Consider the following 57,671-nt stretch of genomic DNA (forward strand, 5'->3'; position numbering starts at 1 on the left):
AAAAGAAATTCTTGAACAGATGGTGCAGTCCTTGTCACAAGGTAAGCGCGTAGAAATTCGAGGGTTTGGAAGCTTCTCTCTGCATTATCGGGCTCCTCGTGTAGGTCGTAACCCAAAAACGGGTGAAGCCGTTGAATTAGACGGTAAGTATGTACCGCATTTTAAGGCGGGCAAAGAGCTTCGCGAGAGGGTCGATACGTTAAGTTAGTTTTTAAGCTCGATTGATAAAAACGGCATGCTATACTGGCATGCCGTTTTTTTATAACTAACAGGTAAGCGATTATGCTGAAGAAGCTGCTTATTCTCATTCCTGTATTACTCATATTTCTTTTAGCAATGGCGTTTGGTGCCCAGAACCCACAAACTGTTATCGTGAATTTGTTGGTACTGCAAACTGAAATGGCTGTTGCATCATTACTGGCTATCTTTTTTGGTAGCGGGTTTGTTGTTGGTATTCTCCTACTTTTCCTGTCGAGTCTGTCCTGGCGCTATCGTTACAATCGCCTGCTTAGACGCGTCAATAAATTGGATAAAGAGAGTTAATAGCTCATGCTAGAGCTTCTTTTCCTGCTTCTACCAATTGCTGCTGCCTATGGCTGGTTCATGGGTCGTAACAGTGTTCGCACAGAAGAGCGGAAAGAACAAAAACGATTTTCCAAACAGTACGCCACTGGTATCAACCTTTTATTATCAGACCAGCCAGACAAAGCTGTAGATTTGTTTGTTGAGCTGTTAGATGTCGATAGTGAAACCATTGAAACGCACTGGACTTTAGGAAAGCTATTCCGTCGCCGGGGCGAAGTAGACCGGGCAATAAAAATTCATAAAAATCTGACATCACTTCCTAATTTATCCGAGCACGATCGTTTAACGGCTATGTATGAGTTAGGAAAAGATTACCTTTCTGCCGGAATTTACGATCGCGCTGAACAGATGTTTGCGGGTTTGCAAAGTTACAAACTGTTTCGGGAAAAGAGCCAAAAGCACCTTCTGGAGCTGTACGAATCTACCCATGAGTGGGATAAAGCCATAAAGATTGCCTTACGGCTGTCTAAGCAAGACCCGGAAGCTCGAGTGGTTCTGGCGCAACTCTATTGCGAACTTGCTGAGTTAGATGACAATACCACCAGTAAAGTAAAGCATTACAATAAAGCATTAAAACATGATGATAACTGTGTTCGCGCCGTACTTTCCCTGGGTAAAATCTATATGAATGAAGGGCGGTATAGTGAGTCTATTAATTATCTGACCCGGGTATTTGAACAAGATAAGTCGTTTGTTTGCGAAACCATACCGTTGCTAGAGGAAGCTTTTGAAAAGACTTCTGATACTCATACGTTTATCGAATTTCTCCATACTTGTGTCGAACAGAACGCCGGAATAACGGCAGCAATTACACTGGCCGAAAAAATTTGCGAATCTCAAAGCATTGAAGATGCCGAGCACTTTATGACTCAGGTGTTAGAGCAGCATCCAACGATGCGAGGGTTCCATTATTTAATGGGGCTTCACATCCGGGCCGCTGATGTTGGTAATGCCCGTGACAGTCTTCGTAGACTGCAGAAAATGGTGCACGAACACATAGTGCAGAGGCCAAATTATAAGTGCCGTCATTGCGGTTTCTCAGGGCATACTTTGTATTGGCGTTGTCCTTCCTGTAAGAGTTGGTCAACAACAAAACCTATTTTTGGACTAGATGGTGAATAAGACATGGCATTGCCGAAAATATATGTAGCTTTAGATTGCCAGACACAAGAAGAAGCTAACCAGTTAGTCAGCAGGCTTCCTTCCGGGCAAGTTGGACTTAAAGTTGGAAAGGAGTTGTTTACCTCTATTGGCCCTGAATGGGTACGCAAGCAAGTAGAACAAGGTTTTTCCATCTTTCTGGATTTAAAATTTCACGATATTCCCAATACAGTTGCTAAAGCTGTCACTTCGGCGGCTAAAATTGGTGTTGATATTGTCAATGTCCACGCCAGTGGCGGAAGTGACATGATGAAAGCGGCTAAAGATGCTCTCGAGCCTTTTGATAACCCACCATTGCTAATTGCTGTAACGGTGCTGACCAGTATGAGTGATGCAGATCTTGCTGATATTGGTATTCAGGTAACGGCAGAACAACAGGTACTCAATTTAGCTAAGTTGACGCAGAAAGCAGGCTTAGACGGTGTGGTATGCTCTGCACAAGAAGCGCGCATGCTTAAAGACGCACTGGGTGAATCATTTAAACTGGTTACGCCGGGGATAAGACCTACCAATAGTGCAACGGACGATCAGAAGCGAGTAATGACCCCTAAGGAAGCTATACTTGCAGGTGTTGACTATATGGTTATCGGGCGTCCTATCACGCGCTCAGAAAACCCTGAAGAGACCGTTGCAGAAATTCTGGCTTCCATAGGAGAGTAACCTACTTAACGCCTGGTAATGTCGTAATCTCGCCAGATGGTAAAAAAGTTCGGCTATAGTATCTCTACTGCAGTGACGCAGTGATTTTATCGAAAGGGAACAGATACTATGAAGCTAAAATTATTATCCATACTATTAGGAACATCACTCTTTTGGGTTTGCGGTGCACAAGCGGGCTCAATGCCGGTTACAGCAACTGCATCACCAGTAGTGCAAGATACCAACGTAAAAACTGTCAACATTAATACCGGCTCTGCTCAGGAAATTTCCGACGTTCTGGTTGGTGTCGGCGTGAAACGAGCCGAGCAAATTATCGAGTTACGTGAGCAATTAGGTGGCTTTACAGAAGTTGAGCAACTACTTGATGTGAAAGGTATAGGCGCAAAAACCTTAGAAAAAAACCGCGCATTCATTACTATTAAGCAGTAAGAAACTTAAACTCCAGAGATAAAAAAAGGTCGGTAGCGTATAACTACCGACCTTTTTTGTTGCTTAAATACCCTTAGTCACATTTCGCCATTTCAGCATAAGAACTGGAGCGAGCCTGAGAAATACTCGCTACACGACTGTCCTTAGTAAACTCCTGGCGACTGGTCGCTTGTGCAATAGGTAGCGCTTTGAAATCTTCAGTGCGCTCTACTGCTGTAGCTTTAGTCATGGCCGAAAAGGATGAGCCGCTCAAAGAACGGTTTGGTATAACGGCCTCGGCCTTACCTTGTTGCTTGCGTTTTTGACCCGCAGCACGCTGGTGACGAGGAGAACGGCGAGAGCGATCCCGACCTTTCTTTTCTTCGTTTGCTTTGGGCTCAGTGTCTTCTTTTGCTGGCTCTTCTTCTACGGCCTTGGCCTTTGGCGCTTCATGAGACGCTTCAGGTTCAGCTGCATCAGCAGGCTCTGCTGGCGTAGGTGCTTCAGCTTTCTCAACAGCCGTTTCAGCTTTATCTTCAGACTGAGGCGCATTATCGGAAACGGCTTCTTTTGCCTTTTCTTCTTGCTCCACGCTTTCCTGCTTAGCTTTTTCTACCGGAGGAGCTGTTGGCTGCTCTTCATGCTTTTCGTCATCAGCTGTTTTAGACTGAGCCTGATTTTGCACGAGTTCAGCAGCTGCCTGAATGCGTGGATCAAGCACCTTATCAGAAATGGCTTTGTTTTCAGCTTTACCGGAGCTACTTTGCTGTGCCGGTTTTTCTTTTGCCGCTGTTTGCTTTTGAGAGCTATTGTCGGTACTGACCTGCTCAGTACTTTGCTCCTCTTGCTTAGCCTCTTTTGCTTTTACTGTATCGCCGGCAGATGAAACTCTAACCGACTTTTCAATAGGTTTACGCTGACGGCGAGGCTTATCCTGAGGAGCTTTTGGCTCTTTGGATTTTTCTGGCTCAGCCGCAGTACTCGCTTGATCGTTCTTAGCCGCTTCAGTTTTTGGTGTCTGGTTTGCTTTATTACTGCGTCCACGACGTCTGCGGTCATTCCGGTTACGTGTGTTGCGAGTGCCTGCATCATCACGTGAATCGGTCGACTTCTCTTCAGCTGTAGAAGCCGCTTCTTTGCTAGGCTCATCCTTGTTAGCTGTAGACTGATTGCGACCCCGTTGCTGACGGTTACCAGAACGACGGTTACGGCCTCGACGTTGCTGATTCCGTTGATTTTGCGAAGTTCTTTGTTTGTTTTTATTTGCTTCCGCCTGGCTTTCTGTTTCATCGGAACCAAATAAACCTGAGAACCAAACTTTCAAACGAGTCAGTAATGATGGTTGAGCTGGTTTTTTAGCTTCAACTTTTGGCGCTGGGGTAGGCGCTGCGCTCGGAGCCTGAAGGCCTTTTAATGCTGGCTCCTCAAACTTAGCTTTATCCTGGGTCAGGGTAATAGAAACTGTAGACTCTGTTTGCTCTGGTTTTTGCACCAACTGAAAACTTGCTGATTCAGGAACTTCGTCATCACGAATTCGTAAAACTTCAAAATGCGGTGTTTCCAGGTGATGGTTTGGAATAATGACGATTTTAACGTTATGGCGTTTTTCAATATGGTTAACCGATTGACGCTTTTCGTTTAACAAATACGTGGCTACGTCAACTGGCACCTGTGAATGAACCTGAATGGTATTGTCTTTAATCGCTTCTTCTTCAATCAAACGTAAGATTGAAAGTGCTAAAGAGTCACTTGAACGTATGGTTCCCTGACCGTTACAACGAGGACAAACATTGTTTGCAGACTCGCCCAGTGATGGGCGCAGGCGTTGGCGCGACATTTCCATCAAGCCAAACCGTGAAATACGGGCAACCTGAATGCGAGCTCTGTCTTGAGACAGACTATCGCGCAGGCGGTTTTCCACATCGCGTTGGTGGCGAGAAGGCGTCATATCAATAAAATCGATAACAACTAAGCCACCCACATCACGAAGGCGCAACTGACGCGCAATTTCTTCTGCTGCTTCAAGGTTAGTCTGCAGTGCCGTCTCTTCGATATCTCCGCCTTTAGTGGCGCGAGAGGAGTTAATGTCGATAGAGGTTAAGGCTTCTGTCGGATCGATAACAATTGAACCACCGGACGGAAGGCGAACTTCGCGTTGAAAAGCTGATTCAATTTGGCTTTCAATTTGATAGTGACTGAATAGCGGAACGTCACCTTCATATTGTTTTACTCGTTGCAGAAAGTCCGGACGAATTAATTGTATGTGTGTGCGTACCTGCTCGTATACTTTCGGGCTATCAATAAGCACTTCGCCGATGTCACGGCGTAAGTAGTCCCGCAGAGCACGGAAAATAACATTACTTTCCTGGTGAATAAGGAAAGGGGCAGGGCGTTCATCGGCGGCTTTACTAATAGCTTCCCAATGGTTAAGTAAGACGTTTAAATCCCACTCTAATTCTTCCTTAGATTTCCCTACGCCAGCTGTACGAACAATGAGCCCCATTTCTTTAGGCACATTCAGTTCTGATAAAGCTTCTTTAAGTGCTGAGCGCTCGTCGCCTTCAATGCGACGTGAAATACCGCCTGCGCGAGGGTTATTTGGCATAAGTACCAAATAACTGCCCGCTAAAGAAATAAACGTGGTTAAGGCGGCGCCTTTTTGTCCGCGTTCTTCTTTATCAATTTGAACAATAACTTCCTGACCTTCTTTAACCACGTCTTTGATATTCGGGCGGCCCTGGAAGGTATAACCTTGTGGGAAGTAGGTTTTTGCGATTTCTTTAAGAGGAAGGAAGCCGTGGCGGTCAGCGCCATAATCAACGAAAGCCGCTTCAAGGCTAGGCTCAATACGAGTAATTTTGCCTTTATAGATGTTGGCTTTCTTTTGTTCGTGACCAGGGCTTTCAATATCTAAATCGTAAAGGCGTTGGCCGTCAACCAACGCTACACGCAATTCTTCTAATTGCGTGGCATTTATTAGCATTCTTTTCATTACTGTGACTCAATTCTTTGGGCCACAATATGACACGCCCCTATGGCGATCGTGCAATTATCGAATTCGTCTGTCGCTGCAGGCCCTTTGGGACCTGCGTTACCCGTCATCTACAACGTGTAACTAAAATGAGTTTGACTGTGCCGATAACACCAACTGTTCGGTGTCATATTGTCGCTAAATTTTACGTCTGCAATCGATTATTAAACAAAGCGTGTTCGATGTGCTGTGTTCTTCTCCGTGCCATCAACATCTCGGGCAAGTCTCTTTTTAAACTTTAAAACCGTATGCTGATGTGGATAATGCGTCGCTCTGTTACTTCGACTGCGCGAAATATATTCTTCGTCTGCCATCTTCGATGGACTTTGACACTTAATTATTTCATGAAAACCACTGAAAATACAAGCAACAATTTCTCTGTTGAATCCTGCAGATGATGGTAAAATGGCGTTATGAAAACGATACAACAAGAAGTCCGCTGGCACACCGTCTCTGCAGACGAGTCGGGGCAGCGAATAGACAACTTCCTAATTGCGCAATTACGCGGTGTGCCTAAGTCATTGGTATACCGAATTGTACGTAAAGGTGAAGTGCGCGCGAATAAAAAACGGATAAAACCTGATTATAAGCTGAAGGAGGGCGATCTTATTCGTATCCCTCCGGTTAAAGTCAGCGAACGCCCGGATTTACCGTCAGCTAATTTAGAGCAGGTAGCGGCGCTTGAACATGCCATTTTGTACGAAGATGACGCACTCATGTTAATTAATAAACCTTCAGGTGTTGCAGTGCATGGTGGTTCGGGCTTGCAGTTCGGTCTAATTGAAGGGCTTAGAGCTTTACGCCCTAAAGAAAAGAGCTTAGAGCTGGTACATAGGCTGGACAGAGATACCAGCGGCTTGTTGTTGGTTGCTAAAAAACGTTCGGTGTTGCGAAACTTGCATGAACAGTTGCGCAATAAAGAAATGAATAAGCAATACCTGGCATTAGTTCGGGGGCAATGGCAAAAGCGGGTTCGCAGTGTTGAAGCTCCGCTAAAGAAAAACACATTAAAGTCCGGTGAACGAATTGTACGTGTTGATGCGGAAGGTAAAGCCTCTTTAACCCGCTTTCGTATCCAGCAAAGGTATAAGGAAGGGACATTAGTAGAAGCTTCTCCTGTTACCGGAAGAACTCACCAAATTAGAGTGCACGCACTGCACGCCGGACATCCTATAGCAAAGGACCCTAAATACGGTGACGCGGATTTTGATAATACAATGTCTCAAGTTGGCTTAAAGCGTTTGTTTTTACATGCCTGGCAGTTACGCTTCCTACATCCTGTTACGGCTAAAGAAGTTGCTTTTGAGGCACCGCTGGACGACAACTTACAAGAAACATTAAAGCGACTGACTCCCCAATAATATGGACAGCTTATAATGATGTACGGTAAGCGACTTATTGTGTTTGACTGGGATGGCACCTTGATGGACTCGATAGGCCGAATTGTGTCGTCTATGCAGAACACCGCCCGGCATATTGGTTTGCCCGTTCCAACCGATGTTGCCGTTAGAGATATTATTGGTTTGAGTCTTGAGCCGGCCATTGAAAAGTTGTTTGGTGTGCTTAACCCAGTAGAGTTGGATGGCTTTTTAGTCCAATACCGTGATGAATATGTCGATTTAAATCCCACACCGTCGCCCTTATTCAATGATGCGAAAGCTGTCTTGTCTCAGCTAACAGGTTCAGGTTTTCAGCTGGCCGTGGCAACGGGAAAAGCTCGCAGAGGCTTACAACGAGTTTGGTCAGAAAGCGAAACCGAACATTACTTTGTAGCTTCCCGGTGTGCAAGCGAGACCCGGGGTAAACCTGACCCTCAAATGCTTTATGAGATAATGGATGAATTAAACGCTCATCAGGAAGAAACAGTCATGGTTGGCGATTCGGTTCATGATATGAAAATGGCTATTGCAGCAGGTGTGCATCCTGTTGGTGTTAGTTTTGGTGTACATAATGCAGAGAGATTACGTGAGGCAGGTGCTGCTTTGGTTGTAGACTCATTAACAGAGCTTAGTGACAGACTTATAAAGGAGAGACCATGACATTACCGTTAATCCTTGGTTCAGGTTCTAAATACCGTCGTGAAATTTTAGATAAACTGCACTTGAAGTACGAAGTTGTTAAGCCCGATATTGATGAGTCTGCAATCACTTCCGAGAGCCCACAACAGTTGGTAGGGCGTTTAGCTGAAGCCAAAGCCCGTGCAGTTGAAAAGCTCATGGCTCATAAACAGGCGGTTATTATTGGTTCCGATCAGGTTGCAGTTTGTGACGGACAGATACTAGGAAAACCCGGTAATGCTGAGAATGCCGTTAAGCAATTACTGGGGTTTGTTGGTAAAACCGTTACTTTTTACACCGGTCTGGCAGTACTGAACACCGCGACGGAAGAGTGCGAAGTGAGAGTGGAACCTTTTAACGTAGAATTTCGACACTTAAGTGAAAACGAAATTGAGCGCTACGTCGAGTTGGAAGAGCCATTTGATTGTGCCGGGAGTTTTAAAAGTGAAGGCCTGGGTATCAGTTTATTTAACAGTTTAAAAGGGAATGATCCCAACACATTAATTGGGTTACCGGCCATTGCCTTATTGGATATGCTGAGAACTCATAAAATTAACCCTCTAAATAAGGAATAACGACAGATTTCCCTTGTCACTAAGGTGGAACTTCGTTAACATTCGCGCGCTATGCAAAACGTTCGTATTCCCGTAACAGTAGATCCAGTCAAAAGTGCCAACAAGAAAGTGGTATATGACGGGGTTGTGCCTGGAAAAACAATGACACGACTTCAGGAAAGCCTGGTTGAACCATGCCCGGACCCTGAGGCCAGCGTTGAGTTTGGAATTGATGAACAGGGCATTAGTTATTTTACAGGGAAAGCAAAAGTTGCTGTAAAAGTACTTTGTGAACGCTGTAATACGCCCCTGGCAGTTGATATTCTGGCGCAATTTGCGTATGCTCCTGTCACTAAGCGGCAGGTGGCAGATGACTTTCCTGATAGCTATGAAGCTATTGAGGTAAACGATTTTGGGGAAATTAACTTGCATGGGCTTGTTGAAGACGAATTAATTCTGGCTATGCCATTAGCTCCTAAGCACGACGCTAAGGCATGTCAGGTGGATCGTGATGCGATGACGTGGGGCGAAATTGACGAATCAGCTGCTGAAGAGTCTGAGAACCCGTTTGCCGTATTACAAGAATTGAAGCGTAAATAATCAGGAGATAGCGTAAATGGCTGTTCAAAAGAGTAAGAAAAGTCGTTCAAGACGCGACATGCGTCGTTCACACGATGCGATAGACGGCCCAACACTGTCGGTTGACTCAACTACGGGTGAAACACATCGTCGTCACCACGTAACAGCCGACGGTTATTATAAGGGTCGTAAGGTCGTTAATAAGTAAGACAGGCCATGCCTGAACTGAACATAGCGATTGATGCAATGGGGGGCGATAATGGCCCCTCTATTGTTATAGAAGCCCTGGAAAAAGCGGTTCATCAGTATCCTGATGTTAAATTCACCGTTGTCGGGCATCAGCATGAACTCACCCCGTTGCTTGAAAAGCATCACTTAAACTCTCATCCGGCAGTAAAACTCATTCATGCAGAGCAAATCATCGAAATGGATGATAAGCCTGGGCAGTCTTTACGCAGCAAACCAGAATCCTCCATGCGCATTGCTCTTAATACACTAACAGAGGGCGATTGCCAGGCTATGGTAAGCGGGGGAAATACCGGCGCGCTGATGACTAACGCCTATTTTACTTTAAAAACCTTGCCCGGAGTGTTACGCCCGGCGTTAATGACAGCACTGCCGAATCAAACCGGTGGTAAATCGTATCTATTGGACTTGGGCGCCAACGCAAGCTGTGACTCGGAAACATTATTTCAATTTGGTGTTATGGGAGCTGTAGCTGCGGAGTATCTTTCTGGAGTGCCTGCCCCAAAAATTAGCCTTCTTAATATGGGCGAAGAGGATATTAAAGGTAACGATGTAGTGCGGAACGCGGCCGCGCGACTCGCACAATGTGACCACGTCAACTATATTGGTTTTATTGAAGGTAATCATTTATTCAGTGGACGTGCCGATGTCGTTGTTTGTGATGGCTTCGTGGGTAATATTGCACTGAAAAGCTGTGAAGGTCTTGCAACTTTCATTATTGAGCAGATGCGGGAAACGCTTAACTCACATTGGTTGTACCGATTCTTCTTCCGTTTTCTACAAAAACGAACGCACAAGTCCTGGGATAGGCTGAAGCCCGACCACTACAATGGTGCGAGTCTGATAGGATTGCGGCATGTCGTGATAAAAAGTCACGGTAGCGCTAGCGCCGGCGCTTTCTATAGTGCAATTCAGCAAGCCGTCGCAGAAGCGCATGAACAGCTTCCTGAACGAATTAAACATCGTGTCGAAGCAGTCTTATCAGAACAGCTGTAATCAGTTAAGTAGCGCTATGACTTATTCAAAAATTGTTGGTACCGGGCATTATCTTCCGGAACAACGACTGACTAACGAAGAACTCTCGAAACGCGTTGATACCTCCGATGAATGGATAACCGAACGTACGGGTATCAAGGAACGACGTATTGCGGGAGCTAACGAAACGGCCGCAACAATTGGGTTTGAAGCCGCTAAAGAAGCCTTAGCTGCGGCTCAACTGAATCCACAAGATGTGGATATGATAGTGGTTGCGACCACTTCTGCAGAACACGCATTTCCAAGTGCTGCATGTGAAATTCAGCGTATGCTGGGTATTACATCCATTCCCGCGTTTGATGTCGGAGCCGCATGCTCCGGTTTTATTTATGCACTTTCTGTTGCCGATCAATTTATTAAAAGTGGTCAACATCGCCGTATACTGGTGATAGGAGCCGACGTTCTTGCCCGGTTGTGTGATCCCGATGATCGCAACACTCTGGTACTTTTTGGTGACGGGGCCGGTGCTGTCATACTTGAACAAAGTGACTCCCCCGGTATTCTCTCAACTCACTTGTACAGCGCCGGTGAATACAGCCACTTATTAGGTGCGAAACAAGCCCCCAGAGGTACTGAAGGTAGTGCAGAAAGCGCCTGGATGTATATGAAAGGTAACGAGGTTTTTAAAGTTGCCGTTGCTAAGTTGAGCAGTTTGGTTACCGATACTCTGGCAGAGAATAGATTACAAGCGCAGGACCTGGACTGGCTAATACCTCACCAGGCAAATTTGCGTATCATTAAAGCAACAGCAAAGAAATTACATATGCCGATGGAGCGAGTGGTTATTACTTTGGATAAAACCGGTAATACTTCTGCGGCATCGGTGCCAATAGCACTTGACTGGGCGGTCAAAGACGGACGTATAAAACGCGGCCAAAAATTATTGTTAGAGGCCTTTGGTGGCGGTTTCGCCTGGGGCTCTGCGCTGGTTCAATATTAAGAGGGTAATTATGACTAAAACGGCATTGTTATTTCCGGGACAAGGGTCACAAAGCGTTGGAATGTTAGGCGATTTATCGAACGACTTAGCCTTAATTAAAGAAACATTTTCTGAAGCAAGTTCAGTTTTAGATTACGATCTATGGGAACTGGTTCAACAGGGGCCGGAGAAGAAACTTAATGATACCCAGCGCACACAGCCAGCTTTACTGACCGCTAGCGTTGCTTTATACCGTGTCGCTAAAGAAAAAGGCCTTGCCGATGTGAGCGTTATGGCGGGGCACAGCCTAGGTGAATATTCAGCACTTGTTTGCGCGGGAGCTCTTGGTTTTTCTGATGCGGTTAAATTAGTCGCTTTACGCGGTCAATTTATGCAACAAGCCGTTGCTGAAGGTGAAGGCGCTATGGCTGCAGTAATTGGCCTGGAAGACGCTGACATTGAGAAGATTTGCCTGGAGCAAGCGGCAGGACAGGTGGTCACTCCGGTGAACTATAACTCACCGGGTCAGGTTGTTATAGCAGGGCACGCAGAAGCAGTAGCCCGAGCTGCAGAGGCTTTAAAAGAAGCCGGTGCGAAGCGTGTATTACCATTACCTGTCAGCGTTCCGTCGCATTGTGCTTTAATGCAGCCGGCAGCCAGTCAATTGGGTGAAGCGTTAAAGTCGGTGAAGCTACAGCAACCACATACAGCGGTTATTAATAATGTAGATGTCGCTGTAGCCGATAGCGAAGACGCCATTAAAGATGCATTGGTACGTCAGCTATATTGTCCGGTGCGCTGGACAGAAACTGTGGAACAGATTGCCCAAATGGGTGTCGAAACAGCTTATGAGGTTGGTCCGGGCAAAGTACTTACCGGTCTGAATAAGCGTATTACGAAGTCTTTTGGTTGTAGCGCACTGAATACGTTAGACTCTTTAAACTCACTTTAATTAATAGGTTATTAACGTGCAAAACTTTGAAAATAAAGTCGCATTGATTACCGGCGCAAGCCGCGGAATAGGAAAGGCCATAGCAGAAAATCTAGCCAGTCAGGGCGCCAAAGTTATTGGTACTGCAACATCCGATAAAGGTGCAGCCGCAATTTCAGAATACCTGGGGTCTAATGGTGAAGGTTTAGCGCTGGACGTTACTGACGCGGAAAGCTTGCAGCAGACCATAAAAGATATTGAAAAGAAGTACGGTTCTATTGATATTCTGGTTAATAATGCGGGTATTACTCGTGATAATTTAATGATGAGAATGAAAGATGACGAGTGGGATGCCGTACTAAACACCAATTTGTCAGCGGTATTTAAGGTTTGTAAAGCGGTGGTGCGTGGTATGATGAAACGCCGTAATGGGCGTATTATCAACATCAGTTCAGTTGTTGGTACAACCGGAAACCCCGGACAGGTAAACTACTGTGCAGCTAAAGCTGGCTTGGTTGGTTTTAGCAAAGCTATGGCGAAAGAAGTTGCTGCACGTGGCATCACGGTAAATTGTGTGGCGCCAGGTTTTATTGATACTGACATGACCAAGTCGCTGAATGATGAACAAAAACAAGCTATTTTTGATAATATTCCGGCAGCGCGCTTAGGCGAGCCAAGGGAAATTGCTGCTGCGGTAGCATTTTTAGCATCGGAAGGTGCAGCTTATATCACTGGTGAGACCATTCACGTTAATGGTGGTATGGCTATGGTTTAAGAGGTTAGCGGTACGACCTCTTAACTTTATGCTATTTTTTACTTTATTAATGGGGCTGGTTTCACTACACTACAGCCAATTTTCACTCTCGCGATGACTATTTGAGGGATTTTATAAATGAGTACTATTGAAGAACGCGTAAAGAAAATCATTGTTGAACAGTTAGGTGTTAAAGAAGAAGAAGTTAAGCCTGAAGCGTCATTTGAAAATGACTTAGGTGCCGACTCTTTAGATACTGTTGAACTGGTAATGGCTTTGGAAGAAGAATTTGAAACTGAAATTCCAGACGAAGAAGCTGAAAAAATTAAAACAGTTCAGTCAGCAATCGATTACGTAAATAATCATTCTAACGACTAATTTGTCGTTGAACGTGATATAAAAGGCGGAGCCACTGGTTCCGCCTTTTTTGTTATGACTATACGTAAAATACTACTTAATAATGTGCCTTATCACTGCTCAGAGCTCGACAGAGGTCTGCAATTTGGTGATGGCCACTTCACCACCATGCGCATTGTTAATGGTGTTCCTCTCTTTATTGAACGGCATCTTGAAAGACTTTCAAATACGAACCAACGTCTCTTTATAAACCATTCGAGTTTCGACTCTTTGGCTGAGCGCATAAAAGTTGCATGCTCAGGAGTAGAGAAGGGTGTTTGTAAAGTTATAGTTACCCGGGGTAACGGTGGCAGAGGCTACCGCTTTTCTGATGATTGTATTGCTAACGAATACATTCAGGTAAGTGACGCTCCGCCGACAACCGGCACTGTTCATATGGGAGTTGCGACATTAAGGTTAGCTCAGCAACCCGAGTTAGCTGGCTTGAAAACGTTGAATCGGCTGGAGCAAGTATTATTAACGAGAGAGTGTAGCGCTTCCCGTTATGATGATTTGCTGGTTTGTGACTCAAGCGGATATATTGTAGAGGCGATACAAGGCAATGTGTTCTGGTTTAAAGAGGGCCAGTGGTTCACACCTGAGCTCAGCGCTGCTGGTATCAACGGTATTATTCGACAACTCATTATTGATGAAAAGTTATTAGCACCTTTAAACATTGGTTGTTACCCATTAAATGAACTTGCCGGAGCTGAAAAAATAATCGTTACCAATAGCGTTAGAGGCGCTGTCGCCGTCACTCAGTTTAATGATAAAGTAGTGGCCAATGATGAATTACCCTCAGTATTAGAACAGCTTATATGAAAAAAATACGTTTTACTTTTTTGTTCGTTATTGCCGCGTTAGCTATTTCAGCTGTTCTTGTTTTTGTTTCCGGGCGTTGGTATTTATCGCAGCCTATTCAAGGTGAGTCTGCAACTCCTTTGTTGCTCGACTTCAGAGGCGGAGAAAGTGCCAGAACGGTAACTGCCAAAGTAACTGAACACTTCCAGGGTGGGCATCCGCTAGTCAGTTATCGTATTAGTCAGGTTTTCGCAGATATTGATCACCTGCAGGCAGGACTGTATGAAATACACGGACAGCAAAGCTGGTTTGATATTTGGAAAATGCTTAGCCAGGGCAGAGAAAAGACATTTACCGTCACTCTGGTAGAAGGCTTAACTTTTAATCAGTGGTTGGCTCAATTAAAAGAGCAGCCTTATTTGGTCAGTAAATCTTCTGATCTAAATGATTCAGAACTCAAACAAACCTTAGGTATTAAAGAGCCCGCTATTGAGGGTGTACTGTTGCCCGAAACCTACAGCTACAGAGCGTACACCACAGACATTTCAATATTAAAACAAGCTTACCTTTCTATGCAGACTGTATTATCAGAAGCCTGGGAGCAGCGGTCAGACAGGTGTCCTGTAGGCTCACCGTACGAATTACTAATATTGGCCTCAATTATTGAAAAAGAAACGGGACTGGCTGACGAACGTCCTATGGTTGCAAGTGTTTTTGCTAACCGTCTGGAAATTGGTATGCGGTTACAATCTGATCCCACGACAATTTATGGTATTGAAGATTTTGACGGTAATCTGACGCGAGCTCACTTGCGCGAGAAAACCGCTTATAATACCTATCGAATTAACGGGTTGCCGCCAACACCAATTGCGATGCCGGGAAAAGCATCCATTGAAGCCGCGGCTAACCCGGTGCGATCACCTTACTATTATTTTGTGGCGGATAAGTCGGGTGGACATGTTTTCTCAAAAACACTGGAAGAACACCAGCAGGCTGTTCGCCGTTATCAACTGAATCAAGAGTAATTATGTCAGGAAAATTTATTGTTATTGAAGGACTTGAAGGTGCCGGTAAGAGCTCAGCAATTGCAAGCGTAGTTACTCATCTACAGGCGAAAGGTGTTCGACCGGAAACCGTACGAGAACCGGGCGGTACCCCGCTGGCAGAGTCACTGCGGGAACTGGTAAAAAAGAAATGGGACGAGAAAGTCAGTTCAACAACCGAGCTGCTATTAATGTACGCAAGCAGAGTTCAGTTGGTTGATAATGTTATTAAGCCGGCTCTATTAAAAAACCGCTGGGTTATCGGTGATAGGCATGATTTATCCTCACGTGCCTATCAGGGGGGCGGTCGTCAGCTTGGTGATGAATTATTAGAAAAAGTACGCGAAATAACTCTGGGAAGTTTTAAACCTGACTTAACCCTATTATTGGATGTTGACGAGAAAAAAGGTCTTGAGCGCGCCCGTGAGCGAGGAGACCTGGATCGTATAGAAGAAGAAGATCTGGCGTTTTTCCAGCGTACAAGACAAGCCTATTTGAATATAGCAGCAAAAGACCCGACAATTATCGTCATTGATGCTAACCAGCCGATGCTGGATGTACATCAGGCCATACTGCAAGCAATTGAGGAGTATTTGTTTTAATGGCGTTTCCATGGCTGCGGGAACCTTGGTTAAGACTCGTTGCGAGTGCCGATTCAGGTCGGCTTGCTCACGCTTATTATTTGCAACATAACGTTGAGGCTGGTTCAACCGAATTTATTGAACGATTAAATCAGTTCTTGTTGTGCAAACAACCCGGCAAAAGTGCGTGCGGGCAATGTAAGTCATGCTTGCTTTATCAGTCGGGAAACCATCCGGATACCTGGACTATCGACGGCGCCGAAGTCAACCGAATTGGTGTCGATAGTGTTCGTGAACTGCAGCAAAATGTTATGCAGACAGCTAACCAGAGCGGTTTAAAAGTTGCTGTGATACTGCAGGCAGAAAAAATGACGGAACAGGCCGGCAATGCCTTATTGAAGGTTCTGGAAGAGCCACCGGCGGACACTCACTGGCTAGTATCAACAAAAGATGCGGAACGCTTATTACCAACCCTGAGAAGTCGTATGCAATGGATCAGCATTGCTTATCCAGCTTCAGTGCAAAGCGACGAACAGACGGTTTCTGCGAAAACTCTTCTGGACAGTCTTCGCGGTAATAAAGAGTTTCCTGTAATAAAAGATAAAGAAGCAGCTTTAAACTGGCTGGATATATCAGAAAACCTGGTACTAGATTGGCTGCTGATTCACCAAAAGGCGGCTGTTTCGCGTTTGCGATATCAGCAATTAGCGGACGAGCTTCAACAGTTGAGCGGTTTTGATTGGGTGAATATTGCACAGCTCAGTGAATGGGTAGCAGAATGCAGACAGCTACGTCAGAAGTTTCAGGGCTCCACTGGCATTAATTTACCGTTATTATTAGGTTTTGCCTGGAGTCGCTGGTCAAATACTCTCTCGGGTTAGGGGCTCCTTAAAAAGGAGAGCCTTTTGTCTAGTTTTCAATTACATATAAACTCAGCGAGGGAACTTGCTGAGCGCATTATTCCCGAACTTTCTCCTTTGACTCTAATGATACAAACCGGTGCACAGCTTTCAGAAGAAGCTGCTCTGGGAGAGAGCGTCACTCTGGAGCTTAGGTATCCTGAACTCGGCCCTAAACCAGTTGATCTATCAGGAAGCATTGCTTTGTGCTTTGAAATTAAGGCGGCTAAAGACTGGGTTGCCGTTACCCTTGGCTCGGAGCAACAAGCTCGAATTCATCAGATCAATTACCTATGCCGCCATCACAGAAACGACTATGGTAAACTCTTTGAGCAATTAATTACGGATTTCTGTCACTCACATTAACGATAAGTGGAGCTATTTATGTTCGTCGACTCGCATTGCCATCTGGATAAAATTAATCCTGAAAAGGCGGGCGCTGATCTAACGCAAATTGTGGAAATGGCAAGAGCCAATAAGGTCGAACACATGCTGTGTGTGTGCGTTACACTTGAAGACTTTCCGGCTATGCAGCAAGCCGTTGCAGGTTTTAACGATGTTTCCATTTCTTGTGGGGTGCATCCTTTATACGTTAAGGACAGCCAGACACCTATCGTAGAGTTGGGTACCAAGTTACGTCAGCTGGCTTCGGCAAATAATGTGGTTGCTATAGGCGAAACGGGTCTGGATTATTTTTATCACCCAGAGTCTAAAGCATTACAACGAGAAAACTTCGAGCAGCATATTGAAATTGCCAAGGATATTAATAAGCCTTTAATTATTCATACGCGTGACGCTCAGGATGACACCCTCTCGTTATTAAAAAATGGCCATGCAGATAAATCCGGCGGTGTTTTGCACTGCTTTACTGAGTCTCTGGATATGGCTAAAAAAGCTATCGATGATCTTGATTTCTATATTTCTATTTCGGGAATCGCTTCATTTCGAAACGCAGAGCAATTGCGTGCAACTATCAAAGCATTACCGCTTGAAAAGCTGCTCATTGAAACCGACAGTCCCTGGTTAGCTCCAGTGCCCCATCGAGGTAAAGAGAACCAGCCAGCCTACGTTGTCGACGTTGCTAAATGCGTTGCTGATGTTAAGGGAATTACTTTGGAAGAGGTTGCTAAAACGACAACGGCTAACTATTACAAGCTGTTTAATAACGCTTAATTAGCTGTGCATAACCTGTGTTTTACTTACCTAAAATCAATTAAAAACAGTGAGATAAGCTAAAGCAAAAAAAAGTGCAAAAATATTAGACATCTCTTTAATATTGTCTACACTGAAATTTACCGAACAAATTTTAGGCGAACTATTTTACAATTTATTATTCATGAGTTAGCGCACGGCTCAACCCTTGAGCCATTCCCCTATACCCGGAACAATTTGGATTGGTTCCGGGTTTTTTTTATTCATTATTTGGCGAAAAGCCTAATAGGTAGCGATCAAAAAAAGCGTTGTTTTGGTACAAATAGTTACATGAGCTAACAATATTTGTCATTGAACTTTAGAGTTAAGGAGTCAGCGATGAGTGCGACAGTAGAAAGTAACGAACGTCCAGATTACGACAAGGTTATTGAGGATATCGCAGACTATGTTACGGGTTATGAAGTTAAAAGCGACGAAGCTTGGGATACCGCCCGCAACTGCCTGATGGATACCCTGGGTTGCGGTTTGTTGGCACTGCGATTTCCGGAGTGTAGTAAACACCTGGGGCCTTTAGTAGAAGGTACAAGTGTTCCAAATGGCTCCCGAGTGCCGGGAACTCAGTTTCGTATGGATCCTGTCAAGGCGGCCTGGGATATTGGCTGCATTATACGTTGGCTTGATTTCAATGACACCTGGTTAGCTGCCGAGTGGGGACACCCATCCGATAACTTAGGCGGAATACTGGCAACAGCAGATTATATTTCTCAAAACCGCGTCTCTAAAGGTGAAAAGCCGTTAACAATGAAAACGGTTTTGGAAGCTATGATTAAAGCCCACGAAATTCAGGGTAATCTGGCGATAGAAAACAGTTTTAACCGTGTGGGTCTTGATCATGTCGTTCTGGTTAAGGTGGCTTCAACGGCCGTTGTTACTTGGTTAATGGGCGGAACTAAGGAACAAATTATGGCAGCGCTCTCCCAGGCATGGGTTGATGGCCAGTCTTTAAGAACCTATCGTCATGCTCCCAATGCCGGTTCTCGTAAGTCGTGGGCAGCAGGGGACGCCACTTCAAGAGCGGTGCGTTTAGCCGATATGACGATGCGTGGCGAAATGGGTATTCCGGGGGCCCTGACGGCTCCACAATGGGGATTCTATGATGTGCTCTTCAATAAAACGAATAAAGATCAGAAACTAAAACCTAAAGATGACTGGCAGTTTAAGTTCCAACGGGATTATGGCAGTTATGTGATGGAAAATATTTTGTTTAAGTTGTCATTCCCGGCAGAGTTTCATGCGCAGACAGCCTGTGAAGCGGCGGTTACATTACACCCGGAAGTTAAAGACAGAATTGATGAAATAGAGAAGATTGAAATTACTACCCACGAGTCCGCTATTCGAATTATCTCCAAACAGGGCAAACTTGCTAACCCTGCCGACAGAGATCATTGTTTACAGTATATGGCAGCCGTTCCCCTAATATTTGGCGAACTGAATGCTGATCACTATGAAAACAGTTTTCATGAAAATCATCCGGTAATTGACACTATCCGGGAAAAAATTCAGGTGATTGAAGACAACCAGTACAGTAAGGACTATCACGACCCGAAAAAGCGCTCGATAGCTAATGCACTACAAGTATTTTTTAAAGACGGTAGTCATACCGACAAGGTTGTGGTGGAGTACCCAATTGGCCATAGACGCCGCAGAGAAGAGGGCGTTCCTGTACTTGAAAACAAGTTTAAGGCAAATTTAGCGACACGGTTTCCCGAACACAGGGTGAGTTCAATTTTTGAACATTGCCGTCAACAGTCATCATTTGAACAGATACCTGTTAATGAGTTCATGGATATGTTCACTATTTAATGGGTGCAGCCCCACACCTACGTGGGGCTTTATCCTCGCCAAATGACCAGAATAATGAGGATTGGGCAAACAAACTTAACGTACCAGGGCCATATTTTCCAAAACAGGCTTTTATCTATATTAGGTGAGCCTTGCTGAAGCGCTTTCAGTAAATGGTTTTGTCGCAGTACCCAAGTTAGCATGATGCCAAACACCAGTGCCATTATCGGTTGCATGTAGACGGTGCTGAAGGTAATAACGGCGCCAAAAAGAGTTTCAAAATTATAGATAATGGTTGTAGAAATTGCGGTAACGACCAGGGCAATAATCCACACTCCACTACTGCGATCACATTTAGCTTCTTCTCGTAGTGCGTTGACAGGAGCTTCAAGCATTGAAATTGACGATGTAATAGCAGCAATAACCATCAACAGGAAAAAGCCAAAAGACACGAAGAGTCCAGTGTAACCCAGTGCGTCGAACATTGCCGGAAGCACGGTAAAAACTAAGGTATCGGCAGACAGTAAACTGCCATCCTCTGCATAGATGGGAACACCATTAGACTGAGCGACAAACATCGCTGGTAGAATCAATAGCCCCGCTAAAAACGCGACACTGGTATCGATGCCGGCTACCCAGGCTGCCGTTTTTGGAATGTTTTCGGAATTCGACAGGTAGGCACCATAAGTCATCATTACGCAGACACCCAGTGACAGGGAGAAAAACGCCTGCCCCATGGCACGAATAATCAGGTTTGGATCGGTTATGGTTGAGAAGTCCGGAACCAGATACATTTTCAGGCCTTCAATGGCCCCGTCCTGAGTCAAGATATAGGCGGACATACCTATCAGCAAAATGAAGAGTAGTGGCATTAGACGTCTTGACCAACGCTCTATTCCATTATTCACGCCTGACCGGACAACATAAACAGTCAGCAACATGAAGAACACCATGGTTGCCATATTTCTGGACACTGAAAACTCAGTAAACCAAGCGGCGGTTTCCGGCAGACCAATTAAGATCATAAGAGGCTCGATCATATAAGATAAAAGCCAACCGGAAACGATGGCATAGAAGCTCAGTATCAAACTCAGCACAATTAAACCAACAATACCTGCCAGTGCGCCTGAACCTCGAAAAAATGGCTTTGCAGAAAGATTCCTAAGCGACTCAATAGGGTTTTGGCGCCGAATTCTGCCGATAGTAATTTCCGCTACCAGCATAGGGTAAGCCAGAAGTGCAATCATGATTAAATAAACCAATAAAAATGCACCACCGCCGTTACTGGCAGCTTGTGTTGGGAATCCCCAAATATTACCTACACCGACCGCTGAGCCAGCGGCGGCTAATATGAAACCTAATCGCGTTGCGAACGCAGGTGATGAATTTGCCATGGTTCTTCTTATTATTATTTAAGCAATATCAAATTATGGCGGAGTTAATTCGCCGCGTAAATTCTTCTGTAACAGCTTTTGCATTTTGTTTTGGTTTAAGTCTTGCGAAAGCACGTAATGCAGCTTGGTAAGAGCCGCTTCAATGGTCATATCGGCACCGGATACAATACCCAGTTCAGCCAGAGCATTTCCCGTCGCGTAGCCATCCATATTGACACGCCCACGGAAGCACTGCGTGCAGTTAAGAATTGTAATGCCCTGATCTATACCTGTTTCCAGGCTTTTCAGTAAAGCGTTATCCTGCGGCGCATTTCCGACACCGTAACTTTGTAAAATCATTGCTTTTACTGGCTGTTGCAATTGGTTTTGTATAATTTTGGCTGAGATACCAGGGTAAAGCATTACAACCCCAATTGGCTGGGGCGTCATCTCAATGACCTTGAGCTCATGGGTCAAGGGTTCCGACAGTTCACCAGCGTTCAGCTGAATCTGAATACCCGCTTCAAGTAGGGAGGGGTAATTCGGTGAGGCAAAAGCATTAAAGCCGTTAGCGTCAGCTTTGGTTGAGCGATTTCCCCGATACAAAGTATTGTTAAAAAACAGACCGACTTCTGGAATAGGGTAGTTAGCTGCAACATAAAGTGAATTAAGCAAATTAGTCTGACCATCTGAGCGCAGTGCGGCCAGAGGAATTTGAGAGCCAGTTACAATAACGGGCTTACTCAAATTTTGCAGCATAAAGGAGAGAGCTGAAGCTGTATAAGCCATGGTGTCGGTTCCGTGTAGGATCACGAAACCATCGTAGTCTGCGTAGTTTTGTTCAATATCCCGAGCTATGGTTACCCAATCAGATGGTGCCATATTGGATGAGTCCATTAATGGGCAGTATTCATTAATGGTAAATTCCGGCATCTCATCACGAAAAAATTCGGGCATATTTTCAACGCATTGGCTCAGGTGCCCCGCAACCGGAACATAACCCTGAGCTGATTTTTTCATACCGATAGTGCCGCCCGTATAGGCGACGTAAATCTTTTTACGCGGCAAAGTTTACTCCCTTACTCTACAAAGTAACCGCGATAATTCTATCGCGGTTGAGGGCAGAGTGCACAATAAGAGTAAACATTTTTAGGGTCATCAAAGTTCTGCAAAACAGCAGTTTCTGATTTCACTTTATTCAAAGTACCCATTAACCAGTGTTGTGAACTGATATTCGGCGTTGGCAGGTAATCTGAACTGCTGTTAAATAAGTCAGCGAGAAACTTCTCTTTTGAAGATAGCTCTTGCTTAACAATATTCACATCGTAATCATCAATGGCTGCAAGTTCAGCCGCAAGCGCAATGGAATCATCATAATCACCTAATTGGTCAACCAGCCCAAATTCCATAGCTTGCTGTCCCGTCCATATACGACCCTGAGCAACTTCATGAACATCATCACGAGACATATTACGCGCATTGCTGACAATGCTTAGGAAGTTTTCGTAAGTGGTTTCAACAGAACGCTGTATGAGTGTTTTCTGATAATCGGTCATTTCTTCAAGCGGATTCAGTGACGAAATCTCTGTTGTACTCACAGTGTCACTGTGAATTCCGATAGCCGCAAAACTGTCTTCCAACGTCATTAGCAGGCCAAAGACGCCAATTGAACCTGTAATTGTTGTTGGTGCCGCAATAATTTTGTCTGCATCAGCGGCAATCCAGTAGCCACCAGAAGCCGCTACGGAGCTCATGGACGCAATAACAGGAATGCCCGCTTCTTTTGCCTGTAAAATCTCCTGGCGAATAATTTCTGACGCAAAAGCACTGCCGCCAGGACTGTCTATTCGAAGTACGATTGCTTTGGTCTGCTCGTTATTACGCGCGTCGCGAATAAGCTTTGCTGTGCTGTCTCCGCCAATCATACCGGCTTTTTGTGAACCATTAACTATCTGACCACGAGCAACTATAACGGCAATTTGGTTGCGGTCTTTCGGTTTCAGGCTTTCCGGAACGACTTTCTCAGAAGCTAAGTAATTGTCGAAAGTAATATGACGGAATGTATCTTCTTCTTTGTCATGTCCGGCTAAGTTGATAAGTTCATTGCGAACTTCTGTCCGGGTACGTAAAGCGTCAACTAAATTCGTTTCTAACGCCATTTTAGCCATATCGCCATTGGCATTATTAAATGCTGACATGTAGTCATCTATTTTACCGCTTGTAACCAACGGATTAATGTTTCGGGCAGCGGTAACATCTGCATGGAAAGTTTCCCACAATGCAGAATACAAGAACTCATTGGCTTCGCGCGCTTCCTCTGACATATCATTGCGAATGAAAGGTTCAACCGCGGCTTTAAATTTACCGACTTTGAACACGTGCGGCTGAACTTTAAGTTTGTCCAGTAGCTCCTTAAAGTAAACCTGAGTATAATCAAGCCCTTCGAAAACTACCGCACCCATTGGGTTCAGATAAAGCTGATCGGCGTGCGCCGCCAGGTAGTACTGATGTTGCATATAGTAGTCAGCATTACTGATAATTGGCTTCCCTGAGGTACGGAAATCATTCAATGCATCAGCAACTGCACGCAGTTTATTCAAGCCACTGGGGTATAAGTTTTGGAGGTTCAGGTATAGCGCACCGATACGTTCGTCAGTTTTAGCTTTCTCAATTGAGTCGATAACATCAGACAACAGCACCTCAGGAACTTCGTCTCCGCTCCCCAATGCTTCATTTAGGAACTTATCAAACGGGTCAACCCAGGTCTTTTCTTCAACTAACATGCCATTTGGATTAAGAACCATAATTCCATTTTCAGGAACCTCAATAGGATCTTCTCCCTGCATTAAGCTCGCGATAAAAATTGCCAGAATAATAAAAAACACAAGGTTCAAAATGAACTTGCGAGTACCGTTGATTATTTTCCACAAATAACTGAAGATTGACCCGACTGAACGCATAGTTAATTCTCATTTGCTAATTTAAATTGGCCTTAGCATATCGAATGTCTGAGCGACAGACTAGTCAGAGAATGTAACTAAGCGTTACACATTGAAAAAGGTTGATGTATGAAAGCGGAAGAATTACTAACAACTCGTTCCTCTATGCCGCGTTTAAACGAACCGGGACCTACACAAGAACAGCTCGAATTAATACAGGCAGCAGCCGTGCGAGCACCTGATCACATGGGGCTAGCACCTTATCAATTTATTTTGTTTCAAGGCAAAGAAAGGCAAGTTCTTGCGGATGTTTACCAGCAGGCGGCCCGGCTTAACGATTTTTCTGAAACGGTCGTCGAGCAAGCAGGGCAGTTGCCTTTTCGTGCGCCTTTAGTGATAGCTTCGTGTTTACGGCTTCAGGACCATAAAAAAGTCCCGCGTGACGAACAACTTTGTACAGTAGCCTGCGCGACTCACGGTATGCAGCAAGCGGCGTTTGCTCAAGGTATTGGAGCAATTTGGCGGACGGGATGGATGGCTGAGGATGACTTTATCAAGGAGCAGTTAGGGTTATCAGTAGATGATGCCATAGTTGGCTTTCTGTACGTAGGGACGCCTGCTGTCCCTACGCCAGTAAAACCGCAAAAAGATCCGTCACCGTTCTTTATAAACGGCAACGACCTGGTGCTGGATTAAAATTCAGCACTTTTCGGAGCTCGTGGGAATGGAATCACGTCACGAATGTTTTGCACACCGGTGACGTAAGCGACTAAGCGTTCAAAGCCCAGTCCAAAGCCTGCGTGAGGAACAGTACCGTAACGGCGCAAATCTCGGTAGAAACCGTATTCTTCCTTCGGCAGGTTCATTTCTTCAATTCGCTGGTCAAGAACGTCAAGACGCTCTTCACGCGCAGAGCCACCGATGATCTCACCAATACCCGGAGCCAGAACGTCCATTGCAGCAACGGTTTTGCCATCTTCGTTCTGACGCATATAAAAGGCTTTAATATCACGCGGGTAGTTTTTCAGAATAATCGGTGCACCCACATGTTCTTCGGCTAAATAACGTTCGTGCTCTGACTGCAAATCCACACCCCATTCAACCGGGTACTCAAACTTTTTATCGCAGTTTTTCAGTATTTCGATGGCATCGGTGTAGTCCATATGCACGAAATCATTATTAACTATGGCTTCCAGACGGCTGATAGCGTCAGGGTTAATGCGCTCGGCAAAGAACGCCATGTCGTCCGGACGTTCTTCAAGTATGGCTTTAAAGACATATTTCAACATAGCTTCTGCTAAGCCTGCTATGTCGTCTAATGTTGCAAACGCTAACTCTGGCTCAACCATCCAAAATTCAGACAAGTGACGGCTGGTGTTTGAGTTTTCGGCGCGGAACGTCGGCCCAAAGGTGTAGACTTTAGACAACGAACAGGCATAAGACTCAACGTTTAGCTGACCTGAAACGGTCAGAAAAGCTTCTTTACCAAAAAAGTCCTCTGAAAAGTCGACTTCACCTTTGTCGGTTTTTGGAATATTCAGCATATCCAGCGTTGAAACACGGAACATCTCACCGGCACCTTCGCAATCGGAGGTGGTGATGATAGGCGTACTTACCCAAAGATACCCCTGCTCGTGAAAAAAGCGATGAACGGCCTGCGATAATGCATTACGAACACGCATAACGGCACCAGTAATGTTTGTACGGGGACGCAGGTGAGCGTATTCGCGTAAATACTCCATGCTATGACGCTTTGGCGACATAGGGTAGGTGTCTGGATCTTCAACCCAGCCATAAACGTGAACTTTGGTTGCCTGCAGTTCAAATGACTGCCCTTTGCCCTGAGAGGGAACAACAACACCCGTAATAGCAACAGAACAACCGGTGGTCAGCTTCTGAACTTCGTTACTGTAATTGGGGAGTTCTGCCGGAACAACGGCCTGAATGGCATCAAAACATGAGCCATCGTGCAGGTTAATAAAGGAAATACCGGCTTTTGAGTCACGGCGAGTGCGCACCCAGCCCCGGACTGTGACGGTTTCATCGACAGCGATTTTTCCTGCCAGAACATCCACTACAGAAGCATACGACATGAGTTGGTTTTCTCCGAAATTTACACTATTTTGCTATAGAAAGGTTGCTATGTTACCTCGGTTTGGCGCAGACTCAAGTATAACCCCTGAGAACAGAGAGAAAAATTATGAAAAGGGGATCCTTAGCGGATTTAAAGCGAGTACCATTTTGGTCCCGTGTTTTAGGATGGCTGTCCATTTGTGGCTGGCTTATCTTTGTGGTTGCTGCCATTGTTTTTAATTATGCGAAGCCTGAACGCAATACCATTCTAACCGAAATTTTCGGCATTTCGGTACGTGACTATTGGCACATTACTTTAGGTGACTTATTCGTCATTCTTTTAGTCGTTGGGCTGCTTGTTAGTCTGCTGAGCTTTGTTCTTAATTACGTTCTTTTTCGCCAGGACAAGCAGCATTTATGGATTAACATTATGATATTAATCATGAGTTGCTTAGGTGGCTTATCGCTTTATTTCTTTGGCTTCTAAACCTGGCCGTTGTCCTGGTTTTCGACATAGTCTTTCATCGCATATGTAAGCTTACTGAGCTCTTCCGCAGTAATCACATAAGGCGGCATAATGTAGAGCAAACGGCCAAAAGGCCGAATCCAGACACATAATTCAATAAACCGCTTTTGTGCACTGGCTACGTCAATAGGCTGTTCCATTTCCAGTACGCCAATAGCTCCAAATACACGAGCGTCTTTTACTGATTTATATTCTCCTAACGGAAGAAGTTCCTTTTTTAATTGTTTCTCTATTTTTTTGACTTGTTGTTGCCAGTTACCTTCAGCAATAATTGCCAATGATTCTGCTGCAACCGCGCATGCTAAGGGATTGCCCATAAAAGTAGGTCCATGCATCAAAGCACCGCCCCCGGGCCCCTGACCAATAGTTTCTGCTACCTTTTTCGTGGTTAACGTAGCAGCTAATGTCATGTAGCCACCGGTAAGAGCTTTACCCACACAAAGGATATCAGGAGTCACATCGGCGTGTTCACAGGCGAACAACTTACCGGTGCGACCAAAGCCGGTAGCAATTTCATCGGCAATGAGCAGTACATTGAAGTCATCACAGAGTTTGCGTATAAGCCTAAGGTATTCCGGGTGGTAAAACCGCATACCGCCTGCGCCCTGAACAATAGGCTCAAGTATGACCGCCGCAAGCTCACCATGAAACTGTTCAAACCAAAGTCGAAGCTGCTGACCTGCGTCGTCTGTCCATTCGTCATTGGGGGTTAATGTTGGCGCATCCGCAAAAAGCTGTGAGTTAATTGCTTTATTAAACAGATGATGCATGCCGTTGACGGGGTCACAAACTGACATCGCTTTAAAGGTGTCGCCGTGGTATCCACCTTTTACTGTCAGCAGGCGATGCTTTTCCGGGCGCTCCTGAGCCAGCCAAAACTGCAGAGCCATTTTTATCGCGACTTCAACACTTACAGAGCCGGAGTCGGCAATGAATACTCGCTCCAGTTCATCAGGCGTCAAATCAACAAGCTGTTTAGCGAGATCAATCGCGGGCTGATGGGTGATACCGCCAAACATAACGTGGCTCATTTTGTCGATTTGGCCGTGCGCAACTGAGTCTAAGCGAGAGTTACGGTACCCATGAATCACAGCCCACCAGGACGACATACCGTCAATTACCTCGGCTCCATTTTCAAAAGTGAGCGAGCAACCTTTCGCAGACTCCACTTTATAAGCGGGTAACGGGTTAAGCATAGAAGTGTAGGGGTGCCAGATATGCTGTCGATCAAACTCAATATCGCTTATGCTCATAAATTAATCTGTTGTAAAGTATATAATTCAAAGTATATTGACAGTGTATCGAGCTGAATTATTCTAGTCGACCATAATTTGCCAAGCATATGAGATTTACCATGTCACAAGTTCGCAATGACTGGACCATTGAAGAGGTTCAGGAGCTGTTACAAAAACCATTGAATGATTTAGTTTTTGAAGCACAAACCGTGCATCGCCAGCACTTTAATCCGAACGAAGTTCAGGTCAGTACCTTACTATCGATTAAAACCGGTGCGTGCCCCGAAGACTGCAAATACTGCCCGCAAAGCGCGCATTATCATACGGGGCTGGATCGTGAGCGCTTGATGGCTGTAGAAAGTGTGTTGGCAGAAGCTCAGGCTGCGAAAGAAAAGGGTGCCAGTCGTTTTTGTATGGGCGCCGCATGGCGTAACCCGAAAGACCGCGACATGCCTTACGTTATTGAAATGATAAAAGGCGTCAAAGCATTAGGCCTAGAAAGCTGCATGACACTTGGCATGCTAAGCAATGAACAGGCGAAAATGCTGCAGCAGGCGGGGCTCGATTATTACAATCACAATTTGGATACCTCACCAGAGTTTTACGGTGACATTATTACGACCAGAACTTATCAGGACCGCCTGAATACCCTGAATAATGTTCGCGACGCAGGTATGAAAGTCTGCGCAGGCGGTATTGTTGGTATGGGTGAGAGTGTGACCGATCGTGCGTCTTTATTAGTACAGTTGGCTAACTTACCAAAACACCCTGAAAGTGTTCCCATTAATATGCTGGTAAAAGTTGAAGGTACACCATTTGCCAAGCTGGAAGACTTAGATAACTTTGAGTTTGTACGGACGGTCGCTGTTGCGCGTATTCTAATGCCGGCTTCGCACGTTCGCTTGTCAGCTGGTCGCGAAGACATGAACGACGAAATGCAGGCGTTGTGTTTTCTCGCTGGTGCCAACTCAATATTCTATGGCGAAAAGTTACTGACAACGGCAAACCCTGAAGCAGATGCTGATTTGCGATTGTTTGAGCGTCTGGGAATAACACCGGAACAACGTGATGGATACGATGACGAAGTCCATACTGCAGTAATAGAGGACGCTATTCAGGAACAGCAAAACCCTGTGCGCTATTACGACGCTTCATAGTGGAAAAGGTCGTGTCCGTATATCAACGCCGTCTGAAAGAGCGAAAAGGTTCTTCGCTTTTTCGTGTTCGGAAAGTGCGCAGCTCTGACGCACAGTGGAAGCTAAATTTTAGCACCAATGATTATCTCGGCCTAAGCCAGCATCGGAACATCAGACAAGCTTTTAAGCAGGCTGTTGATATCTGGGGTGTTGGCAGTACAGGCTCGCCTCTACTCAGTGGCTACAGCAGTGCTCATCAGGAACTGGAAGAGCTGCTGGCTGACTGGTTGGGAAAACCCAGAGCTTTGCTGTTTAACTCGGGTTTTGCTGCGAATCATGGCGTACTGACAACCCTGGTAGATAAGCAACAAAAGGTCTTTGCAGACAAGCTGGTTCACGCCTCAATTATTGACGGTATGCAGCATAGTGAAGCGCAGTTTAAACGTTACCCCCACAATCAACCTTTGCCCGTCGTTGATAAAGCAAATGCCGGTGACTGGTTGGTTACTGAAGGCGTATTCAGTATGGATGGTGACGCCTGTGACTTGAAGCTAATGGCTTCCTTAAAGCAACAGTTTGACATAAAAGTCATGTTGGATGATGCGCATGGGCTTGGTGCTTACGGCTCTGAAGGAAAAGGGTCAACAAGTTCTGGTTCAGATGCTGTCGATGTGCTGACCGGAACCTTTGGTAAAGCTCTGGGTGTTGGCGGGGCATTTGTCTGTGCCAAAGACGATGAGATTGAAAGCTTGATTCAATTTTGTCGCGACTATATCTATTCGACCGCTATGCCGCCGGCACAGGCTGCGGCAATAAAGTCTTCAATCGAAATTGTACGAAGCGCAGAAGGCGATGAAAGACGCGAACAGCTAGCTCACCGTATTCAGTACTTTCGTGAGCAAATGAAGCAACGCAACTTAAAAATAATTGATTCCAATACCGCAATACAGACCTGGCTATTTGACTCCGATACCGAAGCTCTGGCTATGTCTAAGCAGTTACAGGCTAACGGTTACCTATGCAGCGTAATTCGCCCACCAACGGTGCCGGTTGGGACTTCCCGTATTCGCTTCAGTTTAACTTCCAATATGCCACAGGTAGCTCTTGAAACCTTTTGGCAAGTTGTAGACAGGATCCGCGACAATCTATGAAGCCCATGAATTTTCAGCAAGCTGTTGCGCGTCAGTTCAACAAAGCCGCTAGGCACTATCATCAGCATGCCGATATCCAGCGGCTGACTGCGGACAGTCTGTTGAAACTCGGGCCGAATAGTGCTGAGATTTTGCTGGATGTCGGATGCGGGCCTGCGTCAACCACCGCTCATCTATTACCCCGAACCGAATGCTATATGGGTGTTGATATTGCCCCGGCGATGCTGGCGACGGCAGCAAACAACTACCCAAATCAGGTTTGGCTGAATGGTGAATGGGAAGCTCTGCCGGTCAGTGCTCATTCCGTTGACTGGCTTTTTGCTAATTTATCAGTGCAATGGGTACATCATTTAGAGAAAGCCATGGGCGAGGCTTACCGAGTTCTAAAGCCTGGCGGTGTTGCAACGATTAATACCGTTGTGGAAGGGACTTTCAGTTCATTTATTAAGAGTTGGAATGCAGTTGATGACAGGCAACACACTCAGACATTTCATTCTCCGGAGAAGGTAGAGCGTGAAGTGCGTTTGTTTAACTGGGAGTCTGCCGACTTTAAACTGGAAAAACACATTCAATACTTTGCTAGTTCACGTGAGCTTATGGGAAGTATTAAAGGCGTTGGTGCCAATTATGTCAGACGCACGAATACCTCCGGTTTGATGACCAAGGGGCGTTTACAACAGCTTGAAGATGCATTTGAAAGCTATAGAACAACAGAGGGACTGCCACTTGAATGGTCGGTTCTTAATATCAGGTTAGTTAAGTAACATTGAGTTTAGGTTAATATGAACACTTACTTTATTACAGGAACGGACACCGACACAGGAAAAACCGTTGCTGCATGTGCTTTTGTTCAAAGCTTAGTTAAGCGAGAAAAAAATGTCGCCGTCATGAAGCCGGTAGCTTCCGGTTGTTACTGGCAAAACGGTCAGTTAGTGAATGAGGATGCTTTGAATTTAATGCAACACAGTAATACAGCCTTCGATTATGACCGGGTTAATCCTTATACTTTTGAGGCTGCTATTGCGCCACATATCGCAGCTACTGATAACGGTGTTGTAATAGAAAAAGAAAAATTAATGACTGCCGTTGAGTGGTTTCGTCAGCAACCGATTGACAGTCTGGTGATAGAAGGCGCAGGGGGGTGGCAATTACCTCTGGCCCCGGGACTACGTATGCCCGAGGTTGTAAAAGATATCAATGCCCGAGTCATTTTGGTGGTTGGATTAAAACTGGGCTGCCTGAATCATGCTTTGCTTAGCCTTCAGTCAATACGACAGGAAGGCTGTGACGTTGTTGGATGGATAGCTGTACAAACGGGCCCGGAACCAATGCCAAGACAAGAGGAAAATCTAGCCTCGCTACGCGAACTGCTCTGCACTCAGGAGCTTGCTTATATACCTTATGTACCGGATTGGCCGGAAAAGGATTTGACCATTTATTTTCGCAAACACGATTGAAATTTGGCGAAATAACCCCACATAACTTAGCAGATTAAGTTCCCTCTGGAGTACGGACAATGAAAAGAATTTTGCTGTTTTTAGCCACTAACCTGGCCATTTTGCTGGTAGTTAGTGTGGTCTTTAACATTGTGATTGCAGCAACCGGAATTGACGCTCAGGGGTCAGTCGGACTATTAGTTTTTTGTGCGTTGTTTGGCTTTGGTGGTGCTTTCGTATCGCTTTGGATATCACGCTGGATGGCTTTGCGTTCAACCGGTGCCCGGGTTATCGAGCAACCACAGAATCAGTCTGAAGAATGGCTGCTTCGCACAGTACAGCAGCAGGCACAAAAAGCCGGACTTCCTATGCCTCAAGTCGCGGTTTATCAGTCTCCGGAACCTAATGCTTTTGCTACCGGCCGCAGTAAGAATGCTTCTTTAGTTGCAGTCAGCACGGGCTTATTACAGAACATGAACGCAGATGAAGTGGAAGCAGTTCTGGCACACGAAGTGAGTCACATTGCTAACGGCGATATGGTAACGCTGACGTTAATTCAGGGCGTAATCAACACCTTCGTAATGTTTTTTGCACGGATCATTGCCAGCGCGTTGATGCGTGGTGGAAATAATCAACGAGGCGGTGGCTTTGCTTATTATGGCGTTGTTATGCTTCTTGAAGTTGTATTCGGGGTATTAGCCAGCACTATTGTTATGTGGTTCTCTCGTCAGCGTGAGTTCAGGGCCGATGCGGGCTCCGCAGACTTAGTAGGTAAACAAAAGATGATTGCCGCTTTACGCCGCTTACAACAAGGCAAAGAGTCACAGCTTGACGGCACCATGCTGGCGTTCGGTATTAATGGTAAACGCTCGACAATATCCAAGTTGTTTATGAGTCACCCGCCTTTGGATGAGCGCATTCATGCTCTTGAGCAACGGCGTTAGTCGTTGCTTTTCAAGGGATACAGCGGTACATTCTTAGTTCTTACTCACCGATAAAACGGATAAATTTTTGTTATGGCCCAGTGGAGTGCGCGCAGTTGGCGCGATAAGCCAATTGAACAACAGCCGAAATACTCAGATCCGTCGCAATTACACGCTGTAGAACAGCAGCTTAGTCAGTTTCCGCCTCTTGTATTCGCTGAAGAAATACGGGCGCTAAGAAACCAGCTTAAGAATGTCTGTGAAGGAGAAGGTTTCCTGTTACAGGGTGGTGACTGCGCAGAATCTTTTAGCGATTTTAACGCCCCTAAAATTCGTGACACTTTCAAAGTGATTCTGCAAATGGCCATCGTCATGACGTTTGCAGGCTCCTGTCCGGTGACAAAAGTGGCTCGTATGGCAGGACAGTACGCCAAACCGCGCTCAAGTGACTTTGAAACTGTCGGTGACTTAAGTTTGCCCAGCTATCGTGGCGATATCATTAACGGACCAGAGTTTGTCGACGCAGCTCGTCAACCCGACCCTGAACGTATGCTTAAGGCATATCACCACTCTGCAGCAACTTTAAACTTACTTCGTGCATTTGCACAGGGTGGTTTGGCCAACTTACATAAAGTGCACAAATGGAACTTAAGTTTTCTTGCGTCAAACCCGTTAAAAGAACGCTACCAACAAATTGCCGAAGAAATACAGTCTGCTTTGCGTTTTATGGAAGTGTTGGGAATAAACGCAGATAACAACGCAACCATTCATGAGACATCACTGTTCACCTCTCATGAAGCTTTGTTATTGCCTTACGAGCAAGCTTTGACGCGCACAGACACCTTAACAGGGCTTCCGTATGACTGTTCTGCGCACATGGTCTGGATTGGTGAGCGCACCCGCAAGCTGGATCAAGCCCATGTTGAGTTTATGCGCGGTATTCATAACCCGATTGGTGTGAAAGTAGGCCCAACCATGCCAGCCGACGAACTTATTGCACTACTCGACATACTGAACCCTGATAACGAGCCTGGTCGTTTAACGCTTATTACCCGTATGGGGGCTGACAATCTGGCCAATAAGCTGCCGGAACTGGTACGTCGGGTTAAGCAGGAAGGCCGAAACGTAGTGTGGTCCAGTGACCCAATGCACGGCAATACCATTAAAGCGGATAACGGTCTGAAAACTCGCAATTTTGACGCCATACATAAAGAATTAAGACATTTCTTTGCTATTCACCAGGCGGAAGGCACTTACCCTGGTGGTATTCACTTAGAAATGACAGGTGAGGATGTTACCGAATGTACCGGTGGCGCTTACCGTATCAGTGAAGCGGATTTATCCAGCCGTTATCGCACACAATGCGATCCGCGACTGAACGCTGATCAAGTGTTAGAATTGGCGTTCTTAGTCGCCGAGTCATTAAAAGCAGCCCGCAACGGCGAGGGCTGATAGTCTCCTTTAACCGATTATTTAAGAGGTATATTGTTGTATGTCGCAACAGGTAGAAGTGTTATTTGAAAACTTGTGGCAAGATTATTTATCACGGACACCTTCAGCAAAGAAGGTTCATCAAATTTTAGGAGAAGGGCATCCTATAGTGAATGACCACGTTGCCTTTCGTACCTTCGATATCAGTCCGGTAGGCTTAGAAGTATTGGCTCAGCACTTTTTAGACTTGGGCTATAAAGAAGGTGGTGATTACCACTTTGAAGCGAAGAAGCTTCGTGCAAAACATTTTGAGCATGAAGACCCTGAACTACCAAAAGTGTTTATCAGCGAGTTGATGACTGCTGAGTTCTCAGAAGAGCTGCAAAAGAAAGTGAAAGACATGGTGGCTCAAGTATCAGTTGAAGACACGAAAAAGTCAGACTTCTTGTACTCAGGGACGCACTGGAAAGTCAGCCATGCTGATTATCAGGCTTTGTTAGAAGAAAGTGAGTACGCAGCCTGGATGGCAGCGTTTGGTTATTGCGCCAACCACTTCACGGTCAGTGTGAATCAACTGCCCGGATATGAGTCTCTTGAACAAGTGAACCAGAAGTTGAAAGACAATGGCTTCAAACTGAATGACTCTGGTGGCGAAATTAAAGGTTCTCCGGAAGTTTACCTGGAACAGTCATCAACCATGGCCGATCGCCATCCGGTTGAGTTTTCTGACAAGACTGCCGAGATCCCCAGTTGCTTCTATGAGTTTGCTAAGCGCTACGAAATTGAAAACGGCAAGCTTTATACCGGCTTTGTCGCCGCGTCAGCAGACAAAATTTTTGAAAGCACCAACGCTAACTAGTTTCATTGTCCCAAAAAGAATAGGGCGGCATTAATAGCGATGCCGCTCTAAGTTAGTTTTCGCCAGAATTTTTGCCGCAATTTCTTCCACGGAATAGTGCGTTGAATTAATAAAGGGTATGGCCTCGCGGCTATAAAGCCTTTCTACTTCTGCAAGTTCAAATCGGCATTGAGCCATTGAGGCGTACTGACTGCCTTCTCGTCGTTGACTTCTTATTTCATGTAGCCGCTGTGAAGAGAGAGTTAAACCAAATAGCTTATGACGATGCAGCTTCAGTTCTTTAGGTAATTGTAACCGTTCAAAATCATCATCATCGGTCAATGGATAGTTCGCAACCTTAATACCATACTGCATGGCAAGGTATAAACTGGTTGGTGTTTTCCCTGTACGGGACACCCCAATTAAAATCAAATCGGCTTTATCCAGTTGATTCAGACGCTTCCCGTCATCGTTATCCAGAGCATAATTAATCGCATCTATTCGGAAGTTGTAGTTTTTATGTACGCCATGAGTACGATGCGTTTTAGGCTGAGCTTCAACTCCCAGCTCTTTTTCTACTGGCGCGATGAAATGATCCAGAAAGTCATAACATATGCCGCCACAGTCGGTGATTTTGGCTTTCAGCTTCTCATTTACGAAAGTATGGAAGATTAAAGGAGGCTCGCCACTGTCTAAAACGGCCTTTTTTATTGTTTTACACACTTCATCGGCTTTTTTCTGATTATCGATAAAAGGCAATGTTTTGTGTTCAAAAGTGACCGGGAACATCGATAAAAGCGCGTGACCAAAGGCCTCGGCGGTCAGTGCCGTACCGTCAGAAATGTAAAACGCATAGCGCACAGGCGGATCTCTTTTTAAGCGATTGAAGGTTCGATATTAACTTGTTGGGCCGCAGCGTGTAAAATAGTAGTCACTTCCATGCCGAAAAAATCAATTAAGGATTGTGACGTGCAAGAATACGTAGTTTGGTACCAACATCTGGGAATGCAGGACGTAAACCGAGTCGGTGGTAAAAATGCCTCACTGGGTGAAATGATCAGTAACTTAGCCGGAGCAGGGGTTGAAGTTCCCGGTGGTTTTGCGACAACGGCAGACGCCTATAACCAGTTTCTGGAGCAAAGCGGCTTAAACGATCGTATTCACGATTTGCTCGACACACTTGATGTTGACGATGTTCAGGCCTTAGCAAAGGCTGGTAAGGAAATTCGTCAGTGGATCATCGATACGCCGTTCCAACCGGAATTTGAAGCTGCCATAAAGGACGCTTTTTCCGAACTTAGCGAAAATAACGATGAATTCAGTTTTGCGGTACGCAGCTCCGCAACGGCTGAAGACATGCCGGATGCCTCGTTTGCCGGCCAGCAGGAAACCTTCCTGAACGTACGTGGTCTGGGTAGCGTTATGGAAGCTATTAAGCACGTATTCGCCTCTTTGTTTAACGACCGAGCTATTTCATACCGTGTTCATCAGGGCTACGACCACCGCGGTGTTGCCTTGTCAGCAGGTATACAGCGTATGGTCCGCAGTGACATTGCCTCTTCCGGGGTTATGTTCAGCATTGACACTGAATCAGGTTTTGACGATGTCGTTTTCATTACCTCATCTTTCGGCCTTGGTGAGATGGTCGTGCAAGGTGCGGTTAATCCGGACGAATTCTACGTGCATAAGCCAACGTTAAAAGCAGGGCGTCCTTCAGTACTGCGTAGAACGCTCGGCAGCAAAAAAATCCAGATGATTTTCTCTGACGACAGAGAGCATGGAAAGCAGACAATAATTGAAGACATCGAAAAGTCGAAAAGTCTGACCTTCTCGATAACCGATGAAGAAGTTGAAGATTTGGCTAAACAGGCTCTGATTATTGAGGAGCACTACGGTCGTCCAATGGACATCGAGTGGGCAAAAGACGGCATCGACGGCAAACTGTATATTGTTCAGGCACGCCCGGAAACGGTTCAGTCAAACCAAAAAGGGCAAGCTATTGAACGCTTTGCACTAAAAGCCAAAAGTGACGTTGTTTGTACTGGGCGTGCTATTGGCCAGCGTATTGGCCGTGGTGTTGCTCGTGTTCTGAATGACATCAGTGAAATGGATAAAGTCCAGCCGGGCGACGTATTGGTAACCGATATGACCGACCCTGACTGGGAACCGATTATGAAGCGCGCTGCTGCCATTGTGACTAACCGTGGTGGCCGTACTTGTCACGCGGCTATTATAGCCCGTGAACTTGGCATTCCGGCGGTTGTTGGTTGTGGTGATGCGACTGACCATATCAGTAATGGACAAGCGGTTACGGTTTCTTGTGCTGAAGGCGACACGGGTTATATCTACCAGGGCGAACTGGACTTTGATATCACTGAGTCACAAATTGATGCTATGCCGGATCTACCCTTAAAAATTATGATGAATGTGGGTAACCCGGACAGAGCGTTCGATTTTGCCAGCTTGCCCCATGCCGGTATTGGCCTGGCTCGCCTGGAGTTTATTATTAACCGAATGATAGGCGTTCACCCTAAAGCCTTGCTAAATTACGAGCAGCAAAGTGATGAGCTGAAGAAAACGATTGATAGTATGATGGCCGGCTACAGCAGCCCTCGCGAATACTACGTAGCACGTTTAGCTGAAGGCATTTCTACCTTAGGTGCCGCATTCTCACCCGAACGCGTCATTGTGCGTATGTCTGACTTTAAGTCGAACGAATACGCCAACCTTATCGGCGGAAAGCAGTATGAACCTGGCGAAGAAAACCCAATGCTGGGTTTCCGTGGTGCATCTCGTTATATCTCTGAAGAATTCCGCGACTGCTTTGCACTGGAGTGTGAAGCAATTAAACGCGTTCGTAACGATATGGGTCTGACCAATATCGAAATCATGATCCCATTTGTCAGAACTCTTGAAGAAGGTCGCAAGGTTATTGAACTTCTGGCCGAACAGGGACTGGTTCAGGGCGAAAATGGTTTACGCGTAATTATGATGTGTGAGCTGCCTTCTAACGCTCTGTTGGCAGACGAATTCCTCGACATCTTCGACGGTTTCTCTATTGGTTCTAACGACTTAACCCAGTTAACTTTAGGTTTGGATCGTGATTCCGGCGTTATCGCACATTTATTTGATGAGCGTAACGAAGCGGTGAAAAAGCTGCTGGCAATGGCCATTCAAACGGCCAAGAAGCGCGGTAAATACGTCGGTATTTGTGGTCAGGGGCCGTCGGATCATCCTGATTTTGCCGCCTGGTTGGTAGAACAGGGGATCGATTCGGTATCACTGAACCCGGATACCGTTATTGAGACATGGATGTACTTGGCGGACCACCTGTAAAAATGACAGTATTACCCAAGGTTGCTGCTGAAAACGCTTTACCAGAGAACTACCGGCACTTTATAGAGCAGTTAAAAGAGTCGGGGTTCGCTGGTGAAATTGATGTCAGTTACTCTGGCCGTTTAATTGCGGCTACGGATAACAGCGTTTATCAAAGTCTGCCTCAGGCAGTGTTGTACCCACTGCATCATGGCGACCTTGTTTTATTAATGAAGCTTGCTGGTGAGGAGAGTAACAGCAGTGTGCAGTTCTCTCCCCGAGGCGGCGGAACCGGCACTAATGGACAGTCGTTAACCTCAGGTGTTGTGGTTGATCTAAGCCGACACATGAATAAAGTGCTTGAAGTTAACCCTAAGGAAGGTTGGGTTAAAGTTCAGGCTGGGGTGGTTAAAGATAAGCTCAATGATATTTTAAGGCCTCACGGCTACTTCTTTTCACCTGACCTTTCTACCAGCAATCGCGCGACTCTGGGTGGCATGATTAATACCGACGCCTCAGGTCAGGGCTCGTTAGTTTACGGTAAAACCAGTGATCATATTCTTGGCCTGAAAACCGTATTACTTGATGGGCATGTACTAGACAGCGGTCCGGTTTCGCTAGAGCAAGCGGAAAGTATCGCTCGCCAGGACAACCGAATAGCTCGCATTTACCGCCAGGTGATAGACACCTGTGTTGGTGAAGAAACTCATATTCGTGAAAAGTTTCCGCCATTAAACCGGTTCCTGACCGGGTACGATTTAAAGCATGCCTATGACCCTGAAAAGCAAAAAATAGACGTTTCTCGAGTCATCGCCGGCTCGGAAGGGACCTTAGGCTTTGTCAGCGAAGCGAAGCTGAATATCACTCCCATTCCTAAGCACAGAGTGCTGGTTAATGTTAAATATTCAAACTTTCAGTCTGCACTAGAGAATTCTCCTTTCTTAGTGGAAGCTAAAGCAACTTCAGTAGAAACTGTTGACAGTACGGTGCTTGATCTTGCTCGTGAGGATATCATTTGGAAGTCGGTTGAACCTTTACTTTCTGATGTTGAAGGTCAGCGGATGGACGGTATCAACATGGTTGAGTTTACCGGGCTTGATCAAGAGGAAATAGACGAGAAGGTCGGTTCGTTAACCAAACGTCTGGATAAACTGATTAAAAGCAAAGACAACAAAGGTGTTATTGGTTATCAAATTTGTGATGACCTGCCGAGTATACAGCTGATTTATGCTATGCGCAAAAAGTCGGTGGGTTTATTAGGTGCGACAAAAGGCCGACGTAAACCCGTTGCTTTTGCCGAAGACACGGCGGTTCCTCCTGAAAAACTGGCTGACTTTATTAATGAGTTTAGGGCGCTATTAGATGCTAAAGGCCTGCACTACGGAATGTTTGGGCATGCGGACGCCGGGGTTTTACACGTACGGCCAGCCCTGGACATGTGTGAGCCGGACGATGAAGTCCTGCTTAGAGAAATTAGTGACCAGGTGGCAGAATTAACCCAGAAGTATGGCGGACTCATGTGGGGCGAGCACGGAAAAGGTTATCGCTCCGAATACGCCCCCGCTTTTTTTGGAGAGCACCTTTATAAAGAATTGCAGAAAATTAAGGCGAGTTTTGACCCGTTTAACCAATTGAACCCGGGGAAAATTTGCACGCCTCTGAATACTGATGTGCAATTAGTTTCTGTTGACGCAGTAAAACGAGGCTTTTTTGACAGGCAGATTCCAATAGCAACCAGAAACAGCTACAAAAATGCAATGGACTGTAACGGTAATGGCTTGTGTTTCAATTATGACCCCAAGTCCGCTATGTGCCCCTCGTATAAAGTCACACGGGACCGTCGTTATTCTCCTAAAGGTCGGGCAGGGCTTCTGCGCGAATGGTTACGGTTGACCCATAACGCGGGTTATGACGCCACTCAAAGGCCTCAGCCGGTAAGCTTTGCTAAACGCCAGCTAAACCGACTTACAGGGCGAAGCGATTTTAGTCATGAAGTAAAACAGTCGATGGATAAATGTCTGGCGTGCAAAGCCTGTACGAATCAGTGTCCGGTTAATGTCGATGTCCCAACATTTCGTGCGCGTTTTTACGATCATTATTACAGTAAATACGCTCGTCCATTAAAGGACTACTTAGTAAAGGGCATAGAAAAAACGGCGCCTCTTGCAAGTCAGTTCCCTGTTTTGAGTAATTTGCTGATTAATAACCCTATAAGCCGGGTTATTCTTAAATACGGTGTGGGTTATGTCGATACCCCTTTATTTTCAACGCCCAATTTGAGAACTGCATGGAAGCGTCACGGCCTCGTTGAGCTAACAACAGAACAAGTTCTGAGTTTAACTGAAAGAGAACGCGAACAGGCGGTTGTTATTGCGCAGGATCCTTTTACCACATTCTATGAGGCTGACTTTGTATTAAAGCTGGGGCTACTCATTAAGAAGCTCGGTTTTACTCCGGTTTTACTGCCTTTTATAGGGCATGGTAAAGCACAGCATGTCAAAGGTTTCCTTGGTGATTTCGACAAAACGGCGACTAAAGTTACTGAGCAATTGAAACCGCTTTCCGATGCAGGAATTCCACTGATTGGGCCAGACAGCTCTACGGCCTTGATATTCAGAGATGAATACCGAAAATCAAACGGAGGTCAGTTGCCAGAGGTTGAGGTAATGACCGTAGTTGAATGGTTAAGCACGCTAAACTTTGAGAAAGCCGGGCCAGCCAGCACCAGCAATTATGGACTGCTATTGCACTGTACAGAGCAAAGCTTTGTTCCAGAGTCGGCGCATCAATGGCAAGAATTGTTCAGTAAATTAGGGTTAACACTGGATATCGTTAACGTTGGTTGTTGTGGTATGGCAGGAACTTTTGGTCACGAAAAACAGAACCAGAGTGACAGCCTCGGCCTGTATGAAATGGGGTGGCAGCAGGCAGTTCAGCAATACGGCAGCAGCGGTGTGCTGGTAACCGGGTTCTCATGCCGGTCTCAGATAAAACGGATAGAAAAAAAGCGGGTGAAACACCCGCTTGAAATCATTTTACAAAGCCTGAGTTAAATCAGGCTTTTATTTGCAGCAACGTTTACTGCTTACCTTTGGCTATAATTTCACGTGCCATTTGGTCAGCAACTGCACCGGTAGGGCGGTCTTCGTCGTTTGCACGAGCAAAAAGCTGATCCAGAGTGTCGTAAATACCACGAACACGTTTATCAGTTTCCTCTAAGCTCATATTAGCGGCTTCTGAACACACATGAATGACACCACCGGCATTAATCACGTAATCAGGTGCGTAAAGAATACCCATATCTTTTACTGCTTGATCGTGTTTAGGGTTCGCTAACTGGTTATTAGCGCTTCCGGCAATGATTTTAACTTTCAGTTGCTTTAGAGTTTCGTCATTGATGGTTGCACCCAGCGCACATGGCGCATAGACGTCAGCATCAACACTGTAGATTTCATCCAAACCAACAGCTTTCGCGCCGAGTTCTTTAACGGCACGCTCTATAGCTTCTTCGTTAATGTCTGTAACGATAAGCTCAGCACCGTCTTCTGCGCAGTACTTAGCAAAGTCATAACCAACAGAACCAAGGCCCTGAACCGCTATTTTTACACCTTTAAGATCTTCACTGCCTAACTTGTGTTTTGCCGCAGCTTTAAGACCCAGATAAGTGCCCAGTGCTGTATGAGGTGAAGGATCACCAGCTTTATCAGCGGTTCCGGCAACATGACTGGTTTCTTTCGCAACCATGTCGATGTCTTCGGTACGAATGTTCACATCTTCTGCAGTAATATAACGGCCGCTCAATGACTCGATAAAACGACCGTATGCGCGGAACAGTTCTTCGCTTTTAATTTTCTTGGCGTCACCAATAATAACCGCTTTACCGCCACCTAATGGTAAGCCGGCCATAGCACTTTTATAAGTCATACCGCGCGACAAGCGCAGCACATCGGTTAAAGCTTCGGCCGATGAAGCGTAGTTCCACAAACGGGTACCACCAAGGCTTGGACCTAAAGTTGTGTCATGAATTGCAATAATGGCTTTTAGGCCTGATTCCTGATCATGACAAAAGACAACTTGCTCGTGATGATCGAATTCGGGATGCTCGTATAGAGACATGAATTTCAATTCCTCATTGCTTCAAAAATTGCGCGAACATTACCATTTAGATAGGGCTCGCGCTACTTAATTAAGTGAATAAATTCAGCAATTCAAACGGGTGTTTATCAACTCTTGTTTACACAGAATCGCTCAGGATTCTTCAATGTATAAATAGATAATTCCCTGATTTATCGTTTCAGCAACTAGCTCAGCCTGTGCCGTTGAATTTACTCGTTTCGAAAGCTCCGATGCGGGTTTTGAGCCTTGCAGTTGGCCCAGCCATTCTGCTGTGGGTAAGGCTTCCGGAGATACCGCAAAAGCTTCCCCATTGCCATAAAACTCGGTCTGACTCAGTTTTAAGAAACGGGCACCGGACGCTTTCTCAATGAAGGCATTAGGTTGCGCCAATAAGTCTGGCACTTGCGCTGCTGTTGTTGGCAATTCTGGCTCGGGAAGAGGGCGTTTTGACTGCGATACAATTCTCGCCAGTAACCTGTCTGTTTCGTCACTCTCAAGGGCTTCTTTCAAAAAGCCTTTTAAGGCGGCTAATTGCTTTTCTTCAATTTCCCAGGAAATATCGTCGCTGCCAATTTCTGGATCCTGGTATCGTTCCTGAAGGGACTCCTGTTGCATGGCAATATCGCCCAGCTGCAATAATAACTCTGCTTTTGACGGCGCCCGGAACCCAACCGAGTAGTTGAGCGAAGGCTCTAAGGCAACACCATCATGCGGACAGCCTGCGGGAATATATAAAACATCACCGGCTTTCAGGTGCTCATCAATAACGGCTTTAAACTCACCTTCTACCTGGCAAAGGTCGGCTGCTGGCTGACACTCCCGCATTGATTGTCGCTCACCAACGCGCCAGTGTCGAGAACCGGCTCCCTGTATGATAAAAACGTCATACTGATCCAGGTGCGGACCAACACCACCGTTTTCGCATGAGAAACTGACCATGACATCGTCTATGCGCCAATCCGGAAGAAAACGGAAAGGCGTTATCAATTCGCCAACGTCTGGCAGCCACTCATTTACTGATTGAACCAATAAGGTCCAGTGGCTCTCACCAAACTGCTCGTATTCTTCAAACGGGCCATGAGTAACCAACCAGCCAGATTCTGTATCTGCCTGTGACTCAATAACCCGAGAGTCGGCGCCTTCTTCCATGGCCAGTCCAGCTAGAATTTCTGGGCTGACAGGGTCCGTAAAATCAGCAAAGCCTTGTCGAATAAGACAAGGCTTTTTCTGCCAGTAGTTTTTTAAAAAATCGTCTTTATCAAAAGCTAATTTCATACAAGATCATCAACAAACTGAGTTGCGCGGCCAATATAGTTAGCTGGTGTTAAAGCTTTCATTTCATCTTTAGCAGCATCTGGCACGTCTAGAGAGTCAATAAATTTCGCAAGATCATCGCTGGTAATGCGTTTTCCGCGAGTTAAGGTTTTAAGCTTTTCGTACGGCTTTTCAACACCGTATCGGCGCATAACGGTTTGCACCGGTTCCGCCATCAATTCCCAATTTTCATCAAGCTCAGCTGCCAGACGGGCTTCATTAACTTCCAGCTTACTCAAACCTTTTAACGTTGCCTGAAATGCAATAACAGCATGCGCAACACCTACACCTAAATTACGTAAAACGGTAGAATCAGTCAGATCACGTTGCCAGCGGGAAATAGGCAGCTTCTGAGCCAAATGTTGCATAACCGCATTAGCAATACCCAGGTTGCCCTCGGAGTTTTCAAAGTCGATAGGGTTCACTTTATGAGGCATCGTTGAAGAGCCAACTTCACCTTCAACAGTACGCTGTTTAAAGTGGTTCAAAGCAATATAACCCCAGACATCACGATCAAAATCGATGAGTACGGTGTTAAAGCGAGCCAGTGCGTCAAAGTATTCTGCAACATAGTCATGCGGCTCAATTTGAGTCGTGTACGCGTTCCAGCTTAAACCGAGTGACGTAACGAATTGCTCTGAGATTTGATGCCAGTCGACATTAGGGTAGGCCGCAAGGTGCGCGTTATAGTTACCGACAGCACCGTTGATTTTACCCATGACATCTACAGCTTTAAGCTGCGTCAGCTGACGTTGTAGACGCACAGCAACGTTCGCAAACTCTTTGCCCATTGTGGTTGGCGTTGCCGGTTGGCCGTGCGTACGGGCCATCATAGGAACGGCTTTGTGTTCTTTCGCCAGCTCTTTAACCCGATCAACTAATTCCTGCATCATCGGTACTAATACTTCGTCACGAGCTGTGTTCAGCATTAAGCCATGAGAAAGGTTGTTAATGTCCTCTGAAGTACAGGCAAAGTGGATGAATTCGGATACTTTATTCAGTTCTTCGTTATTAGCGACTTGTTCTTTCAGGAAGTATTCAACCGCTTTCACGTCGTGATTGGTTGTGCGCTCAATGGTCTTTATGCGTTCAGCGTCTTCTACTGAGAAGTTTTCAACAATGGCGTTCAGTATTTGTGTCGCTTCTTCACTTAATGCCGGCACTTCTTTAATGCCATCGACTTCGGCTAATAACTGCAACCAACGAACCTCAACAGTGACACGAAATTTAATCAGTCCGTACTCGCTGAAAATAGGACGTAACATTTCTGCTTTTGAAGCGTATCGTCCATCGACAGGTGACACTGCGGTTAGTGAAGAAAAGGGCAACATAAACTGGCTCTCCGAGAGTTAATTAAGTCATTAATCTTTTATGCGACATGCAACAATTGCTGCGCTGTATCTAACATTTTCTTTCTTGAAAATACGAAATGACGACGTTTGCCGCCTACTTGCTGCCAAAGCACGGCACTACGAATGCCGGCCAGCAACAAGGTTCTAATATGGTGCTGATTTGAGTCCCGCTTCAAAAACTCCGGGTTTCCATTAATTCGAATAGGCTGTCCCAGAGGACTTATCAACTCGCGGTAAATCCCCGCAAAACTTTGCTGTACGCGATAATCTTCAAATTCAAATTCTTCTTTCTGACGTTTTACCTGAGCGATACGTTCACCCAGTAAATTAAGTACGTCGGGCTGCTTAAGTAAGCGCCGGGACAGGTGGATCAATCCGACTAAATAGCGGGTGACCTCTAGATCTTTATTTTTATTATTTCCGGCCTGACGAATAAATGCCTGAATGCCTGGCTGAATATTCTCCAGACCGCCGTAAATATCTTCGATGTTGTCAGGGTTTTGTTGCAGAAGACTGTGGACCAAAGTGTTGGTAATAGACTCAGGGTAAAGTTCTCCACTGCGAGCCAGCTTCTGCACGGCCATAGCACTTAACGACATACCAGCTAAAGCAATTACTCGCTGCTGCCACTCATTCATAGCTTGACCTCAAAATCGGTAATGCGCTGTTCAATAATGCCGCCACCTAAACAAACGTCGTCGCTGTAGAATACTGCGGATTGTCCTGGCGTTACCGCTGCAACAGGCTCTTTAAACTGAACCTGAAAGTCGCCGTTATCAAGCGGAGTAACCCTGCACGGTATATCCTGCTGGCGATAGCGCGTTTTAACCGTACAATCGAAAGCCTTTAATGGTGTGGTACGACTCACCCAGTGCAGTTGCCCGGCAATAAGCCCCTGAGAATAGAGGCGGGGATGATTTTTTCCCTGCGCAACAATAAGCACATTTCTCTCTACGTCTTTATCGACAACGTACCAGGGCTCGCCGGAGGTGTCGGCCATTCCGCCAATGTGTAAGCCTTTACGCTGACCCAGAGTGTGGTACATCAAACCTTCATGTTCACCTAACTGTTCGCCATCGACAGACTCAATGGGGCCGGGCTTTGCCGGCAGGTACTGCTGGAGAAAGTCTTTAAATTTGCGCTCGCCAATAAAGCAAATACCTGTAGAGTCTTTTTTATCCGCTGTAACAAGGCCTTGCTCTTCTGCAATTCTCCGAACTTCTGATTTCTCCAGCTCGCCAACCGGAAACAAAGTTTGTGCAATATGCTCATGGCTTAGCGTATAAAGGAAGTAGCTTTGGTCTTTATTACTGTCTAAACCGCGCAGCATTTCCCACTTTCCGTCGTTCTGCTGACGACGCACATAATGTCCGGTCGCAATGTAATCGGCATTTAATGCTTCTGCGGCAAATTCCAGAAAGGCCTTAAATTTAATTTCTTTGTTACACATGATATCCGGGTTCGGTGTTCGCCCGGCTTTGTATTCTTCCAAAAAGTACTCGAACACGTTGTCCCAGTACTCTGCGGCAAAATTGATTGTGTGCAGCTCTATGCCGAGTGTTTCGCAAACCTTTTCGGCATCGGCTAAATCTTCGGATGCAGCGCAGTATTCGTCAGTATCATCTTCTTCCCAGTTTTTCATAAACAGGCCTTCGACCTGATAGCCCTGTTGCAGAAGAAGATAGGCTGACACGGAAGAGTCGACTCCTCCTGACATTCCAACAATGACTTTTTTACTGGCATTTGACATAGACTGACCTGGCTGACTGTAACTCCTGAATTGGCTGCGCATTCTATCATTTTAGGCCGCGCTAGGGTAGCTCAGGAAACTACCAAACAGGCGGTTCTTCACGCCATTCGCCCGGCTGCAGCGTTTTTAACTGAAACGGACCAATTGCCGCACGTATAAGGCGCAGAGTAGGGAGTCCAACATGCGCTGTCATACGGCGAATCTGACGGTTTTTACCTTCACGAATTTTAATGCAAAGCCAGGTGTCGGGCACCGTTTTACGCTCTCTGACTGGCGGGTTTCGTGGCCATAGGTTCATTGGCTCGGGCATTACAAAGGCTTCGGCTGGACGCGTCATTCCATCGTTCAATTCAACGCCATTTCGTAACTGCTCCAGTTGTTCTTCACTGGGTTCACCTTCGACTTGAACCCAGTAAGTTTTCCATACTTTATATTTAGGATTTGCCAGGCGCGCCTGATAAACGCCATCGTTGGTTAACAAAAGCAGGCCTTCACTGTCCTTATCCAATCGTCCGGCGGGGTAGACATCATTATGTGGGATGAAAGCCTTTAATGTTTGGTCGCCTTCCTCACCTGTAAATTGCGATAACACACCGTAGGGCTTGTTTAGCAAAACCAACTTAGGATTGGCGGGTCGCTTTTTCTGTGATTTCATGCCTGCCTCAAATTGTTCTGTCGATTTAAATTGGATCGCGTCAATGGATACTCTAGTATATCGGGCGCTAGTTTATCTTACTGTTAAAAAAAGTGTGGGAATTTCTGTGGATGATAACAAAGTAGTCATTGGAGGCTCACTGATTGACGCCCTAAAAGGGAACTATCAGCTTTCAGTGCGGCAAGTATTAGAGCAGTCGTTTAATGTAACCAAGTCAAACTTAGTGTCTTTGATTGGTGGTTTCTTAATTTTGTTAGGCATTAACGTGCTTATGGTCCTGGCTTTAATGAGCGTATTCTCAATTGACGCCATAGAAAGCTCGGCGCAAATTCAATATCTTGCCAGTATTCTTCAGGCTGTTATCAGCGCACCGTTACTTGGCGGGTTGATGCTAATGGGAATTAAACATAGCGTTGGCATTCAAACAAAAACAGCCGATGTTTTTAACGGATTCAATGTACTGCTTCCGCTCATTACCGTTGCCGTTATTAGCAGCTTGCTTAGCATACTGGTCAGTGAATTAATGGTGCTGGTTCACCCTAATTTTGCAATATTAGTATCGCTTTATATTACGGTAATTTTGAGTCTTGCTATGCCGCTAGTCGTTGAACGAGGGGTGGGGCCGTTAAGTGCATTGTACTACTCGATAAAAATAACGCATTTTAAACTTCCCAAATTTATTCTGTTGTTTCTTATTATTCTGGGTTTACTGTTTGTCGCTATAATTCCTTTCGGACTTGGTCTTATTTGGATGCTCCCAATGATCTATAACCTCATTGGAGTGGTCTATCGAGACATTATTGGCGTAACTGTTATTGAGAAATCCAAAAAAGATAATTCGTCTGAAAATATTTCGGCTTGAGGACTACATGCGATTATTAACAATTTTACTGTTCATAGTACTGAGTATAGCTGCATTACTTTTACCCTGGCTTATTAAGGAGCCTGATGTAAAAGTTCCGGATCAATCGGTTACGGCGCATTTACCAGCAATTCCGGAGGTTGAAGTTAAAAGAGATCTCCCGGATTTTATGTCAATGACAGATGTCACCGAAAAGAAGGAAGAGTTCTTTCGTTTTTTGCTGCCTTTAGTTGAAGCTGAAAATATACGTATATTGCATGATAGAGCGTATCTTAAAGCCATTTATGAACGCTATAAAAACGGCGAACTTACCGCTGCAGACAAGAAACAAATGGAAGAGTGGATAAATTACTACCGTCTGGAAGACGATATTGCCATTGATGATAATCTGTTTGGTCTTCTGAAACGACGCATCGATATTATTCCGGAAATGATGGTTTTGGTGCAGGCCGCCAATGAATCTGGTTGGGGAACTTCGCGTTTCTCCAGAAAAGGTTTAAACCTATTTGGGCAATGGTGTTACTCGAAAGGTTGTGGTCTAGTGCCTACCGGAAGAGTTGAAGGTGGTCGCCATGAGGTTGCGCAGTTTGACTCGGTTAATGCCTCGGTAAAGAGCTACATGCGGAATATAAACACCCACGGAGCTTATCTGGATTTACGTTTACTACGTGAACAAAAGCGTTTAAATAATGCAGATATTTTGGCACGAGATCTTATTACTGGGCTTTCGAGCTATTCAGAGCGCGGCGAGGATTATATTGAAGAGCTACGAGCAATGATCCGTATAAACCGACCAATTGTGGAACGCGTTAGCGAAGAGTTGAATCCACCACCACAACCCGAATAACACACTTCGACATAATAAAAAAAAGGCTCCAATCAGGAGCCTTTTTTGTCTTGTTTAAGCCAGCTGTTTAATCGGAATGTCACTCATTAAAGCAGGTTCATTATTGACTGCATCAGAGCTAAAATTTTCGGTATCAAAAGCTTTATCGCCGTTTTCATCGGCAACGCCATTGGCAGTAACCGCTTTAAAGTCAAACAGGGCATTGTCAGCCAGGTGCGAAGGAACAACATTTTGCATTGCGGTACATAAACTCTCAATTCTTCCTGGAAACTGCTTATCCCACTGATTAAGCATTTGCTTTATTTGCTTCCTTTGCAGATTTTCCTGAGAGCCACATAAGTTACACGGAATAATTGGAAACTCCATAGCTTCAGAATACTGCTCTATGTCTTTTTCCCGTGCGTAGGCAAGTGGTCGAATAACAATATGTTCACCGTTATCGCTTGCCAGCTTTGGCGGCATCGATTTTAATTTACCACCATGAAACATATTTAAAAATAAAGTCTCAATCATGTCGTCTCTGTGGTGTCCCAGAGCTATCTTAGTGGCTTTTAACTCCTTTGCCGTACGGTATAAAATTCCACGGCGTAAACGCGAACAAAGAGAGCAGGTTGTCTTTCCTTCAGGGATTTTATCTTTCACGATACTGTAGGTGTCTTCTTCAACAATTTTGTATTCAACACCAAGCTTTTCTAAATACTCAGGAAGTACATGCTCTGGGAAACCCGGTTGTTTTTGATCAAGGTTAACAGCGATCAGGGAGAATCTCACAGGAGCGACTTTTTGAAGGTACTGCAAAGTGTCTAACAGAGTGTAGCTGTCCTTACCACCCGACAGACAGACCATGATGCGATCACCATCCTCTATCATACCAAAATCTTGTATGGCTTTGCCGGCTTCGCGGCGAATACGTTTCTGTAGTTTATTGAAACGGTATTTGTCTTCACTGGCCATAATGGCTCCTGCAACCTGTCATATTTAAGCATTAGGAGCCGGATTATACCTGAGCCATTAAACTCAAGCGAGGGGACTAACAAAGTCTTCTGGTTTAATAGCTAATACGTCGCAATTTAACTGATCCAGCACATGCTCCGCAGTATTGCCCAGTAACGCAGCGCTTAACCCAGTGCGGCCAATAGTCCCTAACACGACTAATTCGGCATCCAGTTGTTTGGCTGCTTCAGGTATCACTTGTTCCGGTAAACCTTGAGAAAGGTACTGATAGTGACTGGAAATGCCATACTCCCGGCCAAGAGCAGCCATTCGGTTTACATGATGCTGCTCGAGAGCATCTGTATACTCGCTGACATCAAACTCCGGAATTTCTACCGCTACATTAACAGGCGCACTAGGGTACGCATTAACCAAATGCACACTGGCATCGAGAACTTTGCTCATTGACTGAGCGTGTTCAATAATTCGTTTATTTAATTGCTGATGATGCTCTTCTTCTGAACCGGTGTGAACAGCCGCAATAATTTGGCCATGACTGGGCCATTCGTGTTCTTTGACTAGCAAAACCGGGCAGGGGGCTTTTCTTAACAAGTGCCAGTCAGTTGGTGTAAAAATGAGGTTTTGGAAACTCGCACTGACCTGAGTACCTTCTATGATGAGATCGTGCTTGTGTTTAATCGCTTCTTTTATAATGGCTTCAAACGGGCGATTGTGCCAAACAACGCTGATATCAATAGCAATTGCGTCTGTATCAAATTCACTCAACAAGTCTGTTAGCCAGGCTTTTCTGTCAGCAATGAGATTAGAACGCATAATATCGCGTTCTTCGCTGGATAACATGGTTGTCATTTCATAAGAGAAGTCGTAAATGGATAAAAACAAAGTCAGTCTGGCATCACTCAATCGAGCCATATGCAGACCTCTTTTCAAGGCTTTATGCTGCTCATCAGCGGCATCTATAACGACCAAAACATGACGGAATGCGTCCATACTCACCTCATAATAAATCCGCGTCTATTAGTTAGATTAGACGAAAGCAGAAAGCTTTGCAGGCTTTATTGGAAAAAAGGTTTGAGGAGGGTCAATAAACTCCATAAGGCATAAATAATCAGTAAAACACCCATGGCTGTGCGAACCCCCTGAGCTCGCAAAAAGTTGTGCAGAAACTGGCTGAAATGACCTGCTGCAACCATAGCTGGCAAGGTTCCTAAGCCAAAAGCCGCCATGGTTAATGCGCCACCGCTGGCTGAACCACTTAACGCGGCCCAGCTAAGAGCACTGTAAACCATACCGCAAGGCAGCCAGCCCCATAGGGTTCCGGCAAAGAAAGTGGCAAAAATACCCGGTTTGTTTCTCAGCTGAGCGGCAAAGGGCTGAACCTTTCGCCATACCGGGCTTGCAGCTTTTTCCAAATAAACCAGGCCAGCAAACCAGCCCGTAAAATAAAGCCCTAATAGAAGCAGAAAAATAACCGCCAGCCAACGCAGGATAACGGTTGTATAACCACCTTCGGGAGCAAAAAAGCCTATGGCACCGCCGACAAGTGCGCCAATTATCATATAAGAGGACACTCGGCCTAAGTTATAGAGCCAGACATGATAGGGCTTAGTATTAATGCCCATGGCGCTTGCTATCCCACCACACATCATCAGGCAGTGGCCAGCGCCCGCAAGGCCCATAAGTAATGCGGTTACAAGATCAGCGCTTTGGCTTATCGGATTCATCATCGGCCTTGTTGTCTTCATCATCCATTAGAATATTGAGACCCTGACGCTCAATATCTTCAAACTGATCGGAACGTACCGCCCAGAAAAAAATAGCCACGGCGATGATCACAAAAATTATCGCAACCGGTATTAACGCGTAAATTACACTCATTTTCGATACAACCTTAAAGAGTTACCAATGACCAACAGAGAGCTGAGCGACATGCCAAGCGCTGCTGCCCATGGTGCAACCATACCAATAGCCGCAACAGGTAATATAGATACATTATAAACTAATGCCCAAGTGAAATTTTGCTGCATCACCTTGCGCGTCTTCAGAGCACTTTCTATAACCACTTTTATTTGGTTCAATGACTCTGACATTAGTACAACGTCGGCTGCGGTTTGCGCCAAGTCAGATGCCTTTGAAAAGGTCATTGAGAGATCAGCTTTTGCAAGAACCGGGCTGTCATTGATGCCGTCACCGACCATCCAGACAGTATGATCTAATTGTTGTTGTTCGGTAACGAATGCCAGTTTTTCCTCTGGCTTTAATCCACTATGGTACTCAGATATGCCCAGTTCCTTCGCCAGTTCATGGACTCTGGGCTCGCTGTCACCACTTAAGATAATAGGCTGGTAGCCATTTTCTTTTAACCATTCTATGGTTTCTGCTGCACCGTCCCTTATCTGATCTTCAACCCGGAACTGTGCCAAAACCTGTTTTTTGCTTGCCACAATCACCTGATATTTATTAAGTGCTTTAAACTCAGGGTGCCATTGCTGAATAAAACGTTCACTGCCGACGCGGTAAACTTCACCGTCAAGCTCACCTTGCAGTCCGGCCCCCATTTCGTTGCTGACATGAGTAAACTTAGCAGGGGTATCTGAAAGTTGACTCAAAGGAACGGAAAGAGGGTGCTCGGAAAACAGTTCCAGTCCACTAACAATATGATCCACTGTTTTGGGGTCGATAGAGTCCTGGCGTTCAACAAGACGAAACTGCCCCTCGGTTAAAGTACCGGTTTTATCAAGACAAACTTTGTCTAACTGCTTTACAGACTCTAATACATCAGCGCCTTTAAGTAATATGCCATCTCGATTGAGCCGATGAATAATACCGGTAAGCGCGGTGGGAGCGGCAAGTGACAAAGCACAAGGGCAGGTTGCAACCAAAACCGCTAAAGTAACCCACAACGCATGCTCAGGCTGAATCCACCACCAACTGAAGAACGTAATAACAGCAATAATTAAAATGCCAGCAATAAAATAGCCGGCAATTTTATCAATAACTTGCTGAGCTCTTGGCTTAACCGCTAATGCAGAGTCCTGCATTGATATAATACCCGCCAGCACAGTCTGCTGAGCAATAGCCGTCACTTTGACGCGTATCGGCGAGTGTTGGTTAATACTGCCGGCAATAATTGCGTCGCCAAGCTTTTTCGAACGTGGCAGGCTTTCACCTGTCAGTAAGCTTTCATCAACCTGTGCCTGCGGATTTAACAACTCCCCGTCGGCGGGAATGGTTTCACCAGCCTTTACACGAATAATGTCACCAACATTTAACTGCTTAATAGCAATAGATTCAACGCCCTCAGCTGTTTCTCTGGACGCCAGCTTAGGTAAAAGAGTCAAACGGTTAGTAGCAAACTTTAACGCACGTTCCTTTGCAAGTAACTCAAGAAAACGCCCGGTTAAGAGAAAGAAGGTGAACATGGAAATGGATTCAAAGTACACCTCTCCAGTATTGGTAATAGTAGCGTACACACTGGCACTGTAAGCTCCCAACAAAGCGATACTTACCGGAATATCCATATTCAAGCGTGAAGCTTGTATCGCTCTAAGAGCGCCGGCATAGAAAGGTTGTGCACTGTACAGAATGACTGGAGTTGCAAATACCAGACTGACTCCCCATAAAAAACGCTGTAAGTCAGGAGATAGGTCACTTACCACACCAAAGTACAGGCCAAAAGCAATCATCATTACTTGCATGGTGGCAATACCTGCCACGCCCAAGCGTCTTATATAACTTTTTCTCTGGCGGGTATATTGCTGTTCAGCTTCATTGGCCTGGAATGGTAAAGCCTTATAGCCAATTCCGGCTAACGCTCTGAGAATATTGCTGAGTTTTAACTCCTCAGGTGACCAGCTAACCTGTAATCGACGACTGGTAACATTAACGATAGCTTTGTGTATGCCTTTCAAACGCATTAATTCGCGCTCAATAAGCCAGCCGCACGCACCACAAGTGATATTCTCTATTGTCAGAGTGGCAACCTCAGTGCCATCGCCTTCGTGTCTTACGAACTCTTTTTGTAAGTCAGGGTGGTCATACAAATTCAAATCATTTAACTCATCGGGAAGTACAGGAGTCTCCTGAAGTTGAGAGACATCCCTGTGTTCATAATAAGCATGTAAGCGATGTTCAATAATGGTTTCTGCCACGGCCTGGCAACCGGCACAGCAGACGGTTTTTTCTGACCCTTTGTATTCAACAGAAAGGTTAACTCCCCGGGGAACAGGTTGCAGGCAGTGGAAGCATTCCATGTGTTTAAACTCCGTATAATAATGGACGAAGCTTTGTTAATTCACTTTTAGGGAGTTGATATTTTTCGCTCACTTTCCATACCTTGTTATAGGGTTCAACAGTAACGGTCCACTTGCCGCTAATGTTGTCTGGAATATCAGCCCGGTAGGTGCCGTCTGCGGCGACACTTAGCAAACGACTAAAGTCCTTTTCAGGCTGAGTGGCATGCACAAAATAAACCCGTAAAGCTGACAGCTCTTCCGGTTCACCTGAAGCATATTTTAGAGTTAACTTGCCCTGATTTGCAGTAAATTCGAAGGAAATATTACGACGCTGAGCTTCTTCAACGTTTTCAATAACAGCGTTAATTGTCTTGCCGCGTTTATAGTAATCGTCGACCACCATCGAAAAGTTGCCCTGAGAGATGGACAAATAAATGATAACACCGCAAACGATCATTACAGTAACGGGAAGGGAAATAAGAAACCATGGCCAAAACTGCTTATACCAAGGTTGAATCATAATAGGACCTCTTACAAAAAACCCCGCCGTAGCGGGGCTATATACTGCGTTTTATTCGTCGTTTGACAAGCTGTAGACATAAGCTGAGATAACATGAATTTTATCTTCACCTAAAATGTTTTTCCAGGCAGGCATAACGCCGCTACGCCCATACCTAATAGTTTCTTCAATTTTATTAATTGAACCACCATAGAGCCAAACATTATCAGTCAAGTTAGGAGCACCCAGCTGCTGGTTACCTTTTCCATCCTGTCCGTGACAAGCGCTGCAGACTGCAAAGTTTGCCTTGCCGGCTTCAACCAAGTCAGGATCTCTGTCGCGGCCACTAAGACTTGCGACGTAGTTTGCCAGTTCATTAATTTCTTTATCACTGAACTGCTCACCAAAAGGTGCCATGTTACCGCGGCGACCTTCTAATAAGGATGTCTTAATATCGCTTGGCTCACCACCGTACAACCAGTCATCATCAGTCAAGTTAGGGAAGCCCTGGCCACCCATAGCGTTTGAGCCGTGACACTGAGCACAGTTTTGCAAGAATAATCGTTGACCAACATCTAAAGCATCTTCATTTTTCGCCAGTTCTTTAACAGACTGCTCTGCAAATGCTTCAAAAATAGGGCCGTATTTTTCTTCAGCGGCACGAATTGAACGATCGTACTCAACTATCATTCCTTTTTCGTGAGCTTCTTCCATTGCCTGACGAGACTCTTCTAATGAGCGAACGTCTTGGTTTGAGCTTTTCCAGTCAAGTAAACCATTAAAGTTACCTAAGCCAGGGTAAAGGGCTAAGTACAAAAAGCCCCAGGCAAAACAGGCCCAGAATAAATAGGTCCACCACTTTGGAAGAGGGTTATTTAACTCAACAATCCCATCGAATTCGTGGTCCATTTCCTGACCTTCTTCGATGTGAGTATAATTTTTCATGTTCCAGCGCAATAGCCAAATTAGTACCACCAAGGTGGCCAGCGTTAGAACAATTATCCATGCACTCCAGAAGCTACTCATCTTTCTTCGACTCCGGTTTGTCGCTTTTATCTACTGATGACTCGTCCTCAAATATGGAATTAGCCGCTTCATCAAATTGTTTTTTTGTGCGACGACTGAAAGCCCAAAACACAATAGCAATGAAAATTGCCAGTATGATCAGGCTAAATACGCCGCGCCAGGTTCCGTAATCCATTACTTATCAGCCTGCTGTAACGCAGTGCCAAGAGACTGCAAGTATGCGATAAGAGCGTCCATTTCGGTTTCACCCTGAACAGCTTCTTTAGCACCGGCAATGTCCTCATCTTCATAAGGAACACCAAGTGAACGCATAACTTCCATTTTCTTAGCGGTGTCTTCACCCGTCAGCTTGTTTTCTGCAAGCCACGGGAACGCTGGCATATTTGATTCAGGAACCACATTTCGTGGGTTCATTAAGTGAACGTGATGCCACTCATCGCTGTAACGTCCACCAACCCGAGCCAAATCAGGACCCGTCCGTTTAGAACCCCAAAGGTGAGGGAATTCCCATACGTGTTCTCCGGCTAAAGAGTAATGTCCGTAACGCTCTGTTTCAGCACGGAAAGGTCGAATCATCTGACTGTGACAGTTATTACACCCTTCGCGGATATAGATATCACGGCCTTCAAGTTCTAATGCTGTGTATGGCTGTAGCCCTTTAATCGGTTCATTGGTCTGCTTCTGAAAAAGTAGGGGAGTGATTTCCACCAAACCGCCAATAGAAACAGCAAGAATCATTAAAATAGACAGCCAACCTAAGTTTTTCTCAACAAATTCGTGTTTAAAGCGACTCATTATTCTCTCCCTCAGGCAGTTTGTACGACGTTGCCTGCAGCTGTCTCACGACGGCCGGCACGAATTGTCTGGTAACAGTTATAAGCCATAAGCAGCATACCAACGACAATGAACACACCACCAATAAAGCGGCCTGTCCAGAACGGATACGATGCTTGAACACTCTCTACGAAACTATAAGTTAGTGTTCCATCAGAGTTTGTCGCACGCCACATAAGACCTTGCATAACACCTGAAATCCACATTGAAACAATGTAGAAAACTACGCCGATAGTGTGTAACCAGAAATGAACGTTAACCAGCTTAATGCTGTGAATTTCTTTCTGATTAAACAAGCGAGGTACCAGGTAGTACATAGAGCCGATGGTAATCATCGCAACCCAGCCTAGAGCGCCTGAATGCACGTGACCAACGGTCCAGTCGGTGTAGTGAGAAAGAGCGTTTACTGATTTGATTGCCATCATCGGACCTTCGAAAGTCGACATACCATAGAATGACAGAGATACAATCAGGAAGCGCAGAATTGGGTCGGTACGCAGTTTATGCCAGGCACCCGATAAGGTCATGATACCGTTGATCATGCCGCCCCACGAAGGAACGAACAGAATGACTGACATCACCATACCCACTGACTGAGTCCAGTCTGGTAAAGCGGTGTAGTGCAAGTGGTGCGGTCCGGCCCAAATGTATAAGGAAATAAGTGCCCAGAAATGAACAACCGACAAACGGTACGAGTAAACGGGGCGTTCTGCCTGCTTTGGCACAAAGTAATACATCATACCCAGGAAGCCGGCTGTCAAAAGGAAACCTACAGCGTTATGTCCGTACCACCATTGAACCATGGCATCTACAGCACCTGAGTAGATTGAATATGACTTAGTAAACGACACTGGTATCGCGAAGCTGTTCACAATATGCAGCATGGCGATAACAACAATAAAGCCACCGTAGAACCAGTTCGCCACATAAATGTGCGATGTCTTACGAATAGCCAATGTCCCAAAGAAAACAATGAGATAAGCAACCCAAACGACAGCAATCAGGATATCGATTGGCCATTCCAGTTCTGCATACTCTTTGCTGCTAGATAGGCCCAAAGGCAGAGTAATAACGGCTGCAACGATGACGGCCTGCCAACCCCAGAAGGTAAAAGCTGCCAACTTGTCTGAGAACAAGCTCACTTTACAGGTCTTTTGAACCACGTAATAAGAGGTAGCAAAAAGTGCACTGGTACCAAACGCAAAAATAACCGCGTT

The 57,671-nt window shown here is 45.5% G+C and carries 58 protein-coding genes (2 of these 58 running past the window's edge); 35 read left to right on the forward strand and 23 right to left on the reverse strand.

All coding sequences use genetic code 11. The features are described 5' to 3' along the window. The 5 genes from BM359_RS02485 to BM359_RS02505 form a co-directional block, all read left to right on the forward strand. Nucleotides 1-208 carry the 3' portion of an integration host factor subunit beta gene (locus BM359_RS02485; protein WP_054487634.1) on the forward strand. The gene continues 74 nt to the left of window position 1, outside the view, so the window shows 208 of its 282 coding nt (coding positions 75-282); its start codon lies beyond the left edge, outside the window; the stop codon is at nt 206-208. 74 nt (nt 209-282) lie between these two features. Further along, nucleotides 283-543: a lipopolysaccharide assembly protein LapA domain-containing protein gene (locus tag BM359_RS02490; RefSeq protein WP_054487637.1), complete on the forward strand. Its 261-nt coding sequence runs from the start codon at nt 283-285 to the stop codon at nt 541-543. Nucleotides 544-549: 6 nt separating this feature from the next. Beyond that, nucleotides 550-1,707 (forward strand): lipopolysaccharide assembly protein LapB, encoded by a 1,158-nt coding sequence (gene lapB / locus BM359_RS02495; protein ID WP_054487639.1) that lies wholly within the window; start codon nt 550-552, stop codon nt 1,705-1,707. Nucleotides 1,708-1,710: 3 nt separating this feature from the next. Beyond that, nucleotides 1,711-2,406, forward strand: a complete 696-nt coding sequence (gene pyrF, locus BM359_RS02500) for an orotidine-5'-phosphate decarboxylase (protein ID WP_054487641.1) — start codon at nt 1,711-1,713, stop codon at nt 2,404-2,406. Nucleotides 2,407-2,514: 108 nt separating this feature from the next. Then, nucleotides 2,515-2,835, forward strand: a complete 321-nt coding sequence (locus BM359_RS02505) for a ComEA family DNA-binding protein (protein WP_054487643.1) — start codon at nt 2,515-2,517, stop codon at nt 2,833-2,835. Between the two features lie 73 nt (nt 2,836-2,908). Here BM359_RS02505 and rne read toward each other — a convergent pair whose 3' ends face one another. After that, a complete protein-coding gene (gene rne / locus BM359_RS02510; protein WP_234972452.1) occupies nt 2,909-5,806 on the reverse strand; it encodes a ribonuclease E in 2,898 nt (965 codons plus the stop codon). A 452-nt stretch (nt 5,807-6,258) separates the two neighbouring features. On the opposite strand from rne, the gene rluC reads away from it, so the two are divergent. From rluC to BM359_RS02595, 17 genes are all read left to right on the forward strand, one after another. After that, nucleotides 6,259-7,206: a 23S rRNA pseudouridine(955/2504/2580) synthase RluC gene (rluC, locus tag BM359_RS02515; protein WP_054487645.1), complete on the forward strand. Its 948-nt coding sequence runs from the start codon at nt 6,259-6,261 to the stop codon at nt 7,204-7,206. Nucleotides 7,207-7,221: 15 nt separating this feature from the next. After that, on the forward strand, nt 7,222-7,884 hold the full coding sequence (locus BM359_RS02520) for an HAD-IA family hydrolase (RefSeq protein WP_054487646.1): 663 nt from the start codon (nt 7,222-7,224) through the stop codon (nt 7,882-7,884). Beyond that, the gene (locus tag BM359_RS02525) at nt 7,881-8,477 is read left to right on the forward strand and encodes a Maf family protein (protein WP_054487648.1); all 597 of its coding nucleotides are present in this window, start codon (nt 7,881-7,883) and stop codon (nt 8,475-8,477) included. The genes BM359_RS02520 and BM359_RS02525 overlap by 4 nt, the downstream gene beginning before the upstream one ends. 51 nt (nt 8,478-8,528) lie before the next feature. Beyond that, nucleotides 8,529-9,056, forward strand: coding sequence for a 23S rRNA accumulation protein YceD (gene yceD / locus BM359_RS02530; RefSeq protein WP_054487650.1), 528 nt, complete (start codon nt 8,529-8,531; stop codon nt 9,054-9,056). 16 nt (nt 9,057-9,072) lie between these two features. Beyond that, a complete protein-coding gene (gene rpmF, locus BM359_RS02535; RefSeq protein ID WP_011234590.1) occupies nt 9,073-9,243 on the forward strand; it encodes a 50S ribosomal protein L32 in 171 nt (56 codons plus the stop codon). Nucleotides 9,244-9,251: 8 nt separating this feature from the next. Next, nucleotides 9,252-10,277, forward strand: coding sequence for a phosphate acyltransferase PlsX (plsX, locus tag BM359_RS02540; protein ID WP_054487652.1), 1,026 nt, complete (start codon nt 9,252-9,254; stop codon nt 10,275-10,277). Between the two features lie 16 nt (nt 10,278-10,293). After that, a complete protein-coding gene (locus tag BM359_RS02545) occupies nt 10,294-11,256 on the forward strand; it encodes a beta-ketoacyl-ACP synthase III (protein WP_054488521.1) in 963 nt (320 codons plus the stop codon). A 10-nt stretch (nt 11,257-11,266) separates the two neighbouring features. After that, nucleotides 11,267-12,187 (forward strand): ACP S-malonyltransferase, encoded by a 921-nt coding sequence (gene fabD / locus BM359_RS02550; protein WP_054487654.1) that lies wholly within the window; start codon nt 11,267-11,269, stop codon nt 12,185-12,187. 16 nt (nt 12,188-12,203) lie between these two features. Next, nucleotides 12,204-12,941 carry a 3-oxoacyl-ACP reductase FabG gene (gene fabG / locus BM359_RS02555; RefSeq protein WP_054487656.1) on the forward strand — a complete coding sequence of 246 codons (738 nt, stop codon included), beginning with the start codon at nt 12,204-12,206 and terminating at the stop codon, nt 12,939-12,941. A 117-nt stretch (nt 12,942-13,058) separates the two neighbouring features. Beyond that, nucleotides 13,059-13,298 (forward strand): acyl carrier protein, encoded by a 240-nt coding sequence (gene acpP, locus BM359_RS02560; RefSeq protein ID WP_011234585.1) that lies wholly within the window; start codon nt 13,059-13,061, stop codon nt 13,296-13,298. Between the two features lie 54 nt (nt 13,299-13,352). Next, nucleotides 13,353-14,138 (forward strand): aminodeoxychorismate lyase, encoded by a 786-nt coding sequence (gene pabC / locus BM359_RS02565; protein WP_074930755.1) that lies wholly within the window; start codon nt 13,353-13,355, stop codon nt 14,136-14,138. Then, the gene (gene mltG / locus BM359_RS02570; protein WP_054487658.1) at nt 14,135-15,142 is read left to right on the forward strand and encodes an endolytic transglycosylase MltG; all 1,008 of its coding nucleotides are present in this window, start codon (nt 14,135-14,137) and stop codon (nt 15,140-15,142) included. The genes pabC and mltG overlap by 4 nt, the downstream gene beginning before the upstream one ends. 2 nt (nt 15,143-15,144) lie before the next feature. Then, on the forward strand, nt 15,145-15,762 hold the full coding sequence (gene tmk, locus BM359_RS02575) for a dTMP kinase (protein WP_054487661.1): 618 nt from the start codon (nt 15,145-15,147) through the stop codon (nt 15,760-15,762). After that, nucleotides 15,762-16,622 (forward strand): DNA polymerase III subunit delta', encoded by an 861-nt coding sequence (locus tag BM359_RS02580; RefSeq protein WP_054487663.1) that lies wholly within the window; start codon nt 15,762-15,764, stop codon nt 16,620-16,622. The genes tmk and BM359_RS02580 overlap by 1 nt, the downstream gene beginning before the upstream one ends. Nucleotides 16,623-16,646: 24 nt before the next feature. Then, entirely contained in the window at nt 16,647-17,006 is a 360-nt protein-coding gene (locus BM359_RS02585; RefSeq protein WP_054487665.1) for a hypothetical protein, read from the forward strand. Between the two features lie 18 nt (nt 17,007-17,024). Then, nucleotides 17,025-17,813, forward strand: a complete 789-nt coding sequence (locus BM359_RS02590) for a TatD family hydrolase (RefSeq protein WP_054487667.1) — start codon at nt 17,025-17,027, stop codon at nt 17,811-17,813. Nucleotides 17,814-18,170: 357 nt separating this feature from the next. After that, nucleotides 18,171-19,655, forward strand: a complete 1,485-nt coding sequence (locus tag BM359_RS02595; protein ID WP_054487669.1) for a bifunctional 2-methylcitrate dehydratase/aconitate hydratase — start codon at nt 18,171-18,173, stop codon at nt 19,653-19,655. Between the two features lie 29 nt (nt 19,656-19,684). On the opposite strand, the gene BM359_RS02600 is transcribed toward BM359_RS02595, so the two are convergent. From BM359_RS02600 to sppA, 3 genes are read right to left on the reverse strand one after another with little or no spacing between them, the layout of a single operon-like run. Then, the gene (locus BM359_RS02600; RefSeq protein ID WP_054487671.1) at nt 19,685-21,028 is read right to left on the reverse strand and encodes a sodium-dependent transporter; all 1,344 of its coding nucleotides are present in this window, start codon (nt 21,026-21,028) and stop codon (nt 19,685-19,687) included. Nucleotides 21,029-21,061: 33 nt separating this feature from the next. Further along, nucleotides 21,062-22,075 (reverse strand): asparaginase, encoded by a 1,014-nt coding sequence (gene ansA, locus BM359_RS02605; protein WP_054487673.1) that lies wholly within the window; start codon nt 22,073-22,075, stop codon nt 21,062-21,064. Between the two features lie 38 nt (nt 22,076-22,113). Next, nucleotides 22,114-23,967 (reverse strand): signal peptide peptidase SppA, encoded by a 1,854-nt coding sequence (gene sppA, locus BM359_RS02610; protein ID WP_054487675.1) that lies wholly within the window; start codon nt 23,965-23,967, stop codon nt 22,114-22,116. Between the two features lie 108 nt (nt 23,968-24,075). On the opposite strand from sppA, the gene BM359_RS02615 reads away from it, so the two are divergent. Further along, entirely contained in the window at nt 24,076-24,642 is a 567-nt protein-coding gene (locus BM359_RS02615; RefSeq protein ID WP_054487677.1) for a nitroreductase family protein, read from the forward strand. On the opposite strand, the gene asnS is transcribed toward BM359_RS02615, so the two are convergent. Continuing rightward, a complete protein-coding gene (asnS, locus tag BM359_RS02620; RefSeq protein WP_054487679.1) occupies nt 24,639-26,039 on the reverse strand; it encodes an asparagine--tRNA ligase in 1,401 nt (466 codons plus the stop codon). The genes BM359_RS02615 and asnS overlap by 4 nt on opposite strands. A gap of 107 nt (nt 26,040-26,146) precedes the next feature. Here asnS and BM359_RS02625 point away from each other — a divergent pair, with 107 nt between their 5' ends. Then, nucleotides 26,147-26,506, forward strand: coding sequence for a hypothetical protein (locus BM359_RS02625; protein WP_054487681.1), 360 nt, complete (start codon nt 26,147-26,149; stop codon nt 26,504-26,506). Here BM359_RS02625 and bioA read toward each other — a convergent pair. Then, nucleotides 26,503-27,798: an adenosylmethionine--8-amino-7-oxononanoate transaminase gene (gene bioA / locus BM359_RS02630; protein WP_054487683.1), complete on the reverse strand. Its 1,296-nt coding sequence runs from the start codon at nt 27,796-27,798 to the stop codon at nt 26,503-26,505. The genes BM359_RS02625 and bioA overlap by 4 nt on opposite strands. A gap of 101 nt (nt 27,799-27,899) precedes the next feature. Here bioA and bioB point away from each other — a divergent pair, with 101 nt between their 5' ends. The 7 genes from bioB to BM359_RS02665 all read left to right on the forward strand — a co-directional run bounded on the left by bioB (nt 27,900) and on the right by BM359_RS02665 (nt 34,716). Then, nucleotides 27,900-28,937: a biotin synthase BioB gene (gene bioB / locus BM359_RS02635; RefSeq protein WP_082332139.1), complete on the forward strand. Its 1,038-nt coding sequence runs from the start codon at nt 27,900-27,902 to the stop codon at nt 28,935-28,937. An 11-nt stretch (nt 28,938-28,948) separates the two neighbouring features. Continuing rightward, entirely contained in the window at nt 28,949-30,067 is a 1,119-nt protein-coding gene (locus BM359_RS02640; protein ID WP_054488526.1) for an aminotransferase class I/II-fold pyridoxal phosphate-dependent enzyme, read from the forward strand. 5 nt (nt 30,068-30,072) lie between these two features. After that, nucleotides 30,073-30,831, forward strand: a complete 759-nt coding sequence (locus BM359_RS02645) for a methyltransferase domain-containing protein (RefSeq protein ID WP_234972453.1) — start codon at nt 30,073-30,075, stop codon at nt 30,829-30,831. A gap of 18 nt (nt 30,832-30,849) precedes the next feature. After that, nucleotides 30,850-31,524 (forward strand): dethiobiotin synthase, encoded by a 675-nt coding sequence (bioD, locus tag BM359_RS02650; protein ID WP_054487689.1) that lies wholly within the window; start codon nt 30,850-30,852, stop codon nt 31,522-31,524. A 59-nt stretch (nt 31,525-31,583) separates the two neighbouring features. Then, nucleotides 31,584-32,447, forward strand: a complete 864-nt coding sequence (htpX, locus tag BM359_RS02655) for a protease HtpX (RefSeq protein WP_054487691.1) — start codon at nt 31,584-31,586, stop codon at nt 32,445-32,447. Between the two features lie 72 nt (nt 32,448-32,519). Continuing rightward, entirely contained in the window at nt 32,520-33,878 is a 1,359-nt protein-coding gene (locus tag BM359_RS02660; RefSeq protein WP_054487693.1) for a class II 3-deoxy-7-phosphoheptulonate synthase, read from the forward strand. A 40-nt stretch (nt 33,879-33,918) separates the two neighbouring features. Further along, complete coding sequence (locus tag BM359_RS02665) at nt 33,919-34,716, forward strand: DUF1338 domain-containing protein (protein ID WP_054487695.1); 798 nt, start codon at nt 33,919-33,921, stop codon at nt 34,714-34,716. A 30-nt stretch (nt 34,717-34,746) separates the two neighbouring features. Here the strand turns inward: BM359_RS02665 and ppsR are convergent, their stop codons facing one another. Beyond that, nucleotides 34,747-35,556, reverse strand: coding sequence for a posphoenolpyruvate synthetase regulatory kinase/phosphorylase PpsR (gene ppsR, locus BM359_RS02670; RefSeq protein WP_054487697.1), 810 nt, complete (start codon nt 35,554-35,556; stop codon nt 34,747-34,749). A gap of 108 nt (nt 35,557-35,664) precedes the next feature. Here ppsR and ppsA point away from each other — a divergent pair, with 108 nt between their 5' ends. Together ppsA and ydiJ are read left to right on the forward strand one after the other, a co-directional pair. Continuing rightward, entirely contained in the window at nt 35,665-38,031 is a 2,367-nt protein-coding gene (gene ppsA / locus BM359_RS02675; RefSeq protein WP_054487699.1) for a phosphoenolpyruvate synthase, read from the forward strand. A gap of 2 nt (nt 38,032-38,033) precedes the next feature. Next, complete coding sequence (gene ydiJ / locus BM359_RS02680; protein WP_054487701.1) at nt 38,034-41,063, forward strand: D-2-hydroxyglutarate dehydrogenase YdiJ; 3,030 nt, start codon at nt 38,034-38,036, stop codon at nt 41,061-41,063. A 25-nt stretch (nt 41,064-41,088) separates the two neighbouring features. Here ydiJ and BM359_RS02685 read toward each other — a convergent pair whose 3' ends face one another. The 6 genes from BM359_RS02685 to BM359_RS02710 all read right to left on the reverse strand — a co-directional run bounded on the left by BM359_RS02685 (nt 41,089) and on the right by BM359_RS02710 (nt 47,197). Next, nucleotides 41,089-42,126: a Glu/Leu/Phe/Val dehydrogenase dimerization domain-containing protein gene (locus tag BM359_RS02685; RefSeq protein WP_054487703.1), complete on the reverse strand. Its 1,038-nt coding sequence runs from the start codon at nt 42,124-42,126 to the stop codon at nt 41,089-41,091. Between the two features lie 132 nt (nt 42,127-42,258). Continuing rightward, nucleotides 42,259-43,401 carry a cupin domain-containing protein gene (locus tag BM359_RS02690; RefSeq protein WP_054487705.1) on the reverse strand — a complete coding sequence of 381 codons (1,143 nt, stop codon included), beginning with the start codon at nt 43,399-43,401 and terminating at the stop codon, nt 42,259-42,261. Continuing rightward, nucleotides 43,398-44,768, reverse strand: a complete 1,371-nt coding sequence (purB, locus tag BM359_RS02695) for an adenylosuccinate lyase (RefSeq protein WP_143441134.1) — start codon at nt 44,766-44,768, stop codon at nt 43,398-43,400. Before purB ends, BM359_RS02690 begins: the two co-directional genes overlap by 4 nt. 41 nt (nt 44,769-44,809) lie before the next feature. Further along, nucleotides 44,810-45,430, reverse strand: a complete 621-nt coding sequence (gene hflD / locus BM359_RS02700; RefSeq protein WP_054487710.1) for a high frequency lysogenization protein HflD — start codon at nt 45,428-45,430, stop codon at nt 44,810-44,812. After that, a complete protein-coding gene (gene mnmA / locus BM359_RS02705) occupies nt 45,427-46,542 on the reverse strand; it encodes a tRNA 2-thiouridine(34) synthase MnmA (RefSeq protein WP_054487712.1) in 1,116 nt (371 codons plus the stop codon). Before mnmA ends, hflD begins: the two co-directional genes overlap by 4 nt. 79 nt (nt 46,543-46,621) lie before the next feature. Next, complete coding sequence (locus BM359_RS02710) at nt 46,622-47,197, reverse strand: pseudouridine synthase (protein ID WP_054487714.1); 576 nt, start codon at nt 47,195-47,197, stop codon at nt 46,622-46,624. Nucleotides 47,198-47,303: 106 nt separating this feature from the next. Here BM359_RS02710 and BM359_RS02715 point away from each other — a divergent pair, with 106 nt between their 5' ends. Continuing rightward, nucleotides 47,304-48,059, forward strand: a complete 756-nt coding sequence (locus tag BM359_RS02715; protein WP_054488529.1) for a hypothetical protein — start codon at nt 47,304-47,306, stop codon at nt 48,057-48,059. A gap of 7 nt (nt 48,060-48,066) precedes the next feature. Next, the gene (locus tag BM359_RS02720; RefSeq protein ID WP_054487716.1) at nt 48,067-48,906 is read left to right on the forward strand and encodes a glucosaminidase domain-containing protein; all 840 of its coding nucleotides are present in this window, start codon (nt 48,067-48,069) and stop codon (nt 48,904-48,906) included. A 54-nt stretch (nt 48,907-48,960) separates the two neighbouring features. Here the strand turns inward: BM359_RS02720 and ttcA are convergent, their stop codons facing one another. From ttcA to ccoN, 10 genes are all read right to left on the reverse strand, one after another. After that, entirely contained in the window at nt 48,961-49,860 is a 900-nt protein-coding gene (ttcA, locus tag BM359_RS02725; protein WP_054487718.1) for a tRNA 2-thiocytidine(32) synthetase TtcA, read from the reverse strand. Nucleotides 49,861-49,923: 63 nt separating this feature from the next. Continuing rightward, nucleotides 49,924-50,850 carry a universal stress protein UspE gene (gene uspE / locus BM359_RS02730; RefSeq protein ID WP_054487720.1) on the reverse strand — a complete coding sequence of 309 codons (927 nt, stop codon included), beginning with the start codon at nt 50,848-50,850 and terminating at the stop codon, nt 49,924-49,926. Between the two features lie 65 nt (nt 50,851-50,915). Further along, the gene (locus BM359_RS02735) at nt 50,916-51,587 is read right to left on the reverse strand and encodes a sulfite exporter TauE/SafE family protein (protein WP_074930757.1); all 672 of its coding nucleotides are present in this window, start codon (nt 51,585-51,587) and stop codon (nt 50,916-50,918) included. After that, nucleotides 51,559-51,738, reverse strand: coding sequence for a cbb3-type cytochrome oxidase assembly protein CcoS (gene ccoS, locus BM359_RS02740; protein ID WP_054487724.1), 180 nt, complete (start codon nt 51,736-51,738; stop codon nt 51,559-51,561). The genes BM359_RS02735 and ccoS overlap by 29 nt, the downstream gene beginning before the upstream one ends. Next, nucleotides 51,735-54,113: a heavy metal translocating P-type ATPase gene (locus BM359_RS02745; RefSeq protein WP_054487726.1), complete on the reverse strand. Its 2,379-nt coding sequence runs from the start codon at nt 54,111-54,113 to the stop codon at nt 51,735-51,737. The genes ccoS and BM359_RS02745 overlap by 4 nt, the downstream gene beginning before the upstream one ends. A gap of 4 nt (nt 54,114-54,117) precedes the next feature. Further along, nucleotides 54,118-54,615: a FixH family protein gene (locus BM359_RS02750; RefSeq protein WP_054487728.1), complete on the reverse strand. Its 498-nt coding sequence runs from the start codon at nt 54,613-54,615 to the stop codon at nt 54,118-54,120. Between the two features lie 51 nt (nt 54,616-54,666). Further along, entirely contained in the window at nt 54,667-55,620 is a 954-nt protein-coding gene (gene ccoP, locus BM359_RS02755; protein ID WP_054487729.1) for a cytochrome-c oxidase, cbb3-type subunit III, read from the reverse strand. Next, nucleotides 55,613-55,795 (reverse strand): cbb3-type cytochrome oxidase subunit 3, encoded by a 183-nt coding sequence (locus tag BM359_RS02760; RefSeq protein ID WP_054487731.1) that lies wholly within the window; start codon nt 55,793-55,795, stop codon nt 55,613-55,615. Before BM359_RS02760 ends, ccoP begins: the two co-directional genes overlap by 8 nt. Further along, nucleotides 55,795-56,415, reverse strand: a complete 621-nt coding sequence (gene ccoO, locus BM359_RS02765; RefSeq protein WP_054487732.1) for a cytochrome-c oxidase, cbb3-type subunit II — start codon at nt 56,413-56,415, stop codon at nt 55,795-55,797. The genes BM359_RS02760 and ccoO overlap by 1 nt, the downstream gene beginning before the upstream one ends. A gap of 11 nt (nt 56,416-56,426) precedes the next feature. Then, a protein-coding gene (gene ccoN, locus BM359_RS02770) for a cytochrome-c oxidase, cbb3-type subunit I (protein ID WP_054487734.1) crosses the window boundary here: on the reverse strand, nt 56,427-57,671 show its 3' portion. The gene runs 192 nt beyond the window's last position; 1,245 of the gene's 1,437 nt are visible here — the last part of the coding sequence; its start codon lies off the right edge, out of view; it ends in the stop codon at nt 56,427-56,429.

The sequence above is a fragment of the Idiomarina abyssalis genome, from assembly GCF_900116625.1.
Lineage (GTDB): Bacteria > Pseudomonadota > Gammaproteobacteria > Enterobacterales > Alteromonadaceae > Idiomarina > Idiomarina abyssalis.

Bases quoted from the DNA above. Each gene is read 5' to 3' on its own strand.
- ccoS (WP_054487724.1), bottom strand. From the start codon at position 51,738: ATGAGTGTAATTTACGCGTTAATACCGGTTGCGATAATTTTTGTGATC.
- BM359_RS02660 (WP_054487693.1), top strand. From the start codon at position 32,520: ATGGCCCAGTGGAGTGCGCGCAGTTGGCGCGATAAGCCAATTGAACAA.
- BM359_RS02600 (WP_054487671.1), bottom strand. From the start codon at position 21,028: ATGGCAAATTCATCACCTGCGTTCGCAACGCGATTAGGTTTCATATTA.
- mnmA (WP_054487712.1), bottom strand. From the start codon at position 46,542: ATGTCAAATGCCAGTAAAAAAGTCATTGTTGGAATGTCAGGAGGAGTC.
- BM359_RS02625 (WP_054487681.1), top strand. From the start codon at position 26,147: ATGAAAAGGGGATCCTTAGCGGATTTAAAGCGAGTACCATTTTGGTCC.
- BM359_RS02685 (WP_054487703.1), bottom strand. From the start codon at position 42,126: ATGTCTCTATACGAGCATCCCGAATTCGATCATCACGAGCAAGTTGTC.
- BM359_RS02710 (WP_054487714.1), bottom strand. From the start codon at position 47,197: ATGAAATCACAGAAAAAGCGACCCGCCAATCCTAAGTTGGTTTTGCTA.
- hflD (WP_054487710.1), bottom strand. From the start codon at position 45,430: ATGAATGAGTGGCAGCAGCGAGTAATTGCTTTAGCTGGTATGTCGTTA.
- BM359_RS02745 (WP_054487726.1), bottom strand. From the start codon at position 54,113: ATGGAATGCTTCCACTGCCTGCAACCTGTTCCCCGGGGAGTTAACCTT.
- mltG (WP_054487658.1), top strand. From the start codon at position 14,135: ATGAAAAAAATACGTTTTACTTTTTTGTTCGTTATTGCCGCGTTAGCT.
- BM359_RS02690 (WP_054487705.1), bottom strand. From the start codon at position 43,401: ATGAAATTAGCTTTTGATAAAGACGATTTTTTAAAAAACTACTGGCAG.
- BM359_RS02505 (WP_054487643.1), top strand. From the start codon at position 2,515: ATGAAGCTAAAATTATTATCCATACTATTAGGAACATCACTCTTTTGG.
- BM359_RS02520 (WP_054487646.1), top strand. From the start codon at position 7,222: ATGATGTACGGTAAGCGACTTATTGTGTTTGACTGGGATGGCACCTTG.
- BM359_RS02580 (WP_054487663.1), top strand. From the start codon at position 15,762: ATGGCGTTTCCATGGCTGCGGGAACCTTGGTTAAGACTCGTTGCGAGT.
- BM359_RS02525 (WP_054487648.1), top strand. From the start codon at position 7,881: ATGACATTACCGTTAATCCTTGGTTCAGGTTCTAAATACCGTCGTGAA.
- sppA (WP_054487675.1), bottom strand. From the start codon at position 23,967: ATGCGTTCAGTCGGGTCAATCTTCAGTTATTTGTGGAAAATAATCAAC.
- bioB (WP_082332139.1), top strand. From the start codon at position 27,900: ATGTCACAAGTTCGCAATGACTGGACCATTGAAGAGGTTCAGGAGCTG.
- BM359_RS02545 (WP_054488521.1), top strand. From the start codon at position 10,294: ATGACTTATTCAAAAATTGTTGGTACCGGGCATTATCTTCCGGAACAA.
- BM359_RS02735 (WP_074930757.1), bottom strand. From the start codon at position 51,587: ATGATGAATCCGATAAGCCAAAGCGCTGATCTTGTAACCGCATTACTT.
- uspE (WP_054487720.1), bottom strand. From the start codon at position 50,850: ATGGACGCATTCCGTCATGTTTTGGTCGTTATAGATGCCGCTGATGAG.
- pabC (WP_074930755.1), top strand. From the start codon at position 13,353: ATGACTATACGTAAAATACTACTTAATAATGTGCCTTATCACTGCTCA.
- rluC (WP_054487645.1), top strand. From the start codon at position 6,259: ATGAAAACGATACAACAAGAAGTCCGCTGGCACACCGTCTCTGCAGAC.
- htpX (WP_054487691.1), top strand. From the start codon at position 31,584: ATGAAAAGAATTTTGCTGTTTTTAGCCACTAACCTGGCCATTTTGCTG.
- BM359_RS02760 (WP_054487731.1), bottom strand. From the start codon at position 55,795: ATGGATTACGGAACCTGGCGCGGCGTATTTAGCCTGATCATACTGGCA.
- rpmF (WP_011234590.1), top strand. From the start codon at position 9,073: ATGGCTGTTCAAAAGAGTAAGAAAAGTCGTTCAAGACGCGACATGCGT.
- rne (WP_234972452.1), bottom strand. From the start codon at position 5,806: ATGAAAAGAATGCTAATAAATGCCACGCAATTAGAAGAATTGCGTGTA.
- BM359_RS02645 (WP_234972453.1), top strand. From the start codon at position 30,073: ATGAATTTTCAGCAAGCTGTTGCGCGTCAGTTCAACAAAGCCGCTAGG.
- ccoP (WP_054487729.1), bottom strand. From the start codon at position 55,620: ATGAGTAGCTTCTGGAGTGCATGGATAATTGTTCTAACGCTGGCCACC.
- lapB (WP_054487639.1), top strand. From the start codon at position 550: ATGCTAGAGCTTCTTTTCCTGCTTCTACCAATTGCTGCTGCCTATGGC.
- ydiJ (WP_054487701.1), top strand. From the start codon at position 38,034: ATGACAGTATTACCCAAGGTTGCTGCTGAAAACGCTTTACCAGAGAAC.
- bioD (WP_054487689.1), top strand. From the start codon at position 30,850: ATGAACACTTACTTTATTACAGGAACGGACACCGACACAGGAAAAACC.
- BM359_RS02595 (WP_054487669.1), top strand. From the start codon at position 18,171: ATGAGTGCGACAGTAGAAAGTAACGAACGTCCAGATTACGACAAGGTT.
- BM359_RS02665 (WP_054487695.1), top strand. From the start codon at position 33,919: ATGTCGCAACAGGTAGAAGTGTTATTTGAAAACTTGTGGCAAGATTAT.
- asnS (WP_054487679.1), bottom strand. From the start codon at position 26,039: ATGTCGTATGCTTCTGTAGTGGATGTTCTGGCAGGAAAAATCGCTGTC.
- BM359_RS02750 (WP_054487728.1), bottom strand. From the start codon at position 54,615: ATGATTCAACCTTGGTATAAGCAGTTTTGGCCATGGTTTCTTATTTCC.
- ccoO (WP_054487732.1), bottom strand. From the start codon at position 56,415: ATGAGTCGCTTTAAACACGAATTTGTTGAGAAAAACTTAGGTTGGCTG.
- ttcA (WP_054487718.1), bottom strand. From the start codon at position 49,860: ATGGCCAGTGAAGACAAATACCGTTTCAATAAACTACAGAAACGTATT.
- pyrF (WP_054487641.1), top strand. From the start codon at position 1,711: ATGGCATTGCCGAAAATATATGTAGCTTTAGATTGCCAGACACAAGAA.
- BM359_RS02490 (WP_054487637.1), top strand. From the start codon at position 283: ATGCTGAAGAAGCTGCTTATTCTCATTCCTGTATTACTCATATTTCTT.
- bioA (WP_054487683.1), bottom strand. From the start codon at position 27,798: ATGAGCATAAGCGATATTGAGTTTGATCGACAGCATATCTGGCACCCC.
- plsX (WP_054487652.1), top strand. From the start codon at position 9,252: ATGCCTGAACTGAACATAGCGATTGATGCAATGGGGGGCGATAATGGC.
- acpP (WP_011234585.1), top strand. From the start codon at position 13,059: ATGAGTACTATTGAAGAACGCGTAAAGAAAATCATTGTTGAACAGTTA.
- BM359_RS02590 (WP_054487667.1), top strand. From the start codon at position 17,025: ATGTTCGTCGACTCGCATTGCCATCTGGATAAAATTAATCCTGAAAAG.
- yceD (WP_054487650.1), top strand. From the start codon at position 8,529: ATGCAAAACGTTCGTATTCCCGTAACAGTAGATCCAGTCAAAAGTGCC.
- tmk (WP_054487661.1), top strand. From the start codon at position 15,145: ATGTCAGGAAAATTTATTGTTATTGAAGGACTTGAAGGTGCCGGTAAG.
- BM359_RS02615 (WP_054487677.1), top strand. From the start codon at position 24,076: ATGAAAGCGGAAGAATTACTAACAACTCGTTCCTCTATGCCGCGTTTA.
- BM359_RS02720 (WP_054487716.1), top strand. From the start codon at position 48,067: ATGCGATTATTAACAATTTTACTGTTCATAGTACTGAGTATAGCTGCA.
- fabD (WP_054487654.1), top strand. From the start codon at position 11,267: ATGACTAAAACGGCATTGTTATTTCCGGGACAAGGGTCACAAAGCGTT.